The organism is Kitasatospora sp. NPDC022856 (assembly GCF_055561235.1).
Genome location: NZ_JBVHHE010000024.1, coordinates 56775 through 104389, shown reverse-complemented (window position 1 = coordinate 104389; position 47615 = coordinate 56775). Strand labels below are relative to the sequence as shown.

At 74.8% G+C, this 47615-nt stretch carries 45 protein-coding genes and 1 pseudogene (1 of these 46 only partly in view); 24 read left to right on the top strand and 22 right to left on the bottom strand.

What is annotated here, in order from left to right; translation table 11 throughout:
* From ACZ34W_RS27320 to ACZ34W_RS27290, 7 genes are all read left to right on the top strand, one after another.
* A partial coding sequence (locus tag ACZ34W_RS27320; RefSeq protein ID WP_465607833.1) for a non-ribosomal peptide synthetase occupies positions 1 to 1275 on the top strand: 1275 nt, incomplete at its 5' end.
* Between the two features lie 37 nt (positions 1276 to 1312).
* Positions 1313 to 1537, top strand: a complete 225-nt coding sequence (locus ACZ34W_RS27315) for an MbtH family protein (protein WP_329491520.1) — start codon at positions 1313 to 1315, stop codon at positions 1535 to 1537.
* Positions 1538 to 1625: 88 nt separating this feature from the next.
* Positions 1626 to 3470 (top strand): ABC transporter ATP-binding protein, encoded by a 1845-nt coding sequence (locus ACZ34W_RS27310; protein ID WP_465607831.1) that lies wholly within the window; start codon positions 1626 to 1628, stop codon positions 3468 to 3470.
* On the top strand, positions 3463 to 5193 hold the full coding sequence (locus ACZ34W_RS27305; RefSeq protein ID WP_465607829.1) for an ABC transporter ATP-binding protein: 1731 nt from the start codon (positions 3463 to 3465) through the stop codon (positions 5191 to 5193). The genes ACZ34W_RS27310 and ACZ34W_RS27305 overlap by 8 nt, the downstream gene beginning before the upstream one ends.
* Positions 5194 to 5311: 118 nt before the next feature.
* The gene (locus ACZ34W_RS27300) at positions 5312 to 6139 is read left to right on the top strand and encodes a siderophore-interacting protein (RefSeq protein ID WP_465607827.1); all 828 of its coding nucleotides are present in this window, start codon (positions 5312 to 5314) and stop codon (positions 6137 to 6139) included.
* Positions 6136 to 7209: a FecCD family ABC transporter permease gene (locus tag ACZ34W_RS27295; protein ID WP_465607825.1), complete on the top strand. Its 1074-nt coding sequence runs from the start codon at positions 6136 to 6138 to the stop codon at positions 7207 to 7209. The genes ACZ34W_RS27300 and ACZ34W_RS27295 overlap by 4 nt, the downstream gene beginning before the upstream one ends.
* Positions 7206 to 8318: a FecCD family ABC transporter permease gene (locus ACZ34W_RS27290; RefSeq protein WP_465607823.1), complete on the top strand. Its 1113-nt coding sequence runs from the start codon at positions 7206 to 7208 to the stop codon at positions 8316 to 8318. Before ACZ34W_RS27295 ends, ACZ34W_RS27290 begins: the two co-directional genes overlap by 4 nt.
* Positions 8319 to 8384: 66 nt before the next feature.
* Here ACZ34W_RS27290 and ACZ34W_RS27285 read toward each other — a convergent pair whose 3' ends face one another.
* From ACZ34W_RS27285 to dhbA, 6 genes are all read right to left on the bottom strand, one after another.
* On the bottom strand, positions 8385 to 8873 hold the full coding sequence (locus tag ACZ34W_RS27285) for a GNAT family N-acetyltransferase (protein ID WP_465607821.1): 489 nt from the start codon (positions 8871 to 8873) through the stop codon (positions 8385 to 8387).
* Positions 8870 to 9688 carry an ABC transporter ATP-binding protein gene (locus ACZ34W_RS27280; protein ID WP_329491527.1) on the bottom strand — a complete coding sequence of 273 codons (819 nt, stop codon included), beginning with the start codon at positions 9686 to 9688 and terminating at the stop codon, positions 8870 to 8872. The genes ACZ34W_RS27285 and ACZ34W_RS27280 overlap by 4 nt, the downstream gene beginning before the upstream one ends.
* Positions 9685 to 10317 carry an isochorismatase family protein gene (locus ACZ34W_RS27275; protein ID WP_465607819.1) on the bottom strand — a complete coding sequence of 211 codons (633 nt, stop codon included), beginning with the start codon at positions 10315 to 10317 and terminating at the stop codon, positions 9685 to 9687. The genes ACZ34W_RS27280 and ACZ34W_RS27275 overlap by 4 nt, the downstream gene beginning before the upstream one ends.
* A gap of 34 nt (positions 10318 to 10351) precedes the next feature.
* The gene (locus ACZ34W_RS27270) at positions 10352 to 11944 is read right to left on the bottom strand and encodes a (2,3-dihydroxybenzoyl)adenylate synthase (protein WP_465607817.1); all 1593 of its coding nucleotides are present in this window, start codon (positions 11942 to 11944) and stop codon (positions 10352 to 10354) included.
* Positions 11941 to 13125 (bottom strand): isochorismate synthase, encoded by a 1185-nt coding sequence (locus ACZ34W_RS27265; RefSeq protein WP_329491530.1) that lies wholly within the window; start codon positions 13123 to 13125, stop codon positions 11941 to 11943. The genes ACZ34W_RS27270 and ACZ34W_RS27265 overlap by 4 nt, the downstream gene beginning before the upstream one ends.
* Positions 13126 to 13206: 81 nt before the next feature.
* On the bottom strand, positions 13207 to 14022 hold the full coding sequence (gene dhbA / locus ACZ34W_RS27260; RefSeq protein WP_465607814.1) for a 2,3-dihydro-2,3-dihydroxybenzoate dehydrogenase: 816 nt from the start codon (positions 14020 to 14022) through the stop codon (positions 13207 to 13209).
* A 799-nt stretch (positions 14023 to 14821) separates the two neighbouring features.
* Here dhbA and ACZ34W_RS27255 point away from each other — a divergent pair.
* Positions 14822 to 15280: a MarR family winged helix-turn-helix transcriptional regulator gene (locus tag ACZ34W_RS27255; protein WP_329491532.1), complete on the top strand. Its 459-nt coding sequence runs from the start codon at positions 14822 to 14824 to the stop codon at positions 15278 to 15280.
* A gap of 12 nt (positions 15281 to 15292) precedes the next feature.
* Here ACZ34W_RS27255 and ACZ34W_RS27250 read toward each other — a convergent pair whose 3' ends face one another.
* Positions 15293 to 16981 (bottom strand): amidohydrolase, encoded by a 1689-nt coding sequence (locus ACZ34W_RS27250; protein WP_465607811.1) that lies wholly within the window; start codon positions 16979 to 16981, stop codon positions 15293 to 15295.
* A 251-nt stretch (positions 16982 to 17232) separates the two neighbouring features.
* Between ACZ34W_RS27250 and ACZ34W_RS27245 the strand changes: the two genes are divergently transcribed.
* A complete protein-coding gene (locus ACZ34W_RS27245; protein WP_329491534.1) occupies positions 17233 to 17955 on the top strand; it encodes a ribonuclease H family protein in 723 nt (240 codons plus the stop codon).
* A 142-nt stretch (positions 17956 to 18097) separates the two neighbouring features.
* On the opposite strand, the gene ACZ34W_RS27240 is transcribed toward ACZ34W_RS27245, so the two are convergent.
* Positions 18098 to 18724, bottom strand: a complete 627-nt coding sequence (locus ACZ34W_RS27240) for a DedA family protein (RefSeq protein ID WP_329491535.1) — start codon at positions 18722 to 18724, stop codon at positions 18098 to 18100.
* Positions 18725 to 18994: 270 nt separating this feature from the next.
* Between ACZ34W_RS27240 and ACZ34W_RS27235 the strand changes: the two genes are divergently transcribed.
* The 3 genes from ACZ34W_RS27235 to ACZ34W_RS27225 all read left to right on the top strand — a co-directional run bounded on the left by ACZ34W_RS27235 (position 18995) and on the right by ACZ34W_RS27225 (position 22054).
* Positions 18995 to 20386 (top strand): histidine-type phosphatase, encoded by a 1392-nt coding sequence (locus ACZ34W_RS27235; protein ID WP_465607808.1) that lies wholly within the window; start codon positions 18995 to 18997, stop codon positions 20384 to 20386.
* Between the two features lie 114 nt (positions 20387 to 20500).
* The gene (locus ACZ34W_RS27230; protein WP_465607806.1) at positions 20501 to 21070 is read left to right on the top strand and encodes a hypothetical protein; all 570 of its coding nucleotides are present in this window, start codon (positions 20501 to 20503) and stop codon (positions 21068 to 21070) included.
* Positions 21071 to 21166: 96 nt separating this feature from the next.
* A complete protein-coding gene (locus ACZ34W_RS27225) occupies positions 21167 to 22054 on the top strand; it encodes a hypothetical protein (RefSeq protein ID WP_465607804.1) in 888 nt (295 codons plus the stop codon).
* A gap of 133 nt (positions 22055 to 22187) precedes the next feature.
* Here the strand turns inward: ACZ34W_RS27225 and ACZ34W_RS27220 are convergent, their stop codons facing one another.
* Positions 22188 to 22880 carry a TetR/AcrR family transcriptional regulator gene (locus ACZ34W_RS27220; RefSeq protein ID WP_396487237.1) on the bottom strand — a complete coding sequence of 231 codons (693 nt, stop codon included), beginning with the start codon at positions 22878 to 22880 and terminating at the stop codon, positions 22188 to 22190.
* Between the two features lie 193 nt (positions 22881 to 23073).
* Between ACZ34W_RS27220 and ACZ34W_RS27215 the strand changes: the two genes are divergently transcribed.
* A complete protein-coding gene (locus ACZ34W_RS27215) occupies positions 23074 to 24210 on the top strand; it encodes an FAD-dependent oxidoreductase (protein ID WP_465607801.1) in 1137 nt (378 codons plus the stop codon).
* A gap of 35 nt (positions 24211 to 24245) precedes the next feature.
* Here the strand turns inward: ACZ34W_RS27215 and ACZ34W_RS27210 are convergent, their stop codons facing one another.
* Positions 24246 to 24674, bottom strand: a complete 429-nt coding sequence (locus ACZ34W_RS27210) for a MarR family winged helix-turn-helix transcriptional regulator (protein ID WP_465607799.1) — start codon at positions 24672 to 24674, stop codon at positions 24246 to 24248.
* A gap of 130 nt (positions 24675 to 24804) precedes the next feature.
* Here ACZ34W_RS27210 and ACZ34W_RS27205 point away from each other — a divergent pair, with 130 nt between their 5' ends.
* Positions 24805 to 25674: an MBL fold metallo-hydrolase gene (locus ACZ34W_RS27205; RefSeq protein ID WP_465607797.1), complete on the top strand. Its 870-nt coding sequence runs from the start codon at positions 24805 to 24807 to the stop codon at positions 25672 to 25674.
* 13 nt (positions 25675 to 25687) lie between these two features.
* Here the strand turns inward: ACZ34W_RS27205 and ACZ34W_RS27200 are convergent, their stop codons facing one another.
* A complete protein-coding gene (locus tag ACZ34W_RS27200; protein ID WP_465607795.1) occupies positions 25688 to 26098 on the bottom strand; it encodes an acyl-CoA-like ligand-binding transcription factor in 411 nt (136 codons plus the stop codon).
* A gap of 266 nt (positions 26099 to 26364) precedes the next feature.
* Between ACZ34W_RS27200 and ACZ34W_RS27195 the strand changes: the two genes are divergently transcribed.
* Complete coding sequence (locus ACZ34W_RS27195; protein ID WP_359810302.1) at positions 26365 to 26616, top strand: DUF5302 domain-containing protein; 252 nt, start codon at positions 26365 to 26367, stop codon at positions 26614 to 26616.
* A gap of 140 nt (positions 26617 to 26756) precedes the next feature.
* On the opposite strand, the gene ACZ34W_RS27190 is transcribed toward ACZ34W_RS27195, so the two are convergent.
* The 3 genes from ACZ34W_RS27190 to ACZ34W_RS27180 all read right to left on the bottom strand — a co-directional run bounded on the left by ACZ34W_RS27190 (position 26757) and on the right by ACZ34W_RS27180 (position 29770).
* The gene (locus ACZ34W_RS27190; RefSeq protein ID WP_465607792.1) at positions 26757 to 27737 is read right to left on the bottom strand and encodes an alpha/beta fold hydrolase; all 981 of its coding nucleotides are present in this window, start codon (positions 27735 to 27737) and stop codon (positions 26757 to 26759) included.
* A gap of 181 nt (positions 27738 to 27918) precedes the next feature.
* Positions 27919 to 29103: a GDSL-type esterase/lipase family protein gene (locus tag ACZ34W_RS27185; RefSeq protein ID WP_465607790.1), complete on the bottom strand. Its 1185-nt coding sequence runs from the start codon at positions 29101 to 29103 to the stop codon at positions 27919 to 27921.
* A 97-nt stretch (positions 29104 to 29200) separates the two neighbouring features.
* Positions 29201 to 29770, bottom strand: coding sequence for a TetR/AcrR family transcriptional regulator (locus tag ACZ34W_RS27180; protein ID WP_329491546.1), 570 nt, complete (start codon positions 29768 to 29770; stop codon positions 29201 to 29203).
* Positions 29771 to 30015: 245 nt separating this feature from the next.
* Between ACZ34W_RS27180 and ACZ34W_RS27175 the strand changes: the two genes are divergently transcribed.
* Positions 30016 to 31209: a ricin-type beta-trefoil lectin domain protein gene (locus tag ACZ34W_RS27175; protein WP_329492385.1), complete on the top strand. Its 1194-nt coding sequence runs from the start codon at positions 30016 to 30018 to the stop codon at positions 31207 to 31209.
* A gap of 73 nt (positions 31210 to 31282) precedes the next feature.
* On the opposite strand, the gene katG is transcribed toward ACZ34W_RS27175, so the two are convergent.
* Positions 31283 to 33511: a catalase/peroxidase HPI gene (katG, locus tag ACZ34W_RS27170; protein ID WP_465607787.1), complete on the bottom strand. Its 2229-nt coding sequence runs from the start codon at positions 33509 to 33511 to the stop codon at positions 31283 to 31285.
* Positions 33512 to 33787: 276 nt separating this feature from the next.
* On the opposite strand from katG, the gene ACZ34W_RS27165 reads away from it, so the two are divergent.
* From ACZ34W_RS27165 to ACZ34W_RS27155, 3 genes are all read left to right on the top strand, one after another.
* Positions 33788 to 34198: a Fur family transcriptional regulator gene (locus ACZ34W_RS27165; protein WP_329491548.1), complete on the top strand. Its 411-nt coding sequence runs from the start codon at positions 33788 to 33790 to the stop codon at positions 34196 to 34198.
* A 272-nt stretch (positions 34199 to 34470) separates the two neighbouring features.
* Positions 34471 to 36018: an MFS transporter gene (locus ACZ34W_RS27160; protein ID WP_465607785.1), complete on the top strand. Its 1548-nt coding sequence runs from the start codon at positions 34471 to 34473 to the stop codon at positions 36016 to 36018.
* Positions 36015 to 36635, top strand: a complete 621-nt coding sequence (locus ACZ34W_RS27155) for a TetR/AcrR family transcriptional regulator (RefSeq protein WP_465607783.1) — start codon at positions 36015 to 36017, stop codon at positions 36633 to 36635. Before ACZ34W_RS27160 ends, ACZ34W_RS27155 begins: the two co-directional genes overlap by 4 nt.
* A gap of 600 nt (positions 36636 to 37235) precedes the next feature.
* On the opposite strand, the pseudogene ACZ34W_RS27150 reads toward ACZ34W_RS27155, so the two are convergent.
* Positions 37236 to 37421, bottom strand: a pseudogene (locus tag ACZ34W_RS27150) (amidohydrolase); the annotation flags it as partial.
* Between the two features lie 187 nt (positions 37422 to 37608).
* On the opposite strand from ACZ34W_RS27150, the gene ACZ34W_RS27145 reads away from it, so the two are divergent.
* Positions 37609 to 38283: a hypothetical protein gene (locus ACZ34W_RS27145; RefSeq protein WP_465607781.1), complete on the top strand. Its 675-nt coding sequence runs from the start codon at positions 37609 to 37611 to the stop codon at positions 38281 to 38283.
* A 42-nt stretch (positions 38284 to 38325) separates the two neighbouring features.
* The gene (locus tag ACZ34W_RS27140) at positions 38326 to 39111 is read left to right on the top strand and encodes a GNAT family N-acetyltransferase (RefSeq protein ID WP_465607779.1); all 786 of its coding nucleotides are present in this window, start codon (positions 38326 to 38328) and stop codon (positions 39109 to 39111) included.
* Between the two features lie 52 nt (positions 39112 to 39163).
* Here ACZ34W_RS27140 and ACZ34W_RS27135 read toward each other — a convergent pair whose 3' ends face one another.
* The 6 genes from ACZ34W_RS27135 to ACZ34W_RS27110 all read right to left on the bottom strand — a co-directional run bounded on the left by ACZ34W_RS27135 (position 39164) and on the right by ACZ34W_RS27110 (position 45346).
* Entirely contained in the window at positions 39164 to 39757 is a 594-nt protein-coding gene (locus ACZ34W_RS27135; protein WP_329491555.1) for a hypothetical protein, read from the bottom strand.
* A 130-nt stretch (positions 39758 to 39887) separates the two neighbouring features.
* Positions 39888 to 40265, bottom strand: coding sequence for a hypothetical protein (locus ACZ34W_RS27130; RefSeq protein ID WP_465607777.1), 378 nt, complete (start codon positions 40263 to 40265; stop codon positions 39888 to 39890).
* A gap of 133 nt (positions 40266 to 40398) precedes the next feature.
* Positions 40399 to 41730 (bottom strand): RNA polymerase sigma factor, encoded by a 1332-nt coding sequence (locus tag ACZ34W_RS27125; RefSeq protein ID WP_465607775.1) that lies wholly within the window; start codon positions 41728 to 41730, stop codon positions 40399 to 40401.
* Positions 41703 to 42122, bottom strand: coding sequence for a YciI family protein (locus tag ACZ34W_RS27120; RefSeq protein ID WP_329491558.1), 420 nt, complete (start codon positions 42120 to 42122; stop codon positions 41703 to 41705). The genes ACZ34W_RS27125 and ACZ34W_RS27120 overlap by 28 nt, the downstream gene beginning before the upstream one ends.
* Positions 42123 to 42307: 185 nt before the next feature.
* Positions 42308 to 43783, bottom strand: a complete 1476-nt coding sequence (gene pntB / locus ACZ34W_RS27115) for a Re/Si-specific NAD(P)(+) transhydrogenase subunit beta (protein WP_465607772.1) — start codon at positions 43781 to 43783, stop codon at positions 42308 to 42310.
* A 6-nt stretch (positions 43784 to 43789) separates the two neighbouring features.
* Positions 43790 to 45346, bottom strand: a complete 1557-nt coding sequence (locus tag ACZ34W_RS27110) for a Re/Si-specific NAD(P)(+) transhydrogenase subunit alpha (protein ID WP_329491560.1) — start codon at positions 45344 to 45346, stop codon at positions 43790 to 43792.
* A 314-nt stretch (positions 45347 to 45660) separates the two neighbouring features.
* Between ACZ34W_RS27110 and ACZ34W_RS27105 the strand changes: the two genes are divergently transcribed.
* The 3 genes from ACZ34W_RS27105 to ACZ34W_RS27095 form a co-directional block, all read left to right on the top strand.
* A complete protein-coding gene (locus ACZ34W_RS27105; protein WP_465607770.1) occupies positions 45661 to 46173 on the top strand; it encodes a hypothetical protein in 513 nt (170 codons plus the stop codon).
* 70 nt (positions 46174 to 46243) lie between these two features.
* Entirely contained in the window at positions 46244 to 47179 is a 936-nt protein-coding gene (locus ACZ34W_RS27100; RefSeq protein ID WP_465607768.1) for a GNAT family N-acetyltransferase, read from the top strand.
* Between the two features lie 143 nt (positions 47180 to 47322).
* Positions 47323 to 47615, top strand: the 5' portion of a protein-coding gene (locus ACZ34W_RS27095) for a hypothetical protein (protein WP_465607766.1). Its footprint extends 1252 nt past the window's final position; only the first 293 of its 1545 coding nucleotides appear in the window; the start codon lies at positions 47323 to 47325; its stop codon lies beyond the right edge, outside the window.

Genomic DNA, 47615 nt, shown 5'->3' with positions numbered 1-47615 from the left:
CCGGTGGTCGAGTCCGCGGGCGGTCGCCGGCTGCGGATCGCGCACACCGTCTCGTTCTCCTTCGACATGTCCTGGGAGGAACTGCTCTGGCTGGTGGAGGGCCACGAGGTCCACGTCCTGGACGAGGCCCTGCGCCGCGACGCCGAGGCGCTCTCCGCGTACTGCGCCGAGTACGCCATAGACGTCATCAACGTGACGCCGTCCTACGCCCAGGCGCTCGTCGACCGGGGCCTGCTGGACGAGGACCGGCACCGTCCGGTGCTGGTGCTGCTGGGTGGTGAGGCGGTGGCGGAGACGCTCTGGACCAGGCTGCGCGAGACGCCGGGCGTCATGGGCTACAACTTGTACGGGCCGACCGAGTACACCATCAACACCCTCGGTGGTGGGACGCTGGACTCGGCGACCGCGACGGTGGGCCGGCCGATCTGGAACACCCGGGCGTACGTCCTGGACGCCTGTCTGCGGCCGGTTCCGGTGGGTGTGGCGGGCGAGCTGTACGTGTCGGGTGTGGGTCTGGCGCGGGGTTACCTCAACCGGGCGGGGCTGACGGCGGAGCGTTTCGTCGCGGACCCGTTCGGCGCGCCGGGGGCCCGGATGTACCGCACCGGTGATGTGGTGCGCTGGCGTCAGGACGGGTTGCTGGACTTCCTCGGCCGTGCCGACGACCAGGTGAAGATCCGCGGCTACCGGGTCGAGCCGGGCGAGATCGAGGACGCCATCGCCCTGGACCCGGCCGTGGCCCAGGCCGCCGTGCTGGTCCGCGAGGACACCCCCGGCGTCAAGCGCCTGGTCGCCTACCTGGTGCCGGGTGAGGGTACCCTTATCGAGGCCGCCGCGGTCCGGCGTATGCTGGCCGCCCGGCTGCCCGAGTACATGGTGCCGTCGGCGTTCGTGGTGCTGGACGAGCTGCCGCTGACCGTCAACGGCAAGCTCGACCGCAAGGCCCTCCCCGCGCCCAGCGCCACCGACTTCACCGCGTCGGGACCGCTGCGCGGACCGAGGTACCCGAGCGAGCAGGCCGTGCACGCGGCGTTCACCGACGTGCTGGGCCTGCCCGCACTCGGGATCGACGAGAACTTCTTCGACCTCGGCGGCCACTCGCTGCTCGCGATGTCGCTGCTCCAGCGGATCCGGGCGGAGTTCGCCGGTGACTTCGGCCTCGCCGACCTGCTGGCCCGGCCGACCGTGGCGGCGCTCGCCGAGTTCCTCGTCGACCGTCTCGTCACGGCCTCGCTCGGCGAGGAGCCTGAGAGCAGGCCGGCCTGTTCCGGCTGACCGCCCGTCCACCGACCACTACCCCCAAGGAGACGACATGAGCGCCACCAACCCGTTCGAGGACGACGACGCCCGTTACTTCGTGCTCGTCAACGCGGAGAACCAGCACTCCCTCTGGCCCGCCTTCGCCGAGATCCCGGCCGGCTGGACGGTCGTGCACGGCGAGGACAGCCGTGAGGCGTGCACCGCCTACGTGGACGCCAACTGGACGGACATGCGCCCGGCCGGCCTGGTCGCCCGTACGGCCGCCGCCGGCGTCTGACCCACCACAGGGGGGACGGCCCGACCGGCCGTCCCCCCGCCCCGTATTCGAATCAGTGACCAGACGGGCGAGCGATCGAGTGAGCGATGTGAGCAACCGACAGACGGAACCCGCCGCGGGGCCCCAGGACGGCCTGACGGCCGAGGAACTCGCGGACGAGGACCTGGCGCCCGGAGCACTCTCCCCGGAGCGCCGCCGTCGGGCCCGCGCCCTGCTGCGAAGCTCCCTGCGGCCCCACCGGGCCACGGTGGCCGCGGCGATGGTGGCGGCGGCGATCCGCCAGATCGCCCTCCTGGCCGTGCCGTGGTGCGTCAGCCAGGCCCTGGACGAGGGCATCAAGCCCGGCGACGACGGGGCCCTGTTGCTCTGGTCCGGCGCCGCCGCCGGCGCCGCCGCGGTCCAGTTCGTCGGCCTCTACGGCTGGCAGTACTGGGCCGGCTACGCCGATGCCAAGGTGGGCGCCGACCTGAGGGGCCGACTGCTGCGCCACCTCTCCGGCCTGGACCGGGCCGCGCTCGCCTCGCGCGGGCACGGCGACCTCGCCATGCGCGCGACCCGCGACACCGACCTGGTCCGCGAGTGGGTGCACGGCCTGGCCGTCTGGGTGGTGCTGGCCACCACCTTCGTGGTCCTGCTGCCCGCCCTCGCCGCCCTCGACCTGACCCTGCTGCTGGTCACCCTGGCGACCCTGCCGTTCCTGGTCTGGGTCAACCTCCACTTCCCCAAGCGGTTCGCCGCCGCCAGCGGTGAGCTCTCCCGGGCCCACAGCGAACGCGCCGACGCCGTCGCCGACCTGCTCCAGGTGGGCACCGGCCTGCGCGGCACCGGCGGCCACCGGCCCCTGGTCGACCGCCACCACACCGCCAGCGCCGACGTCACCGACCGGACCGTCGTCGCCGCCCGGGTGGAGGCCGGCTGGGCGGCCGTGGCGCCGTTCGTCCCCCGGCTCGCCGTCGCGGCCGGCGTCGGCATCGGCGGCCTGGCCGTCCTCGACGAGCGGCTCTCCATCGGCGACCTGGTCGCCTACACCTCCTGGATGGCGATCATCACCCTCGCCACCCGGGTCCTGGTGGACCGTCTGCTGGAGCGCGGCCAGGCCGACGTCGCGGCCGCCCGGATCGACGAGGCCCTGTGCATCCGCCCGGTGGTCGCCGAACCCGCCTCCGACCGGGCGGTGGACCTGCCCGCCTCCGGCACCCTGGTGCTGGCCGGCGCCACCGCCGTCCGGGACGGCCGGACCGTGCTCGGCCCGGTCGACCTGGCGGTCGGGGACGGCGAGTTCGTCGCCCTGGAAGGCGCCACCGGCTCCGGCAAGAGCACCCTGCTGCGCCTTGCCGTCCGCCTCGACGACCCGGACGCCGGAACCGTCTCCTACGGCGGCGTCGACCTGCGCGACGTCCGGCTGGACGAGGTCCGGTCGCGGATCGCCTACGTGTCCCAGCGGCCGGTCCTGCTCTCCGGCACCGTCGCCGACAACCTCCGGCTCGGCCGCGAGTTCGACGACGCGGCGCTGCACGAGGCCTGCCGGACCGCCGGCATCCACGACCAGCTCACCGCGATGCCCGACGGCTACCTGACCGAGCTGGGCGAGGGCGGCACCGCCCTCTCCGGCGGCCAGGTCCAGCGGCTGGCCATCGCCCGCGCCCTGCTCGGCGACCCCCGGGTGCTGCTGCTGGACGACTCGACCTCCGCGCTGGACACCACGACCGAGAAGCTCGTGCTGGAACGGCTGCGCGGCTGGGCCGCCGGCCGCACGGTCGTCTTCGCCTCGCACCGCGGCGCCGTCCTGGAGGCCGCCGACCGGGTGGTCCGGCTGCGCTCCCAGGCGTCCGACGACACCGCCACGACGACCCCCGGCACCCCCGGAGCCGACCCGACCGGAAGGCCCGAGAGCGCCATGACTGCGACCACCGCGGAGGCGGCCCATGGCTGAGCAGCCCCTGCTCCAGGACGAGGCGGACCACCGGGGGGTGCTGCGCCGGGCGGCGCCGTACCTGCGCCCGCACCGGGCCCGGCTCGTCGTCGCGCTGCTGGTCGGCCTCGCCGACTCCGCCGCGCTGGTCGCCGTCGCCCCGCTGGTCGGCGTGGCCGCCTACGCGCTCGACCACGAGGACCGCGGCGGCCTCGGCCTGGCCGTCCTGCTGCTCGCCGTGTTCGCGGTCGGCCAGCTGGTGCTGGCCCGGGTCGGCGAACTGCTGCTGATCCAGGGCGGCGAGCAGGTCGTCCGCACCCTGCGCGAGCAGTGCGTGGAGAACCTGGCGACCGCGCCGCTGCGCTTCCTGGAGACCCACCGCAGCGGCGAGCTGCTGCGGCGCTCGACCGGTGAGGTCGCCGCGCTGGCCGCGTTCGTCCGGCTGCACCTGCGCAGCCTGGTCGCCTCGGTGGCGACCCTGGTCTTCACCCTGGTGATGCTGGCCTGGTACTCCTGGGTGCTGCTCCTCGTCCAGCTGGTCGTCTTCGTCCCGCTGACCCTGCTGGTCACCCGCTGGTTCCAGCGCGACGCCGGCGCGGCCTTCGGCGCCAAGGCCGGCGCGGAGGCCACCGTCGCGGCCACCTTCTCCGAGACCCTGACCGCCCGTGAGGCCCTCCAGACCTCGCGCGGCCTGGCCGGGTGGACGCGCCGCTTCGACGGCGAGAACACCCGGGCGGTGCACGCCGCCCGCCGGGCGCTGCGGGTGGAGAACCGGATCGACCTGGTGAGCCTGATCGAGGGTCTGGCCCTCGTGGTGCTGCTGCTGGTCGGCGGCTGGCTGGTCGTGCGGGGCACCCTGACCATCGACGCCGTGGTCGTCTTCGTGCTCGCCAGCCGCAACCTCTTCGACTCCTTCGCCGACCTCTCGCAGCTGGTCGGCGAGGTGCAGACGGCGCGCACCGGCCTGGCCCGGCTGCTGGACCTGCTGGCGGCGACCGCCCCCGCGGACCGCCCGAAGACGGCCGCCACCGCCCTGCCGGCCCGGGGCGACCTGCGCTGCGAGGGCGTCGAGTACGCCTACCGGGCGGGCGGCCGCACCCTGCACGGGATCAGCCTGGACTTCCCCGAGGGGAGCCGCACCGGGGTCGTCGGCGAGACCGGCTCCGGGAAGACCACGCTGTCCAAGCTGCTCTGCGGCCTCTACCGCCCGGACTCCGGCACCGTCAGCTTCGCCGGCACCGACCTCGCGGCCGTGCCCGAGGCGGAGCTGCGCCGCCGGATCGTGCTGGTGCCGCAGGAGGTGCGGATGGTCACCGGCACGGTGGCCGAGAACCTGGCCCTGGTCCAGGGCGCACCGGACCGCGCGGCCATCGAGCGGACGGTCGACCAGCTGGGCCTGCGGGCCTGGCTCGCCGAACTGCCGGGCGGTCTGGACGCGGAGGTCGGGCTGCGCGGCGGCAACCTGTCGGCGGGGGAGCGGCAGATCCTCGGCCTGGTCCGCGCGGTGCTGGCCGACCCGGCCGTCCTGGTCCTCGACGAGGCGACGGCCGACATCGACCCGGCCACCGCGGCCCGGCTGGAGCACGCCCTGGACGAGCTGCGGGCGGACTGCACGCTGATCGTGATCGCGCACCGGCCGGCCACCATCGCGCGGCTGCCCCGCGTCGTCCGGCTGGACGGCGGCCACCTGGTCGGTGACGAACCGGCAGGTGGGCGGTCGATCGGGGCGACGCGACTGGTCTGACAATACGAGGTTAGGCTAACCTAATCGGAAGTGGGTGCTGGTGCCGCTCCCCGTTCACCGGGGGGCGGCTCCCGCGCCTCCCGGCCTGCGCACACCTCCCACCGGATTGGGCTGACCGATGACCACCGAAACCGCGCCGCCGCGCATGCGGATCGTTCGCCACCCGCTGAAGTACCGCCTGCTGGAAGTCCGGCGGGTCACCCGGGTCACGCCCGGCACGGTGCGGGTCACCTTCGGCGGTCCCGACCTCGAAGGTTTCTGCGAGCAGGCCCCGACCGACCACGTGAAGCTCTGCTTCGCCGAGGACGGGGCCGCCCTGCCGGTCGCGCCGGTGGTCGAGAACGACACCTGGATGGACGCCCCGGTCGAGCCGATCACCCGCGACTACACCGTGCGCCACTACCGGCGGGCCGAGCAGGAGCTCGACATCGACATGGTGCTGCACGGCAGCGGCGTCGGCTCCAGCTGGGCCGAGGCCGCCGAACCCGGCATGCGGCTGGGCGTCCTGGGCCCGCGCGGGTCGGAGGAGATCCCCTTCGTCCACGACTGGTACCTGCTCGCGGCCGAGGAGACCGCCATCCCGGCGCTCGGCCGCTGGCTGGAGATGCTCCCCGCCGGCGTCAAGGTGATCGCCTTCGCCGAGGTGCCCGGGCCCGAGCACGAGCAGGTCTTCGAGACCGCCACCGACGCGACCGTCACCTGGCTGCACCGCGGCGACGCCCCGGCCGGCAGCACCGACCTGCTGGAGCGGGCCGTCCGCGCGGCGCAGCTGCCGCCCGGCCTGGGCTTCGCGTGGGTCGCGGGTGAGGCCAACGCGCTCAAGCCGATCCGCCGTCACCTGCGGGCGGAGCGCGGCCTGGACCGCCACCAGGTCGACGTGGACGGCTACTGGAAGCGTGGCGTCGCCAACCACGACCACCACGAGGGCGAGCACGAGCACGCATGACGACCGCCACTGTGCCGCGCGCCGCGGCTCCCGCCGCGGCCGGGGCGAAGACCACCCCGCCCGGGCGGATCGGCACCGGCCGGCGGCTGGCCTGGCTCCTCGGAGCACTGGTGCTGCTGGTTCTGCTCGCCCTCGCGGGCATCGCGATCGGCGCCCGTTACATCCCGCCCGGCCAGGTCCTGCACGTCCTGTTCCACCACGAGCCCACGTCCGAGGACTGGATCGTGGTGCACCACGCGCGGATCCCGCGCACGCTGCTCGGCATCGCCGTCGGCGCCGCCCTCGGGGTCGCCGGCGCGATGATGCAGGCGCTCACCCGCAACCCGCTGGCCGACCCCGGCCTGCTCGGCGTCAGCGGCGGCGCCGCCGCGGCCGTCGCGGCCGGGACGGCGCTGTTCGACCTGCGGAGCTTCCACTCCTACATCTGGTTCGCCCTGGCGGGCGCCGCCGTCGCGGCCCTGGTGGTGCAGATCCTCGGCGGCGGCGGCCGGGCCTCGGCGACCCCCGCGCGCCTCGCGCTGGCCGGAACCGCCGTCACCGCCGTGCTGACCGCCTTCGTCAACGGCCTGATCCTGCTCGATCCGCTGACCCTCAACCGGTTCCGGTTCTGGCAGGTCGGCACGCTGGCCGGCGTCGACTCCGCGGTGCTCGGCCAGGTGCTGCCGTTCCTGGCGGCCGGCGGAGCGCTCGCCCTGCTGCTCGGCCGTCCGCTGAACGCCCTCGCCCTCGGCGACGACGCCGGGCACGCGCTGGGCGCCCACCCGGCCCGGACCCGGGCGTTCAGCCTGGTCGCCGTCACGCTGCTGTGCGGCGCCGCCACCGCGGCGGTCGGCCCGATCGCCTTCGTCGGCCTGGCCGTTCCGCACCTCGCCCGCCACGTCTGCGGCCCCGACCAGCGCTGGATCATGCTGCTCTCGGCGGTCCTGGCCCCGGTGCTGCTGGTCGGCGCGGACATCCTCGGCCGGGTGCTCCTGCACCCGGCGGAGCTCCAGGCCGGCGTGGTCACCGCCTTCATCGGCGCGCCGCTCTTCATCGCCCTCGTCCGCGGCCGAAGGATCGCCCGACTGTGAACAGCCCCCTGACGGTCCCCCGGCCCGCCCCACCCGTCGTGACCGGGCCGGACGGGCCCGCCGCCCGGCCCCCCGTCCCGCTGCGCGCGCTGCGGCTGCCCGGCGGGCGCTCGCTGCGCTGGCACCGGCGGGCGACGGTGGTCGGCGGGCTGCTGGTGCTCGCGCTGCTCGGCGTCTGCGCCTGGCTGCTGACGGCCGGTGACTACCCGCTGCCGGTCTCCGACGTGATCGACGTGCTCACCGGCGGCGGCGTCCGCGCGGACCGCTACATCGTCATGGAGGTGCGGCTGCCGCGGCTGCTGACCGCCCTGCTGGTGGGCGCCGCGCTCGGTCTGGCCGGCGCGCTCTTCCAGACGCTCGCCCGCAACCCGCTGGGCAGCCCGGACGTCATCGGCTTCACGGTCGGCTCGGCCACCGGGGCGCTGGCGGTCATCCTGGTGATCGGCGGCAGCGCCGCCACCGTCGCCTTCGGCGCCGTGGTGGGCGGGCTGGTCACCGCGTTCCTGGTCTACCTGCTGGCCCGGCGCGGCGGCACCCAGGGCTACCGGCTGGTGCTGGTCGGCATCGGGGTCAGCTCGCTGCTCTCCTCGCTCAACGCCTACCTGATCGCCCGGGTCTCGTTCAGCGACGCGCAGAGCGCGGCGGTCTGGCTGACCGGCAGCCTCAACGCGCGGGGCTGGGAGCACTGCGGGCCGATGGCGCTCGCGCTGGCCGTCCTGCTGCCGGCGGCGGTGCTGCTCGGCCGCCCGCTGCGGATGCTGGAGATGGGCGACGACGCGGCCTCCTCGCTCGGGGTGCGCACCGAGCGGGTGCGGATCTGGCTGGTGCTGATCGGCGTCGCGCTGACGGCCGCCGCCACCGCCGCGGCCGGCCCGGTCCCGTTCGTGGCGCTGATCGCCCCGCAGGCCGTCCGCCGGCTGACCCGGGCCACCGGCCCCAACCTGGTGGGCTCCGCGCTGCTGGGCGCGGTGCTGCTGGCCGTCAGCGACCTGGCGGCGCAGCGCCTGCTCGCCCCCACCCAGCTGCCGGTCGGTGTGTTCACCGGCGTGGTGGGCGGCTGCTACCTGGTCTGGCTGATCGCCGGTCAGTGGCGGGCCTCGCGCGGCTGACCCCGTACAGCCGAAGTCCCCGGGTCCGATCACGGGCCCGGGGACTTCGGCTGTACGGCGGCGGTCTCAGCCCTCCAGCGTCCTGAGGAAGACCAGGGAGCGGCGGGCCGGGTCCAGCCGGTCGGCCCAGGCCCGCGGCGCGAGCGCGGCCGGGATCTCCTCGAAGCCGTAACGGCGGAAGAGCGCTCCGCCGCCGGTGCTGGCGGTGACGAGGGTGCGCACCCCGTGCCGCCCGGCCTCGTCCAGCAGGGCGTCCAGGAGCTGCGAGCCGAGGCCCGCGCCGCGCAGGCCCTCGCGGACGCAGAAGTTGTGCACCAGCCCCGGGGCGGGGTGGGCCGGGAGCTCGGGGGCGAGCAGTCGCAGTGCCACGCAGCCGTCCGGTCCGGACGGGCCGTCGACCAGGAGGAAGCGGTCCTCCGGCGAGCGGTAGTCGGCCGGCCGGCGGCGGCGCAGCTCACCCGAGACCATGGACGGCTCGGAGAGCGCGAAGAGCGCCGCCGCGTCGGCCGCCGTCGCCCGCCGTACCGGCAGGGTTCCGGTACCGGTGCGGCTCACCTGGTCCTCGACCGGTGTCCGGGTGCCATCGGGACCACCAGCGGGGTACCGGTCTGCGGGTCCTCGATCACCTGGCAGGGCAGGTCGAAGACCTTCTCGACCAGTTCGGCGGTGACGATCTCGCCGGGCGGGCCCTGGGCCACCACCGCGCCGTCCCGCATGGCGATCAGGTGACTGGCGTAGCGGGCGGCCTGGTTGAGGTCGTGGAGCACCGCGACGAGGGTGCGGTTCTGCTCCTCGTGCAGCCGGGCGCACAGGTCGAGGACCTCGACCTGGTGGGCGATGTCGAGGAAGGTGGTCGGCTCGTCGAGCAGCAGCAGCGGGGTCTGCTGGGCGATGGCCATCGCCAGCCAGACCCGCTGGCGCTGGCCGCCGGAGAGCTCGTCGACGAAGCGGGCGGCGAGGGTGTCGACGTTGGTGGCGGCCATCGACTCCGCGACCACCCGGTCGTCCTCCCTGGACCACTGCCGGAACAGCCCCTGGTGCGGGTAGCGCCCGCGGGAGACCAGGTCGGCCACGGTGATGCCGTCGGGCGCGGTGGAGCTCTGCGGGAGCAGGCCCAGCCGGCGGGCGAGTTCCTTCGAGGGCAGCGCGCTGATCTGCTCGCCGTCCAGCAGGACCCGGCCGGCGGCCGGCTTGAGCAGCCTGGCGAACGCCCGCAGCAGGGTGGACTTGCCGCAGGCGTTGGGGCCGACGATGACGGTGAAGGAGCCGTCCGGCACGCCGATCGACAGGTCGGTCGCGATGGCGCGGTCGCCGTAGCGCAGCGTCACGTGGTCGGCGTAGAGCCGCCCGGACTCCTCGGGCGCGGTCACGAGGCCTCCAGGAGCTGGTCGGTGGTCAGCACGACGGCGCACTTCTCGGCGGCCCAGCGCAGGCCCTCCAGGTGCTTCTCGGCGGAGAAGTCGGCGGTGGCGTCGGCCACCACGAAGGCCTGGATGTCGCGGCTCCAGGCGTCGGCCGCCGTCATCAGCACGCCGATGTGGGCGTAGACGCCGACCAGCACCAGTTGGTCGCGGCCGGACCGGGCCAGGATGTCGGCCAGTTCGGTGCGGGCGAAGGCGCTGTACTTCCACTTGAGCAGCAGGGTGTCGCCCTCGGCCGGGGCGACCGCCTCCGGGACGGCCTGCGCCCACGCGTCGGCGGGCAATCCGGGCCCCCAGAAGTCCAGTTGGAGGCCGCGCTGCTCGGGGGTCTGCCCACCGCGCTGGTGCGAGTAGACGACGGGCACGCCGTTCCCGCGGGCGTACTCCAGGACCTGGGCGGTCCGGGCGAGGGCCGGGGCCAGCGGCGGGCCCTCGGCGGGGAACGCGGACAGGAAGTAGTTCTGCAGGTCGTGGACGAGAAGGACGGCCCGGGCGGGGTCGACCCGCCACGGGACCTTGGGCGCGGGGAGCTGGTCGACCCGCGGGGGATCGTACGGGGCGATGGTGGGCAGAGGCATGGTGTCTGGACTTGCTCTCTTCCGGGGCGGAGCGTCAGGAGGTGGTGGTGCGGAGGTCCTTCTTGCTGACCTTGCCGATGCCGGTCTGCGGGAACTCGGTCACGAACTCGACCAGGTCGGGCACCTTGTAGTCGGCCAGGCCGCGGGCGCGCACGAAGGCCTTCAGCTCGACGACGCGCGGGCGGGGCGCCTCGGGGCGCAGGATCACGTAGGCCCGGCTGCGTTCGCCGAGGTGCTCGTCGGGCACGGCGACCACGGACACGTCGTGGACGGCCGGGTGGGCGAGCAGCACGTTCTCGACCTCCTCGGCGGCGACCTTCTCGCCGCCCCGGTTGATCTGGTCCTTGGCCCGGCCCTCGACCACCAGGTGGCCGGTGGCGGTCCGGCGGACCAGGTCGCCGGTGCGGTAGAAGCCGTCCCCGGTGAAGGCGGTGGCGTTGTGCCCGGGCGCGTTCCAGTAGCCGCGGATGGTGTACGGGCCGCGGGTGAGCAGGTGGCCGGTGGCGCCGTCGGGCAGGTCGCGGTCCTCGTCGTCGACCACCCGCACCTCGTCGGCGGGGGAGATCGGACGGCCCTGGGTGGTCAGCACGGTGTCCTGCGGGTCCTCGGGCCGGGTGTAGTTCACCAGGCCCTCGGCCATGCCGAAGACCTGCTGGAGGGCGCAGCCGAGCGCGGGACCGAGCCGGCGGGCGGCCTCCTCGCTGAGCTTGGCCCCGCCCACCTGGAGCAGGCGCAGACTGGAGAGGTCCCGGCCGGCGCCGGGCGCCGCGTTGGCCCAGGCGAGGGCGAGCGGCGGGACGACGCCGGTCAGCGTGACCCGCTCGCTCTCGATCAGCGCCAGCGCGGTGGCCGGGCTGGGCTCGGGGGCGAGGACCACCCTGCCGCCGGCGTGGAAGACGCCGAGGCTGCCGGGGGAGCTGAGCGGGAAGTTGTGCGCGGCGGGCAGCGCGCAGAGGTAGACGGTCTCCGCGCTCAGCTCGCAGATCGCGGCGGACTCGCGGACGCTGTACAGGTAGTCGAAGTGGTAGCGGGGGATCAGCTTGGGCAGGCCGGTGCTGCCGCCGGAGAGCTGGAGGAAGGCCAGGTCGGTGGCGGCGGGAGGGTCCTGGACCGGGGCGGGCTCGTCGGCGCGCAGGTCGTCCAGCGAGGTGTAGGGCCCCGGGTCGCCGGCCACGAAGACCTCGGCGAGGGCGGGCACCGCGGCGGTGACCCGGCCGGCCATCTCCCGGTAGTCGAAGCCGGCGTGCCGGTCGGCCACGATCAGCGCGCGGGCCCCGGCGAACTCGCAGAAGTAGGAGATCTCGGCGTGCCGGTGGGCGGGCAGCGCCATCACCGGCACCACCCCGGCGCGCAGCGCGCCGATGAACACCTCGTAGAACTCGGCCACGTTGGGGAGCTGGAGGACGATCCGCTCGCCCCGGCGGATGCCCCGGGCCAGCAGCCCGGTGGCCATCCGGTCGGCCCGCCGGTCGAGTTCGGCGTAGCTCCACCGACGCTCCCCGTCGACGACCGCGATCTGCCCCGGCCGCTCGGCGGCGTGCCGGCGGACCATCTCGTCGAGCAGTTCGTCGGTCCAGTAGCCGGCCGCCCGGTAGCGGCGGACGTACTCCTCGGGCCAGTCGGTCACTTGTCGTCTCCCAGTCCGGCGGCGTGGAGAAAGGTGCGGAACTTCGCGCTGGTCTCGGCGAGTTCGTGCTCCGGCACGGAGCCCGAGACGACGCCGGCGCCGGCGAACAGCCGCAGGCCGTCCCCGTCGGCCTCCGCGCAGCGGAGCGTGACGACCCATTCGCCGTCGCCGTCGGCGTCCCCCCAGCCGACCACCCCGGTGTAGAACCCGCGGTCGAAGGGCTCCAGCGTACCGATCAGCGCGCGGGCCCGGTCGGTCGGCGTCCCGCAGACCGCCGGCGTGGGGTGCAGGTCGAGCGCGAGGTCGAGCGCGCTGGTGGCGGGGTCGCGCAGGGTGCCGGTGACGACCGTGGACAGGTGCCACATCGCGGCGGTGCGGATCACCGACGGCCGCTCGGGCACGACCAGGTCGTAGCAGTGGGGTTCGAGCGCGCGCCGGACGGCGTCCACCACGAAGGCGTGCTCCGCGAGGTCCTTCGGGGACTCCAGCAGGGCGGCGGCGCGCCGCCGGTCCTCGACCGGGTCGTCGCTGCGCGCGGCCGAGCCGGCCAGCGGGTTGGAGGTGACGGCGGTGCCGCGCCGGGAGACCAGCAGCTCGGGGCTGGCGCCGACCAGGGTCGCGCTGCCCTGGCCGGGGACGGCGAAGGTGTAGCCGTGCGGGTCACGGTGGATCAGCCGGCGGAGCATGGCCGGGAGGTCGGCGCCACCGGGGGTGGACAGCTCCAGGGTCCGGGCGAGGACGACCTTGCTGAGTTCGCCGTCCGCGGCGAGGATCCGGACGGCGTCGGCGACGGCGTCCCGGTAGCCCTCGGGGGCCGGGACGGCACGGCTGGTCCAGACCGGGCCGGTGCGGTCCTCGGGCGCGAGCCGCAGCAGCGGGTCGTCGTGGACCGGCTGGGCCCACTGGGTCCGGCCGGGTATGAAGAGCGCGGCCGGGCGGCCGGGGGCGAAGGGGACGGCGCCGACCACGAGCGGGTCGGGCCGCTCCGGGGTGCGCGCCTCCCGCAGCAGGCGGGTGGCCTCGGCGGGATCGGTGACGGCCGCCCGGCTGCCCGTGGCGAGCAGCGTCCCTCTCGGACCGGCGAAGAACGCCCGGTCGGGCCCCGGGCGGTAGGCGGCCAGCAGGGCACCGCCGACGCGGTGGTCCGCGGTGGTGCCGCCGGTCTCGTTCACTGTGGTCATGCTGCTCCGTTCGGAAAGGCGGGATCGGCTCTGCCCGGTGGATCGTCCGACCGGTGGATCGAGTGCGGGGAGGAGGACGGCTCAGGCGCGCAGGGTGGCGCCGCCGTCGACGTAGAGGTCCTGCATGGTGATGTGCCGGGCCCGGTCGCCGGCCAGGAACACCACGGCCTCGGCGATGTCCTCGGGGTCGGCGATCCGGCCGAGGGGTATCCCGACCCGGTAGCTGGCCGGGTCGCCGTCGACGACGCGCTGTTCGGCGGCGTCGTCGCGCCACAGGGAGCGCTGCATCTCGGTGTCGGTCGAGCCGGGGGAGACCAGGTTGCAGCGGACGCCCGACCGGGCGAGCTCCAGGCCGAGGCAGCGGACGAACATCGCGGTGGCGGCCTTGGAGGCGGCGTAGGCGGCCATCGTGGTGCGCGGCACCCCGGCGGCGTTGGAGCCGACGGTGACGATGCTGCCGGCGCCGCGCCCGGCCATCCGGCGTCCGACCGCCCGGCAGGTGTGGAACACCCCCGTGGTGTTGACGGCGAAGGTGGCCGCCCAGTCCTCGTCGGTGGTCTCCACGGCGAGGGCCGGGCGCAGGATCCCGGCGACGTTGACCAGGATGTCGATCGGGCCGACCGTGCGCTCCACGCGCTCGACCTCGGCCTCGACGGCGGCGGCGTCGGTGACGTCCAGCAGGCCGAGCCCGGGGCCGTCGGCCCGCCGGTCGGTGGCCACGACGTGGGCCCCGCGCTCGGTGAGCAGGCGGGCGACCGCGGCGCCGATGCCCTGGGCCGCGCCGGTGACGAGCGCGACGCGCCCGTCGAACTCCGCGGTGCGGTCGGGGCCGGCCGAGGCCCGGACTCCCGTGTCGGTGGCGGGCGGAGCGGGGACGTCCACGGGGGAAGTCGGCATGAGAGATCTCCGGGAGCGGGCAGGTCGGTCGAATGGGCTGAGCGCAACAGTTCGGTAAGGCTAGCCTAACCATGTTTCCCGGGGGCGACCAGGGTGGGTGTGCCCCGGAACGCGAGCGGTGCCGGGGTGCGGCTCGGGATGCCTCGCCGGGCGCGGCCTGCGCAGGTCGTGGTGCGCGGCTCGCCGGCCTGGATGGGATCACCTCCGGCGCCCGCTCGGGTGATAGGGCCTCAGTTAAGGCTGTGAGGAAGGGAATTGCTTCGCTCGCGGCCTTGGCAGTGGGGTGAGGCCGCGTCGGCGAGCGGTGGAACCACCTCTCCGGCGCGAAGGCCGTCGGCGACATCATGCGGGAGACGGCCGGGATCCAGCGGCGCTGCGTTCTCGGCGCCGCGATCAGGGAGTCCCCGCTGCCGGCCGACGGGCTGGTGCCCGGCCCTGACGCTCCCACCGGGCTCACTGTCCCGGATTCCCCCGATACTCCCCCGATCGCCGAGGGATCCTTGACGTGACTTCATAAGTTAGGCGAGGCTAACCTTATGTCGATCGATCCCGGGTCACGGGCCGGCCGGGGTGGCCGAGGCCCTTCCCGCGCCCCCGCGCCCCGTGCGGACGCGCGCACGCCGACCGGCTGCTCCCCGGCGGCGGATTCCACGACCCGCCGGCCGTGGCCGACCTCCCGGCCGGCGGCGGCTCCGCCCCGCATGTGCAACGGCTCCCGCCCGGGCCCGTGTCCCGGTGAAGATTGGCTGACCGGATGAATCCCTCCGCACCAGGGCTGCTGACACTGAGCAGCTTTCTCATGTCCCGCACCGGCCAGGCCGCCCGTCGACGCCTCGCGACCCAGGCGGACCGCCGCGGGCTCCGGCTCTGGCACGTGATGGTGCTCTGCGCACTGGAGGAGGAGGGCAGCCACTCCAAGGGCGAGCTGGCCGCCCGGCTGGAGATCGGCTCCAGTGACGTGATCAAGGTGGTCGACGACCTGGTCGTCGCCGGGTACGTCACGTGCACCCGCTCCTCGGCCGACCGCCGGCGGGTGCACGTCGACCTCACCGCGCCGGGCCGGTCGGCGGCGGCCGGGATCAACGCGGACCTGGCCGCCGCCGACGACGAAGTCCTCGCCCCGCTGTCCGGCGAGGAGCGCCTCCGGCTGTTCGACATGCTGAACCGGCTGAACGGCCACCTGGGGCAGGCCGAGGCCGGGCCCGACCGGCCCGCGCCCCGGCCCGACCCTCGGCCGGTCCGCGGGCACGGCCGGTGAGGTGCCGGCCCGTCAGCAGCTGTACCCCCACTCGGGTGCCCGGGGCGTGTCGGGAAGCGCGGTGGCGCGAAGCGCCCCGGCGGGCGCGGGGTGGACGGTGCGACCGGCCTTGATGGTCTCGACGACGGTGATGTCCTTGATCTCCTCGGGGTCGACGGCCAGCGGGCTGGCGCTGAGGATCACCAGGTCCGCGAGCTTGCCGACCTCGATGGTGCCCTTGCGGTCCTCCTCGAAGTACTGGCGGGCCGCGTTGACGGTGATCGCGCGCACGGCGTCCAGGGCGTCGACGCACTGCTCGGGGCCGACCACCACGCCCTCGGTCCGGCTGCGCCGGGTCACCTGGCTGGACAGGATGGCGATCGAGTTGGGCAGCGCCACCGGGGCGTCGTGGTGCGAGGTGTAGGCGAGGCCCTCGTCCAGCGCCCAGCGGGCCGGCGAGATGGTCGCGGCCCGCTCCTCCCCGAGGACGGTGCCCCGGTACCAGTCGCCCCAGTAGTAGGTGTGCATGGAGAAGAAGGACGGGATGACGCCCAGCCGGGCGAACTCCCGGACCTGGTCCCGGCGGGCGGTCTGCGCGTGGATCGCCACCGTCCGCCGGTCGGCGGGGCCGGTCAGCTCGGTGGCGCCCTCGACCGCCTTGAGGAACTGGTCGATCGCGGCGTCCCCGTTGACGTGGGCGAGCACCTGCCAGCCCCGGGCGTAGGCGGTGCCGACCTGCTTCAGGACGGTGCTGTCGTCCTCGATCGCGGGGTAGCCGCGGTAGTCGTCGGGCAGTCCGGCCGGCGGGGTCAGGTACGGCTCGGTGAGCCAGGCGGTGCGGCCCTGCGGCGAGCCGTCCAGGACCAGCTTCACACCGGCCGCGCGCACCCCGTCGACGTACTCCCGGCTCGCGCCGACCGGGTCGTCCTCCGGGGCGTCGGCGAGCAGGTCGGCCTTGACGTAGGCGACCACGTCGATCTTGAACGGCACGGCGGCGGCGGTGTCCCGCAGCGCCTTGAGGTTGGCCGGGCTGGTACCGCCCTCCTGCACGGTGGTGAAGCCGAACCGCGCCGCCGACTCCGCGCCCTCGATGAACAGGGCCAGCAGCGCGGCCTCGGGCAGGCCCGCCATCGCCAGCTCCGAGGCGGGATTGAAGGCCTTCTCCTCCAGCACCCCGTCGGGCTCGCCGTAGGAGGGCGGTACCGCGAGCTCCCGGCGGCGGATGACCCCGCCCTCCGGGTCCGGCGTGGCGGCGCCGTACCCCAGCCGCTCCAGGCCCAGGCTGTTCACCGCGCCCAGGTGGAAGGACTGGTGGATGGCCAGCACCGGGCGGCTGAGGGAGACTTCGTCGAGGTCGTCACGGGTCGGGTGGACGCCCTCGGCGAGCATCGCGTCGTCGTAGCCGAAGCCGATGATCCAGTCGGAGTCCCGGCCCACCGGGCCCTCCGCCCAGGCCCGCAGCTTCTCCTTCAGCGTGGCGAGGTCGGCGACGTCCCCGTCGGGCGCGGCCAGCAGGTCGGCGATGGTCGCCTGCAGCCCGATCCCGCCGAGGTGCCCGTGCGCGTCGACGAACCCCGGCAGCAGCGCCCGTCCCGCGAGGTCGCGCAGCCGCGTCCGAGGCCCCCGCCAGCCGTCGACCGCTTCGTCGAGGCCGCCGACGAAGACGATGAGCCCGTCCTTGACCGCGACGGCCTCCGGCGCCGGCCCTTCGGCGACGGTCACGATGTCGCCGCCGTGGAAGATGAGGTCCGCCTGCTCGGCCGTGCTGCTGCCCCTTGGGTGGGATGCGAATGGTGACCGGGCCACTACCCCACGTGATCGTTCGTCAACCCTCCACCGGACCGCGCCCCTGCGGCGAGCCGCCCGACCCCGGCACGATCCACCCGGTCGGTGGCCGTCCGCCGCCCGGGCCGCCCGGAGTGCCGGGCGCCCGGCATGTGCGCGGACCCGCGGCGCACTGGCATGATCGCCGCATGGCAGAACGCATCATCGGCGCTTGTGACGGCGCTTCGAAGGGCAACCCCGGTCCGGCCGCCTGGGCCTGGGTCATCGCCGACGCCGACGGCCGGCCGCAGCGCTGGGAGGCCGGACCGCTCGGCCGCGCGACCAACAACGTCGCCGAACTGACCGCGCTGAAGGAACTGCTGGGCGCGGTCCGGCCGGGAGTGCCGCTGGAGGTCCGGATGGACTCCCAGTACGCGATGAAGGCGGTCACCCAGTGGCTGCCCGGCTGGCGCCGGAAGGGCTGGAAGACCGCCGCCGGGACACCGGTCGCCAACAAGGACCTGATCGTGGCGATCGACGCGCTGCTGGCCGGGCGCGACGTCGAGTTCGTCTACGTCCCCGCGCACCAGGTCGACGGCGATCCGCTGAACGCCGTCGCCGACCGGGCGGCGAGCGACGCGGCGGTGGCCCAGCAGCCGGCGAGCGGCACCTCCGTCGACGCGCCGCTGCCCGCCCCCCGCGCGGACGCCGCACCGTCGGCCGGGTCCCGGCAGGCCGGGGCCCCGGCCGCCAAGCGGACCGGCGGCCGGGCGGGCGCCAAGTCCGCCGGGGGCCGGACCAAGGCCAAGTTCCCCGGCTCCTGCCGCTGCGGCCGCCCGTACGCCGTCGGCGACCCGATCGCCAAGAACCCGGACGGCTGGGGCCACCCCGACTGCGCCCAGGCCGCCGAGGCCGGCACCCGCTCCACCTGAGCCGTCCCGGTCCGCCCGGCCTGCCCGAGCCGTCCCGCTCCACCTGAGCCGTCCCGGTCCGCCCGGCCTGCCCGAGCCGTCCCGCTCCACCTGAGCCGTCCCGGTCCGCCCGGCCTGCCCGGGTGGACCGCCGGCCGGGCGGTCAGCCCCGGTCCGACCCCTTGCGGGAGTTCAGCAGCAGCGGTAGCAGCGAGAGCACCACGACGCCGCCCACCAGCAGCCACAGGTAGCTCTCGATCCCGGGGACGGCGGCGCCCAGCCAGTACCCCAGCAGCACCAGGCTCTGCGACCAGAGCACACCGCCGACGATCTGCCACACGGTGAAGGTCCGGGTGGGCACGTCCAGCATGCCCGCCAGCGGACTGAGCACCGTCCGGACCAGCGGCACGAAGCGGCCCAGGACGATCGCCTTCCGGTACCCGTAGCGGCGCAGCAGCGCCTCCCCCCGGGCTGCCGCCGACTTCAGCCGTCCGCTGCGGCTGCGGGCCAGCGCCGGCCGGCCGCCGTGGCGCCCGAGCAGGAAGCCCACCTGGGCCCCGGCCACCGCCCCCACCGCGGCGCAGAGCATCACCTGCCAGAGCGACAGGTGGGGCCCGGAGCGGCTGCCGGCGGCGCAGAGCACCCCGGCGGGCAGCAGCAGGGTGTCACCGGGGAGGAAGAACCCCACCACCAGCAGTCCCGACTCGGCGAACACCACCACCAGCACGGCCAGCGCGCCGAAGGCGGCGAGCAGGGAGTCCCCGCTCGTCGGGTCGACGGCCAGCGGCACGCCGCTCACCCGGTCCCGGCCGCGGCCGTCCGACGGTCCGGGTGTCGTCCTGCGGGAGAACTGGGCACGTGGTGAACCGTACTCGTGCGCCCGCGCCACCCGCCACAGCACGTGGTGCGCGGCCCGGCGGGGCCCGCCGTCCGGCCGCCGCCGGCGAGGGTGAGTTGCCCGCCCGTGCACCGGGCCGACACGCGCGGGACGCCCGGAGGTCACGCGGATCGAGTGGGATCGGCCCGGCTCTCCCGTTCCCGAGCGACCCCTGGACCCCCCATGCGACGCACCCTCACCTCCACCGTGGCGCTGGCCGCTTCCGCGCTGCTGTCCCTGGCCGTGGCCGTCCCCGCCCAGGCGCACGGCGGCCCGGCGGCGGGCCCGGCCTTCGGTACGCCGGCCGGCGCCACCACCAAGGCGCCCTACCGGCCGCTGCAGAGCGTCCGGAGCCTGCAGCAGGCACCGGACGGCTACACCGCGGTCTTCACCCAGACCGTCTCCCGGCACGGCGCCCGCGCGCTCAGCGACAGCGAGGACGGCGACCTCCTGGTGAAGCTCTGGCAGCAGGCCGCCGACGAGGGTGCGCTGACCCGGGTGGGCAAGGGCTTCGGCCCGGACGTGCGGGCGCTGCTGGACGCCAACGCGAAGGTGGGCTACGGGGCGCTGACCGGGCAGGGCCGGCGGGCGCTCCAGGACACGGCCGAGCGGATGGAGCAGCGGCTCCCCGGCCTCTTCCGGCGGATCGCCGCCGGGGCCGACGACCCGGCGGGCCCGGACCGGATCGACGTGGTCAGCTCCGGCCAGCCCCGGGCGGTCGACTCGGGCACCGAGTTCACCAAGGGCCTGCTGGCGGGCGAGCCGGCGCTGGCGAAGGCCGTCGACCCGGCCCGGACCGACACCGACCTGCTCTACTTCCACAAGTCCGCCGTGAACAAGGACTACACCGACTACGTCAAGAAGGACCCGCGGCTGGCGGCCACCCTCGCGGCGGTCCGGGACCAGCCGCGCAGCCACCGGGCGGCCCGGAAGGTGCTGGAGCGGATCTTCACCGGGCCGTTCGTCGACCGCCTCGCGGCCGGCGGCTACCCCTTCGCCGGGAACGAGGTCGACGCGGCCCAGGCCGTCTTCAACCTGTACAGCGTCACCGCCGACCTCACCGACGAGGGCGACTGGCACCTGGGCCGCTACATCGGCTCCGAGGAGGCCGCCTGGTTCGGCTACCTCGACAACGCCGAGGAGTTCTACACCAAGGGCCCGGGCTTCGCCGGTCAGGACATCACCTACAAGATGGCCGGAGTGCTCCTCGACGACCTGTTCCGCAAGGCCGAGAACCGCCGGGCGGGCACCGGCGGTCCGGCCGCCGAGCTGCGCTTCACCCACGCCGAGGAGATCATCCCGCTCGCCGCGCTGATGCGGCTGCCCGGCAGCACGACCCAGGTCACCGAGGGGTCACCGTACACCTACGCGAGCAACGCCTGGCGCGGCGCGACGGTGGCCCCGATGGGCGCGAACATCCAGTGGGACGTCTTCCGCAAGGGCGACGACTACCTGGTCCGGATGCTCTACAACGAGCAGCAGACCGCCTTCCGGCCGGGCTGCGCGCCGGTCTCGAAGGGCAGCTACTTCTACGACCTGGACGAGCTGGAGCGCTGCTTCGGCCGGACCGCGTAGCGGACGGGGACCGGGCGGGCGGTGGCCGCGGGCCCGGTGGCACGGAGGGTCAGCCCCGTGTGCTGTACTACGCGTTCACCGATTCCCCACAGCCTCTCAGGAGTGACCCGCCGGATGAGTGCCACCTGCCCGCAGTGCGAGGCGTCCGACCGGTCCGTCCCGGTGCCGCGGGCCCTCGCGGACACCACGGAGCCGCTTGAGGAGCCGGTTCGCGCGCTGCTCGCCCCGCCGCCCGAGCCGAAGCCGGCCCGGGAGCTGAGCGGCGGCGCGATCGCGCTGTCCGCCCTGGCGGCGATCTTCGCCGTGGTCGGGATCCTCTCGCTGGTCCGCGACCGGGAGGACCTCTCCGGGTACGACGCGGCCTACCGGGCGGGCTACCTGGCCGGTCCGTTCATCCTCCCGCTGATCCTGCTGGCGGCCGCCGCGATCGTGGAGCTCGTCGCGCGCTCCCGCCGCCGGCCCGGCTCCGGGTCGCCCGAGGAGGCGGCGCACCGGCAACTGCACGCCCGGGTGTGGCAGGCCGGGTGGCTGTGCCGGCGGTGCCGGGGCGCGTTCTTCCCCGAGGCGTCGATCCGCCCGGGATTCCCCGCCTCGCCGGCGATCCCGCTGGAGCAGTTCCCGCACTGGGTGATGACCGCCGCCGAGCGGGCCTTCGGCGCGCAGGCCCGGCCCGTGGCCGGCTGACACCGTCCGGGCGGGTCCTCCGCCGGCGCCCGGTACGGCCGGTGGCGGCGCCGGGGCCGGGGGAGGAGGATGGCCACGCCGAGGAGGTGTGGCCGAGTGGCGGACGAACAGGGCATCCCTACGGGCGCGGTGAGCGACGCGGTGGGGTCCGGCGACGGCCCGGCGCTGCGCCTGGAGGAGGTCGCGCGGGAGGGGCCGGGCACCCGGCAACCCGCGCTGACCGTGGCCGACGCCCGGACCGGGCGCAGCACCGGGATCCCGCCCGGGCGGCGGATGCTGCTGCGGGTCGGGGTCCGGCTGGGCTGCCCGGGCGGCCGGACCGGGGCGGGGGACCTGCGGGCCGCGCTGGTCGGTGACGTCCTGCAGAGGGTCGCCGAGATCGAAGGCCTCCAGGTGGTGCGGGTCCTCGCCGTGGCGGAGGGCGCCGCCGCCGACTTCGGGCGTGCCGCCGCCGCTCTCGGTGTCCACCCGCCGGTCGCCGTCGTCGCCTCCGGTGATCCGGACGGTCCGCTGGGCGGCCCGCCGGACGTCCAGGTCCTGGCGGCGGACGCCGAGCGGGCGGGCGCGGCGGGCGTCTGGCTCGGGGTCGGCCCCGCCGGGCCGGACCGGGGCGGTGAGCTGGCGGCCGGTCTCGGCTCCGGCGCCGTCGACGCCTCCGCGCTGCGGCTGGCCCTGCTCGCCCGCCCGTACGGCGAGCCGGTCGTGGCGGGTCCGCGTGAGCTGGCCGAGGCGGCGGGCACGCTGCGGGACTGGCGGCGGCAGGTCGCCGACTGGGCCTGGGGGCCCTCGAAGCCCGTGCCGGACGAGATCCGGCGGGAGGCCGCGGCCGCGTTCACCGGGGACCTGGACACCCCTGCGGTGCTCGCCCTGCTGCACCGCGTCGGGGCGGCCTCGGGGCTCGCGGACGGGGCCCGCTTCGAGACCTTCGCCGCCCTGGACCGGGTGCTGGGGCTGGAACTCACCCGCGACGTCGGCCGCCGCTGACCGGTCCGCCCTCCCGCCACCGACGCGCCGTCAGCCCCCCTTGAGCCCTGGGCGCGGCGGACGGCGGCGGCCTCGCCCGGGCAGGCACCGGCGCCGCCGCCGCCCTCGGCCGTGGACGCCGCCCGGCCGGGGATCAGGCCTGCGGCCGGGGCGTGACCAGGGTGCCGTTGATGACGGTGCGCAGGATCCAGGCCAGCCGCTGCTCGGGCGTGCCGGAGAGGAGGTCCGCGCCGAGCGCGGTGATGCGCGGGTGGTCGGCCGCGGTGGTCGCCCGGAGCGCGTCGGCCAGCGCGCCCTGCTCCGCCTCGGCGCGGGCGTCCTGGTCGCGGCCGGCCTGCTCGGCGGCGATCGCGGTGGCCGCCAGGAGAAGGACGTCGACGCCCCAGGCGGCCTGGCCGTCGGGGACGTCCCCTTCGTGCAGCAGGGCGAGGACGGCCTCGACGAGCGCGAGGTAGTTCGACCCCGAGGGGCGGGCCAGCAGGGCCGAGTGCGCCAGGCTGGGGTGCTGGAACAGGACGTGCGTGTACGAGCCGAGGACGGCGGCGAGCCGCTCGCGCCAGTCGCCCGGCGCGCTCAGCGGCCCGAGGTCGACGGCGCCCAGCAGCTCCTCCAGGATCGCCGCGTGGAGCTCGGCGGTGTTGGCCAGGTAGACGTACAGCGACGCCGGGCCGGTGTCGAGCTCCTGGGCGAGCCGGCGCATGGTGACGCGTGGAAGGCCTTCGGCCCGCATGATCCGGACGGCCGTGTCGACGATGCCCTCGTAGGTGAGCGCGGGCTTGGCGGGCCGCTCGCGGCGGCTACGAGGGGCGGGGGAGCGTGACGTCACGCCGCCGAGCCTAACGATCGCGTTCGGGACGAACAAGTTCGGCGCCCTGGCGAACATGTTCGTTAAGACCTTGTTCCTGACGAACATGTTCGTTACGTTGGGGAAGGAGGGCGCGCCGCCCGCTCGTCCCGAGCCGCCGGCCCGACCGCCCCCACCCGCGACCCCACGCCCGTACCCGCCCGAGGAGCACGCCATGACCACCACCCACCACCCCCTCGCGATCGTCGGCGCCGGCCTCGGCGGTCTGACCCTGGCCCGCGTCCTCCAGGTGCACGGCATCGCCGCGACCGTCTTCGACCTGGAGCCCTCCCGGGAGGCCCGCACGCAGGGCGGCATGCTCGACATCCACGGCGGCACGGGCCAGCGTGCGCTCCGCGCGGCCGGCCTGCACGAGCCCTTCCTCGGCCTCGTCCATCCGGGCGGCCAGGCCATGCGGATCGTCGCCCCGGACGGCGCCGTCCGCCACAGCGAGGAGGACGACGGCAGCGGCGACCGCCCCGAGGTGGACCGCGGCCGGCTGCGCGACCTGCTGCTCGACTCCCTCGTGCCCGGTACCGTCCACTGGGGGCGGAAGGCGACCGGCGCCCGCCCGCTCGGCGACGGCCGTCACGAACTGCGCTTCCGGGACGGTTCGGCCGTCACCACCGACCTGCTGGTCGGTGCGGACGGCGCCTGGTCCCGGATCCGCCCGCTGCTCTCCGCGGCGACGCCGGCCTACACCGGCGTCTCCTTCGTCGAGGCCGAGCTGCACGACGCGGACACCCGTCACCCGGCCGCGGCGGCCCTGATCGGCGGGGGCTTCTTCTTCTCCCTCGGGGAGGGCAGGGGCTTCCTGGCCCACCGGGAGGGCGACGGCAGTCTGCACGTCTACACCGCCCTCAAGGTCGCCGAGGAGTGGCTGGACGGCTTCGACCTGGCCGACACCGCCGCCGCCAAGGGCGCCGTCCTGGCCCACTTCGACGGCTGGCACGAGAGCCTGCGGGCGCTGGTGGGGGAGGCCGACGGCGCGCTGGTCGGGCGGCGCATCCACGCCCTGCCGATCGGCCACCGCTGGGAGCGGACCCCCGGTGTGACCCTGCTGGGCGACGCCGCGCACCTGATGTCCCCGTTCGCGGGGGAGGGTGCCAACCTCGCGATGCTCGACGGGGCCGAACTCGGTCTGGCCCTCGCCGCCCACCCGGGCGACGTCGAGGCCGCCCTGCGGGCCTACGAGGAACCGATGTTCCCGCGCGGCGCGGCCTCGGCCGCCGAGTCCGCCGCGAGCCTGGCGCAGATGTTCGGCGAGCGCGCGCTGGAGGGCCTGCTGGAGCGGTTCGCCGCCACCGGCTGATCGACCGCCGGTCCGGGCTCCTCGCGCTCGCGGCCCTACGCGGGGGCGACGGCCCGTTCCAGCAGGCCGTGCAGCAGCTGCCTCTCCTGTGCGGTGAGGCTGCCCAGCGGCGAGCCCTCGGTGAGGAGTTTGAGGAGCCGTTCGCGCAGCGCGGTGCCCTCGGCGGTGAGCACGAGCTGCTTGGCGCGGCGGTCGGTGGGGTGCGGGTGCCGCTCGATCAGCTGCTGCTTCTCCAGCTTGTCGACGACGAAGGTGGTGTTGGAGGGCTCGCAGCTCATGCGCTCGGCGAGCTCGCGCATGGTCATCGGCCCGCTCATCTCCCGCAGCGCGGTCGCCTGGGAGGGGGTGAGCCCGAGGGTGGCCGCGCGCACGCGCACGTGCTCGACGATCCGCTGGTTCAGCCCGTTCACCAGGCCGCACAGCTGTCGCACGGCGATGGCCTGCGGCTCGGAGAACGTCGTCATGGCGCCCAGTCTAGCAGTTCGTCAAGCGAACATAATTGCAGCTTGAATGATTCGAACTTGATGCTTATGGTGGCGTCGACGGCGCCGGAACCCCGGCGCCGAACTGACGACGACACACGGGAGAGAACTCATGGCCGACATGACGGTGGATCAGGGCGGGCGACTGCGCCGGCCGGCGGGGGTCCGCTCGATACGGCTGGGCGACACCACGGTGTCGTACGTGCCGGACGGTGATGTGCGGCTGCGCCCCCTGGACGTGCTCCCGGACAGCACCGGCGAGGTGTGGGCCGCGCACCCGGAGTACCTGGACGCCGGGGGCCACCTGGTCGGGAGCGTCGGCAGCCTGCTGGTGGAGCACGGCGACCGCGCGCTGCTGATCGACGCGGGCTTCGGCCCCCGGTCGCACGCCGCGCCGGCCGGGCCCCTCGCCACGATCCGCGGCGGCGCGCTCCCGGACGGCCTGGCCCGGCTCGGCCGCGCCCCCGAGGACATCGAGGCGGTGGCCTTCACCCACCTCCACGCCGACCACGTCGGCTGGGCCGCCCTCCCCGCCCCCGGCGGGGACCGGCCGCTGTTCGCCCACGCCGACTACCTGGTCTCCGCGCCGGAGTGGGAGCAGCGGAACCTCGCGGACGAGCAGGTCGCGGCCCTGGCCCCGCGCGTCCGGACGATCACGGACGGGCAGGAGGTCTTCCCGGGCGTCCGCGTGCGGATCCTCCCCGGGCACACCCCCGGGCACGCCGAGTACGTCGTCACCGGGGGCGGCCGGCGGCTGATCGCCTTCGGCGACACCGCGCACTCGCCGATCCAGATCGACCACCCGGACTGGTCCTCGGGCTTCGACCACGACCTGACCCGGACCGCCGAGCACCGCCGCCGACTGGTCGCCGAGCTGGCGGAGCCCGGCACGATCGGCTTCGGCGTGCACTTCGCCGACGTGGTGTTCGGCCACGTCCGGCGGGGTGGGTCCGGTCCGGCCTGGCAGCCGCTGGACGCCTGACCCGACGGCCCGGTCAGCCGGCCTGCCATCCGTGTTCGAGGAGGTCGAAGGCGGCGTCCAGGGCCCGCGCCGGGTCCGCCGAGTCGCGGGCGAGCGCCGAGGCTTCGAGGGTGAACCGGGCCAGCGCGGCGCAGTGCGGGTCGTCGGGCTCGGCGCCGGTCGCGTCGGCGACGGCGCGGGCCAGGGCCTCCTGGTGGCGCGTCCACATCCGGCGGGCATACTCGCTCAGCGCGGGGGTGTCGCGGACGAGGCCGTGACCGGCGGCGACACCGGCTACGTCAACCGGCCCCTGTACGCGCTGCCGGTGCCGCACAGCTGGCCGCACACCCCTAAACCACCCGACCGTCGACGGCGCCGTCGCCGCGTACGAGCGCGTCCTGCTGCCCCGTTCCGCCGCGGCCGCCGCCGACGCGGCGGAGGGCATCGAGGGCGCCTTCGCCCCCGACAGCGCCGAGCAGCTCCTGGCCCACTGGGGGGACCACCAATGACGGCCGGTACGTCGCGGGAAGGCCCGCCCGCCCCCGGATCCGGCGACGGCCGCCGTTCGGGGGGCGGCCCCGACGGCCCGGTGAACCGGATCAGCCGGGTGCCCCGTGCGGTGTCCGCCGCCACCGGTTCGGGGGAGGCCGCCGAACGTGACATCGTGTGCGTGAAGCCGTCAACCGGCAGCACCCTTCCAGGAGGTCCCGTATGAGCAGCGAATCAACGTCGTCCGACCACGCCGAGAACACCGAGAAGGCCACGGGCGCGGAGGCCGACCAGGCCGCCGCGGCGCCCGCCACGCAGGACGACGTCAAGGCCCGGTTCCTGGCCGCGCTGGAGCGCAAGCACGGCACCAAGGGCGGCGCCGCGTCCGGCGGCCCGAACGGCGACTCGAAGATCCACGGCGCCCACGCCGCGGCCGGCGGCAAGCGCAACTTCCGCCGCAAGAGCGGTGGCTGAGCACTCGACCGCTCGGGCGGCGCCGGATCCGGCGCCGCCCGGTCCACCTGGCGTCTCCGCCGCCCGGTCCCTCGCGGGGCGGGCGGCGGAGCCGTTCACCCGGGCCACGGTCCGCGGGCCGGTCGGGTCGGCCCGACCGGTCAGGCGGGCAGGGAGGCCAGCCAGTCGGTCAGGAGCCGGTTGACCTCGTCCGGTCGTTCCTGCTGGATCCAGTGCCCGCAGCCGTCGAGGACGTGGCAGGAGAGCAGACCGGGAAGCGTGACGGGGTAGGCCGCGATCGCCTCGGCCAGCCAGGTGGTGGAGGCGTCCAGGCCGCCGCCGGCGAACAGCGAGGGCTGGGTGATCGGGGCGCCGTCGAAGCGGGCGAGGTCCTCCCAGTCCCGGTCCATGCTGCGGTACCGGGCCAGCGCCCCGCGCAGGCCGGTCCGCTCGAACTCACCGGCGTAGAAGTCGAGGTCCTCCGCACTGAGCCAGCCGGGCAGCCGGCCGGCGGGGAACCGGTCGCGCAGCGTCCCGCCCGGGCCGACGAAGTGCGGATCGGGTGCGCCCGGGGCCGGCATGGTGTCGGCGGACAGCGCCGCGTAGAAGCCCGCGAGCCAGCCGCGCACATCGGGTTCGATCTCGGCCTCGGCGCGGCCCGGCTCCTGGAAGTAGGCGACGTAGAACTCCTCGTCGCCGCCCATCCCCGCGAAGACCTCGCTGGGGCGCGGACCGCCGCGCGGCAGGTACGGGACGCTCAGCAGTCCCACCGCACGGAACACGTCCGGCCTGACCAGGGCGGAGTCGGCGGCGATGGTCGCCCCCCAGTCGTGGCCGACGATCACCGCGGACCGCTCGCCCAGGGCCTGCACCACCGCGACGTTGTCCTCGACGAGGTCGAGCATCCGGTACGCGGCCGGATCCTCGGGTGCGGTGGAGCGCCCGTACCCCCGGACGTCGACGGCGACCGCGCGGTACCCGGCCGCGGCCAGCGCGGGCAACTGGCGGCGCCAGGAGTACCAGGACTCCGGGAACCCGTGCACCAGCAGGACCAGCGGCCCGCTGCCCTGTTCCACCAGGTGGATCCGGCCGGCGGGGGTGGGGACCAGCCGGTGGGTGGCGCCCGCGAGGTGGGGTGACATGCGTCCTCCTGACGATTCGGTCGGCCGGGCGCGGGGTGGCGCTCCGGCGCACGCTGTCTCGCCGCCGATCATGGTGCGCCCGGTGGGCTCCGGGCGAGGGCTGTTGCCGGTTCGGCAAACCGCCCGGCCGGCTTCGGCGCCCGCGCTCCCCGCTACCGCTACCGGTTGCCCGCGCTCCCCGCTACCGCGCCGCGAACGGCCGGCCGGGGCCGAAGGCCAGGGCGGCGAAGCGCTCGCCGATGCGGCGGTGCGCGGCGGTGTCCGGGTGGAGCGCGTCGGGCAGCGGCAGCTCGGCGAAGTCCGCCTCGCCGTACAGCTCGCGGCCGTCGAGGTGGTGCAGGTTCGGGTCCTGGGCGGAGCGCTGCCGGACGATGCGGGCCAGCTCCTCCCGGATGACGCGCAGGGTGAGCTTCCCGCCCGCCCGCTCCGCCGGGTCGCCGGTGGCCAGGAACCGCAGGCGCCCGGTGGCGAGGGCGGTGAGGTCCGGGGCGCTGGGGCCGGGGGTGTCCTCGTGGATGGGGCAGAGGATGGACGAGACCACCAGCAGCGGCGCGTCCGGGTGCCCCTCGCGGATGGTGTCGAGGAAGCCGTGGACGGCCGGGGTGAAGGCGCGCAGCCGCATCAGGTCGGTGTTGACGAGGTTGATGCCGATCTTGACGCTGATCAGGTCGGCGGGGGTGTCGCGCATGGTCCGGGCGGTGAACGGGTCGAGCAGGGCGCTGCCGCCCAGGCCCAGGTTGACCAGCTCCGCACCGCCGAGCGCGGCGGCCAGCGCCGGCCAGGTCGTGCTGGGGCTCGCGGTGTCGGACCCCTGGCTGATCGAACTCCCGTGGTGCAGCCAGACCTTGCGGCCCCGGTCGGCCGCGTGCTGCTCGACGGGGGCGTCGGTGCGCAGCGCCACCAGTTCGGTGGTCTCGTTGTGCGGCAGCCAGATCTCGACGTCCTTGACGCCCTCGGGCAGTGCGGGGAACCGGGCGGTGCCGACCGGCCCGGGCCGGGTCCGCGCGGACCCGGTGGCCAGGTCGATGGTCAGGGTGTTGCCGGTGGGAACGGTGGACTGCCCGGCCGGGCGGCCGTCGACGAGCAGGTCGTACACGCCGTCCGGGCGGGGCGGTGCGCCCGGGTAGACCCGCTTGGTGGGCAGGGTGTCCAGTTCGATCGCGGTGGCCCGGGTGCGGAAGGCCAGGCGTACGCCGGAGGGCTGGGACTCGGCCATGGCCAGCTGGCCGTCGGTGTTGCGGGCGCGGACCCAGGCGGGCAGCCGGTGCGGGAGCAGACCGTGCTCGGTCCGCTCCAGGTCCAGGGCGCCGCGGAGCAGCTCCGCGGTGACGGGCGTGGTGATCCAGGTGTGCGGGGTGGTGTGCATCGTCTCAACCTTGTGCTTCGGGAAGTGCGGGGGCGTCGGCCCGGACGCGGGCCGGTCGGCCGGTCGGGCGCCGCCCGTGGTGGGCGAGGGGCCCGGGTCAGGGCGCGGGCCAGTTGCGCAGCAGGGCGTCGAGGGCGTCCAGGATCCGTGTCCAGGACTCCTGGGAGTCGGGGGCGCTGTGGCTGAAGGCCTCGGCCAGCTCCAGGCTGACGTAGCCGTGGAAGACGCTCCCCAGCAGGCGGACGGCGTGGGTCTGGTCCGGTTCGGTGAGGTCGTACCCGCGCAGGATCGCCCGCGTCATCTCCGCGTGGCGGCCGCCGGCGCTGGCCGCCGCCGCCTCCGGGGTGAGCGGCTGACGGGTCGCCGCGTAGCGGCCGGGGTGCTGGCGCGCGTAGTCGCGGTAGACGTCGGCCAGCGCCGTCAGGGCGTCCTTGCCCGCCCGCCCGGCCAGCGCGTCGGCGCCGCGGTCGGCGAGCTCCTCCAGGGCGAGCAGGGCGATCCTGGTCTTGAGGTCCTGGGAGCTCTTGACGTGCGAGTACAGGCTCGCGACCTTGACGTCGAACCGCCTGGCGAGTGCCGAGACGGTCACCTGCTCGAAGCCGACCTCGTCGGCCAGCTCGGCGCCCGCCCGTGTCAGGCGCTCGGTGGTCAGCCCTACGCGTCCCATGTCCCGTCCTCTCGTTCGACAGTACCGATGATGCATTTGCCTAATACCTTTAGGCAAATCGACGTGGGATATAGGGAGGATGGCGAGGCGTTCAAGTGATTGACAGCGTTCCGTCATAGGAGTTCACTTCGTGAAGAAAGGTCCCGGCCGGGCTCTCCCACGACCCCTCCAGACCAAGGCGGTTGCGTATGCCCTCGTCGATCCACCGACAGTCCCTGGCAGCCACGTTCGGGCTGCTGCTGGCCATGGTCGCGACCTTCGCCTGGGGACCGGCCCAGGCCACGGCGGCCCCGACCTCCGTTCAAGCAGTGAACTTCGAGGACAACTTCGACGGCCCCGCCGGGTCGGCGGTCGACGCGGGCAGGTGGCAGACCGAGACCGGCGACAACGTCAACAACCACGAGCGCCAGTACTACACGGCCGGCAACGCGAACGCCGCGCTGGACGGCCAGGGCCACCTGGTGATCACGGCGCGCCGCGAGAACCCGGCCAACTACCAGTGCTGGTACGGCACCTGTCAGTACACCTCGGCCCGGCTGAACACCTCCGGCCGGTTCGCCCAGGCCTACGGGCACGTCGAGACCCGGATGAAGGTCCCGCGCGGCCAGGGCATGTGGCCGGCCTTCTGGATGCTGGGCAACGACATCGGCCAGGTCGGCTGGCCGAACAGCGGCGAGATCGACGTCATGGAGAACGTCGGCTTCGAGCCCGGCACGGTGCACGGGACCATCCACGGCCCCGGCTACTCGGGCAGCGGCGGCATCGGCGCCGGGTACAGCCTCCCGGGCGGCCAGGCCTTCGCGGACGCCTTCCACACCTTCGCCGTCGACTGGGCGCCCGACTCGATCTCCTGGTCCGTGGACGGCACGGTCTACCAGCGCCGCACCCCGGCCGATCTCGGCGGCCGGAGCTGGGCGTTCAACAAGCCCTTCTTCCTCATCCTCAACCTCGCCGTCGGCGGCTACTGGCCCGGTGACCCGGACGCCGGCACCGCCTTCCCGCAGCAACTGGTCGTGGACTACGTGCGGGTGACCACCTCCGGCGGCACCCCCACGGGCGGCACCCTGACCGGGCTGGCGGGCAAGTGCCTGGACGTGGCCGCCGCGGGCACCGCCAACGGCACCCAGGTCCAGCTCTACACCTGCAACGGGACGGCCGCGCAGCGCTGGACGGTCGGCACCGACGGCACGGTGCGCGCGCTCGGCAAGTGCCTGGACGCCAATGCCGCGGGAACCGCGGACGGCACCAAGGTGCAGCTGTGGGACTGCAACGGCACCGGCGCCCAGCGCTGGTCGTACAACGCGGCCACCCGCGACCTGGTCAACGTGCCGGCGAACAAGTGCCTGGACGTAGCAGGCAACAACCCGGCCGATGCCACCGCGACCCAGCTCTGGACCTGCACCGGGGCCGGCAACCAGAAGTGGACGCTGAACCCCTGACGAACAGCGCCGTGCCCCGGCCGCCGGAGGGCGGCCGGGGCACGGCGGTTCGTCAGGGTCGGGTGACCCGCGGTCAGCGCAGGTCGAAGCGGTCGAGCTCGGACACCTTGGTCCAGGCCGCGACGAAGTCCGTCACGAACTTCTCCTTCGCGTCGTCGCTCGCGTAGACCTCGGCGAGCGCCCGCAGCTCCGAGTTGGAGCCGAACACCAGGTCGGCGCGGGTGCCGGTCCAGCGGACCTCGCCGGTGACGGCGTCCCGGGCCTCGAAGGTGTTCGCGTCCGCGGTGGTGGCCTTCCACGTCGTGCCCAGGTCGAGCAGGTTGACGAAGAAGTCGTTGGTCAGCCGGCCGGGGGTGTCGGTCAGGACGCCCAGCGAGGACTGCTGGTAGTTGGCGCCCAGCACGCGCAGGCCGCCGACCAGGACGGTCAGCTCCGGGGCGCTCAGGGTCAGCAGGTTGGCCCGGTCCAGCAGCAGGTACTCGGCCGGCAGCCGGTTGCCCTTGCCCAGGTAGTTGCGGAACCCGTCGGCGGTCGGCTCCAGCGCCGCGAAGGACTCGACGTCGGTCTCGTCCTGGGCGGCGTCCACCCGGCCCGGGGTGAACGGCACCACGACCGGGAAGCCGGCGTCGGCGGCGGCCTTCTCCACACCGGCCGCGCCCGCGAGGACGATCAGGTCGGCGATCGAGATCGCCCTGCCGTCCGTCCGGCCGGCGTTGAACGAGTCGCGCACGCTCTCCAGGGTGCGCAGCACGGTCGCCAGCTCGTCGGGCCCGTTGACCTCCCAGCCGCTCTGCGGTTCCAGCCGGATCCGGGCGCCGTTGGCGCCGCCGCGCAGGTCACTGCCGCGGAACGTGGAGGCCGAGGCCCAGGCGGTGGAGACCAGCTGGGCGACGGTCAGGCCGGAGGCCAGCACCTGCTGCTTGAGGGCGGCGATGTCCGCGGCGTCGACCAGCTCGTGCGTGACGGCGGGCAGCGGGTCCTGCCACAGCAGGGTCTCCGACGGGACCTCGGGGCCGAGGTAGCGCACGACCGGACCCATGTCGCGGTGGGTCAGCTTGAACCAGGCCCGGGCGAAGGCGTCCGCGAAGGCCGCGGGCTCGGCCAGGAAGCGCCGGGAGATCTGCTCGTAGACCGGGTCGACCCGCAGCGCGAGGTCGGTGGTCAGCATGGTCGGCGCGTGGGTCTTCGAGCCGTCGTGCGCGTCCGGGACGGTGCCGGCGCCGCCGCCGTCCTTGGGCCGCCACTGGTGGGCGCCGGCCGGGCTCTTGAACAGCTCCCACTCGTAGCCGAAGAGGATCTCGAAGAAGGTGTTGTCCCAGGTGGTGGGCGTGGTGGTCCAGATGCCCTCAAGGCCGCTGGTGATCGTGTCGTCGCCCTTGCCGGTGCCGTAGGTGCTCTGCCAGCCCAGGCCCTGGAGCTCCAGCGGGGCGGCCTCGGGGTCGGGGCCGACGTTGTCGGCCGGGCCCGCGCCGTGGGTCTTGCCGAAGGTGTGGCCGCCCGCGATCAGGGCGACGGTCTCCTCGTCGTTCATCGCCATCCGGCGGAAGGTCTCGCGGATGTCGCGGGCCGCGGCCATCGGGTCCGGGGTGCCGTTGGGGCCTTCCGGGTTGACGTAGATCAGGCCCATCTGGACGGCGCCCAGCGGGCTCTCCAGGTCACGGTCGCCGGTGTAGCGCTCGTCGTCGAGCCAGGTCGTCTCGGGGCCCCAGTAGACGTCCTCCTCCGGCTCCCAGACGTCCTCGCGACCGCCGCCGAAGCCGAAGGTCTGGAAGCCCATCGTCTCCAGCGCGACGTTGCCGGCCAGGATCAGCAGGTCGGCCCAGGACAGGCTCTGGCCGTACTTCTTCTTCACCGGCCACAGCAGGCGGCGGGCCTTGTCGAGGTTGGCGTTGTCCGGCCAGCTGTTCAGCGGCGCGAAACGCTGCTGGCCGGCACCGGCGCCGCCGCGGCCGTCGCTGATCCGGTAGGTGCCCGCGCTGTGCCAGGCCATCCGGATGATGAAGGGGCCGTAGTGGCCGAAGTCGGCCGGCCACCACTCCTGCGAGGTGGTCAGCACCTCGGCGAGGTCGCGCTTGACGGCGGCGAGGTCGAGCGTCTTGAACGCCTCGGCGTAGTCGAAGTCCGCACCGAGCGGGTTGGCCACGGCCGGGTTCTTGGCAAGGATCTTCAGGTTGAGCCGGTCCGGCCACCACTGGCGGTTTCCACCGCCCTGGGTCGGGTGCGCGGCGCGCCCGTGGGCGACGGGGCAGCCTCCCCCCTCCGCCTTCGCATCGGTGACGATCGCGTCGTGGTTCTCAGACATGGGAATCCTTCCGGGCCGGGCGGATCACGTTGTTCAGGAACGATCGAAGGGCGGAGCACCTGGGGGGGGTCGTTCAATGAGGAGGACTAGCTCACCCGACGCGGAGGTGCTCACCGCCGTTCCGGAGCCTCACTGCCCCCTAGGCTATCGCCGGAACCGATCCTACGATGGACAGATTCCAAGTCAAGAACCACACCGAGTCACTATCCCGTCGGGGTTCGGAAGGCCACTGCTAGAATCCGGGGTTCCCCCATGAGCCTGAATAGGTGAACCGATATGAGTGACCTGCTGGTACGGCTGAGAGGGCGCGGCTGGCGACTGACCGCCCAGCGGCGCGTCGTCGCGGAGGTCCTCGACGGCGATCACGTCCATCTCACGGCCGACGAGGTGCACGCCCGCGCGGTCCAGCGGCTGCCGGAGATCTCCCGCGCGACCGTCTACAACACCCTCGGCGAACTGGTCGGACTCGGCGAGGTCATGGAGGTCGCCACCGACGGCCGGGCCCGGCGCTACGACCCCAACGCCCACCGCCCGCACCAGCACCTGGTGTGCTCCGGCTGCGGCACGATCCGCGACGTCCACCCGGCCGGGGACCCGCTGGCCGACCTTCCGGCCGAGCAGCGGTTCGGCTTCGCCGTCGCCACCGCCGAGGTCACCTACCGCGGGATCTGCCCGGACTGCGCCTGACGCCCGGGGCCGACACCTCGCCGACACGCCGAAGGGGCCGGCCGAACCCTTGGGTTCGGCCGGCCCCTTCGGCTGCGGTGCGGTCGGCGGACGGCCGCTCAAGGTGCTCGAACCGCTGCTGCTCTTGTCGACGACGATGATCGCCCCGCTGGAACTCGACGAACCACCGCCCCGACCGGCGCCGTCGGTGCCGCCGTCGGCGACGGGGGCGCGGCCGTCGGGGCTGGATGCGTAAAGGGCGGGACAGGGGGTGCACAAGCGTTTACCCTGGGATGGGTGAACGTCTGTGCACCCGTCTGTGGACCAGCGTCTGGAGCACGATGACCCCGGTGACGGCCGAGCCCGGCCAGACCTCCCCCGTCCCGTCCGCCAGGACGCCGCGGGCCGATCTGATCGTGCCCGTCCTCGCCTTCTGCGGCGTCGTGGTCGCGATCATGCAGACCCTGGTCGTCCCGCTGCTCCCGCACGTGCCCGCGCTGACCGGCAGTTCGCCGGGCGCGGCCGGCTGGCTGGTCACCGTCACCCTGCTGACCGGCGCGGTCTTCACGCCCGTGCTCGGCCGGGTCGGCGACATGTACGGCAAGCGCCGGGTGCTGCTCGCCTCGCTGGGCGTGCTCACCGCCGGGTCCGTGCTGTGCGCCGTGAGCTCGCAGATCGGCGTGCTGATCGCCGGCCGCGCGCTGCAGGGCGCGGCCCTCGCCGTCATCCCGCTCGGCATCAGCATCATCCGCGACGAACTGCCGCCCGAGCGGGTGCTGCCCTCCATCGCCCTGATGAGCTCCACCCTCGGCATCGGCGCCGCGACAGGGCTGCCGGTGGCGGCGCTGGTCGTGGAGAACTTCGACTGGCACACCATGTTCTGGGCCTCCGCCGCGCTCGGCGTGCTGGACATCGCCCTGGTGCTCCGGATCGTGCCGGAGTCGCCGCTGCGCTCCCGTGGGCGCTTCGACCTCCCCGGGACCCTCGGCCTCGGCGCCGTCCTGGTCGGCCTGCTGCTCGCGATCACCCAGGGCGCCGGCTGGGGCTGGACCTCGCCGCGCACGCTCGGCCTGCTCGGCGGCTCGCTGCTGCTCGGGCTGCTCTGGGGCCGGTACGAGCTGCGCACCGCCTCGCCGATGGTCGACCTGCGGGTCTCGGCCCGGCCCGCGGTGCTGCTGACCAACCTGGCCGCGATGCTCATCGGCTTCGCCTTCTACGCGAACTCCCTGGTCACCGCGCAGATGGTGCAGGAGCCCAAGGAGACCGGCTACGGTCTCGGCGCCTCGATCGTGGTGGGCGGGCTCTGCCTGCTGCCGGGCGGCCTGGCGATGGTCGCGCTGTCCCCGCTGTCCGCCCGGATCTCCGCCAAGTACGGCCCCCGGACGACGCTCGCCGTCGCGGCGTCCGTGATGGTGGTCGGCTACCTGGTGCGCTTCTTCACCAGTCACAGCCTCTGGCTGATCGTGGCCGGTGCCACCGTCGTCGCCTCCGGCACCGCCCTCGCGTACTCGGCGCTGCCCGCGCTGGTGATGCGGGCGGTGCCGGTCAGCGAGACGGGTGCGGCGAACGGGCTGAACACGCTGATGCGCTCGGTCGGGCAGGCCTGCTGCAGCGCGGTGGTCACCGCCGTGCTCGCCCACGTCACGTTCACCGTCGCCGGGCGCACCGCCCCCACCCTGCACGCCTATCTGCTGATCTTCCTGATCGCGGCCGGGATGGCCGCCGCCGCGCTGGTCGCGACCCTCTTCCTGCCCGCCGGCCGCACGGCGCGCCCGGGCCCCGCCGCAGCCGGTACGGTCGGGGTGACGACCCCGGCGGCCCCGGCCCAGGAGAGCGCATGACCATCGCCGACGAGACCGGCGCGACCGAACCGGCCCCCGGGCCGGTGACCGGGCGGCCCGAACAGCTCGGCGAGGCCGAGCAGGGCACCGGGCGGGACGCGATCCTGCGCGCCGCCCGCCGGGCCTTCGCCCTGCGCCCCTACGCCGACGTCACCATGCGGGGGATAGCGGCCGACGCGGGCGTCAGCCCGTCGCTGATCGTGAAGCGGTTCGGCAGCAAGGAGCACCTGTTCAACACCGTCGCCGACTTCGGGCCGGCGGCGGACGAGATGTTCGCCGCCGAACCCGGCGCGCTGGGCCGCCACCTGGTGCTCACCGTGGTCCGGATGCGCCGGGAGCAGCGCGGCGACCCCCTGCTGCGCGTGGTCTTCTCGCTCGGCAACGACGACGAGCGGACCCTGCTGCGCGAACGGTTCCGCCGCCAGGTGACGGACCGCCTCGCCGCCTCCCTGCCGGGGCCGGACGCCGAACTGCGCGCCGAACTGATCGCCGGCCAGCTGCTCGGGCTCGGCGCGACGCTCAGCCTGCACCGCCCGGGCGCGGGCGACCGCGCCACCCCCGAGCGGCTGGCCGAGCTGTACGCCCCGGCGCTGCAACGGCTCGTCGACGGGGCCTGAGACCGGCCGGCCCCGTGCGGGCCCCGACCGGTCACGCCGGTCGGGGCCCCGCCGTCAGGCCGGTTCGACCGGCTCCGGGGTGGTGGCGCGGGTGTGGCGCAGCGCGGCGAGGGCGGTGGCGACGGCCAGGAAGGCGGCGACGACCCCGGCGTCGCGGGCGAGTTCGGCGAACCCGATCGGCGGCGCCCAGTAGTAGGGCGGGGCCAGCATGGCGGTCCAGGGGAGGACGGCCAGGGCGGCGCCGGCGGCCCGCAGCCGGTCGGGGCGGGCGGCGGCGAGCTGGACGAGGTAGGCGATCGTCATCACCAGGGCGGGCCAGGCCGTGGAGACGTCGAGGAGGGTCCGCAGGCCGTCGGAGAAGACGGGCTCGGAGAGGTCCCCGGGGCCGGCCCACGGCCAGCGCAGGACGAGCGCGGTCATCGGCAGTGCCACGGCGACGGCGGCGAGCGCCGCCCCGGTGCGGCCGCGCGCGGACCGGTCGACGGCGTCCGGCGGGGCGATCAGGACCGGCCCGGCGAGCAGCAGCCAGAGCGGGAGCAGGAAGACGTACCGGAGGAACGCCCCCGACGGGTACACGAGGAAGGCGGCCGGAGCGCCGGCCCCGGCGGCCCGGGCGGGGTTGACGGTCATGCCCCGGAGGGCTTCCAGCGGGGTGAGCGCCTGCTCGATCCCGTGCGGCGGCTCGGTGAGGTCGCGGCTGGGGCGGCGGTGGCGGGATCCGGCCATCACGCCCAGCGGCGGGTGGGGGGCGATCGGCCAGTCCGAGCCGAGGACGACGGTGGCGCCGGGGCCACCCTTATCGCCGCCGGCCCGACGCGGGGCGCCGCCGGGTGCCGGCACCTCCGGTGAGCGGTCCGGGGCAGCCGGCCGGCCACGTGTCGTGGGTCTCATCGGGGGCCGTGGCCAGTTCGTCCGCGTCCCAATGTGGTGAGATGTGCGCGTCACAGAGTGATGGCGCTGACGGGGGTGCGTGATGAGGAATGGACGGCTGTTCGGGCTCGGGTCGGACACCGATGCGGCGGATCTCGCCGCCGTGGGGCTGATCCGGCTGGCGACCGGCGAACGGCTCGGGGCCGGGGCCCGGCCCTGGCTGTGGCAACTGCGGGCGGCCTCGTTCGCCGACACCTGGCTGGCCTTCGCCGACCCGGCCGCGCCCGGGCTCCGGGTGCCGGCGGGCGCGGCCCTGCACCAGCTCGTCCGCCGGGCGGCGGAGCTGGTCCTGCTGACCCGCGAGGGGGACGGGCCGGCGGCGCTGGAGCTGCTGGGCCGGGAGTCGGCGGAGGCGCACGAGCGGTCGCGGTGCTCCGACACCGCCCATCCGGTCGAGCCCGTCGCGCTCGCCCTGCTCTGGCACGGCGTGCAGGCGGCGACCGCCGACGGCCCCGACGCGGCGGCGGAGCGGGAGTGCCACGACCGCCGCATCGCCGAACGGTCCGAGGCCTACGTCCGCCGCCGGCACCGCCGCCAGGACACGCTCGCGCTCATCCTCGCCTGCGCCCGCTCCGCCGCCACCGCCCTGGCGGAACTGAGCGGCGACGACCCGGGTAGGGCGGCCGCCACGCTGGAGGAGTACGCCATCCGGTCGATGGCCCAGGCCGGTCCGGTGCCGCTCTGGGTGCCGGGGCGGCCCGGGCAGCTCACCTCCTGAGCCTCCGGCCGGCCGGCCCGGCTGCTTCCGTATGCTGGCCCGATGCCTTTGCGGAGCCTGCACGACCGAGCCGCCCTCGAAGCCCGCTTCCGACGGGACCCGGCGTTGCACCTGATGGAACTCGGTGACCTCGACGACCTGCTGTGGCCGCACACCTCCTGGTACGGCGTCGCCCCGGACGGTCCGGTGGCGCTGCTGTACGCGGTCGGCGACACCCCCACCCTGCTCGCCTTCGGCGGGGCCGCCGAGGCACCGGAGGTGGCGGAGCTGGTCCGGGAACTGCTGCCGGTCCTGCCGCGCCGCTTCTTCGGCCACCTGACCGGCGACGCGGCCGAGGTGCTGGCCGAGGAGTACGAGGTGCGCCGCCACGGCACCCTGCTGCGGATGCTGCTGACCGACCCGGAGCGCGCGGCGGCGCACCCCGCCGACCCGTGGGCGCCGGTCCCGCTGGGCCGCGCGGACCTGCCCGAGCTGGTGAAGCTGTTCGCCGAGGCCTACCCGGGGAACTGGTTCGACGACCGGATGCTCGACACCGGCCAGTACGTCGGCGCCCGCCGGGACGGCCGGCTGGTCGCCGTCGCGGGCGTGCACGCCTGGTCGCCCGTCCAGCGGGTGGCCGTGCTCGGCAACGTCACGACGCACCCCGCGGTCCGGCGCCAGGGCGCGGCCGGGGCCTGCGTGGCCGCGCTCTGCCGGCAGCTCGCGGACGGCAGCGACCACATCGGGCTGAACGTCCGCGCGGACAACGCGGCCGCCGTGGAACTGTACCGGCGGCTGGGCTTCACCGAGGTCACCTCCTTCACCGAGGCCACGTTCACCGCGCGCTGACCGGTACGCCGCCGTCCCGGGCGCCCGTGCCCGCCCGCAGGGCGGCCGGAGTTCAGGCGGAGGCGGCGGTCGTCCCGCGCGTCCTCGCCCGCCCCGACGACCACGCGGCCGCACCCCCCACCAGCAGGGCCGCCCCCAGCGCGTAGACCGGCAGCCAGTGGGTCGTCGTCGCCGCCAGGCAGTCGTCGACGACCGCGCGGCTCTGCTCCCGCTGCGCGGACTCCAGTGCGTCGGGGTCCGCCCCGGCCAGGCCCCCCAGGGCGGCCTGGGTCCGCAGGCTCTCGTACCGGCCCGCCTCCGGGCAGGACTGCCGGGTGCCCGGCATCGGGAACAGCCAGTCCCAGCGCTGCAGCGCCGGGGCCAGCGCCAGGGCCACACAGAGGCCCACGACCAGCGCGTACGCCGCCAGGCCGCAGGCATAGCCGACGCGTCGGCCCGGCGTGCGGACCGGCACCCGGCCGAAGGAGAGGACCACCGCGAGCAGCGTCACACCGAGGTAGGTGGAGAACCACTGCCAGGAGCCCTCGGCGAAGGAGAACGCCAGCACCACGGCGAGCGCCGTCCCGAGTACCCCGGGGTCGGCGGACAGGTCCGCACCGCCCACCGCCGCGCGGTCGCGGACACCTCGACGGCTGGGCTCACTCACGGGCTCTCTCCTGCCTGCCGCCGGCTCCGGAGCTCCAGCCTCCCGCCCCGACCCGTGGTCACCCCCGGCTCCCACACCGCTCCCCGCCCGACCCCACCCGCTCGGCCCAGCGGCGCGGGCCGGTGGCCGGTCAGCCGCGGGCGGTGTCGGCCGGGCGGCAGAGGTGGAGGCTGTAGGAGGCGCGGCACTCGGTCTGCGCGGGCACCACCCCCGAGCCGCGCACGCCCTGGACCAGGCTGACCAGCACGACGGCGACCAGCGCGGCCTTGACGGCCCCGGTCAGCGCCCCGTCGTACCGGGCCGCCGAGAAGCGCCTGAACGCGTAGACGACTCCGCAGAGCGCGGCGACGATCGCCGAGACGCTGAGGTAGCTGTAGCCGGTGATCTCGCCGTTCTCCCGGACGGTGTTCTCGAAGTGGAAGTCGGCGACCACCGGGAGGAGCGCCCGGAGGGCCGCCGCCCAGCCGATCCTGACGGCCCGGCCGCGGCCACGGAAGTACTCGATCATCGGCGTCCCCCTGGTGTACCGGTGCGGGGCCGCCCGACCCGAGGGACGGCCGCCCCCGCACCCCGGCCGTCCTCGTCGCGGAGGAGGACGCCGGGGGGCGACGCCCGGTTCCCGTAGGCGAGATGACGCAGCGTCAGCCAAGCGCCGTCGCCTTGCGCAGCAGGACCGACCGCTCGCGGGTGTTGCGGCAGAGCCGGGCGGCGAGTTCCAGCTCCGCCCGCGCCTCCGCGGTGCGGCCGAGCCGGGAGAGCAGCTCGCCGCGCACGCTCGGCAGCAGGTGGGAGCCGGACAGTCGGCCGGCGGCGGCCAGCGTGTCGACCAGGGGAAGCGCCTCCTGCGGCCCCGACGCCATGGCGACGGCGACCGCCCGGTTGAGTTCGACCACGGGGGAGGGCGCGACCCGGCCGAGCGCCTCGTAGAGCAGCACGATCCGGTCCCAGTCGGTCTCCGGGACGGAGGGAGCCGTGGCGTGGCAGGCGGCGATCGCCGCCTGCAGGCCGTACGGCCCGAGGCCGCGCCCGGCGGCCGTCGCCCGGGTGAGCGCGGCCAGGCCGCGGCGGACGGCGGAGCGGTCCCACAACCGGCGGTCCTGGTCCTCCAGCAGCACGGCCTCGCCGTCCGCACCGGTGCGCGCGGGGAAGCGCGCGGCGGTGAGCTCGAAGAGGGCGAGCTGCCCGAACACCTCCGGTTCCGCGGGCAGCAGCGCGGTGAGCGTGCGGGCCAGCCGGATCGCCTCGTAGGCGAGACCGGGGCGCAGCAGCCGGTCGCCGGACGTCGCCGTCGAGCCCTCGGTGAAGATCACGTAGAGCACGCTGAGGACCCCGCCGAGCCGCTCGCGCCGTTCCGTCGCCGGGGGCAGCTCGAAGGGCACCCCGGCCGCGCCGATCGTCTTCTTCGCCCGGGTGATCCGCGCCTGGACGGTCGGCACGGGTACCAGGAAGGCCCGGGCGATCTCCTCGCTGGAGAGGCCGGCCACCACGCGCAGGGTCAGCGCCGTGCGGGCCTCGGGCGACAGCACGGGGTGGCAGGCCACGAAGATCAGTGCGAGGACGTCGTCCTCGATCCGGTCCGGGTCCCAGGGCGGGTCGTCGGACCGGTCCGCGGGCGGCTCGGCGCCCGAGCTCGCCCCGCCCTCGCCGAGCCCGCCGGCCAGCGCGGCGTAGCGGTCGTCGAGGGCGGCGCGGCGGCGGAAGTGGTCGATGGCGCGCCGCCGGGCGGTGTTCAGCAGCCAGCCCACCGGGCTGGCCGGCTCGCCGTCGCGCGCCCAGGCGACGAGCGCCTGGGCCAGGGCCTCCTGCGCGACGTCCTCGGCCAGGTCGAAGTCCCCGGTGTACCGGGTGAGCGCGCCGACGATCCGCGCGGACTCGATCCGCCAGAGGGCCTCGACCGCCCGCCGGGCGGCCGCGCCGCCCGGCGGATCGTCCGGTGCCGGAGGTGTCAGAGCTGGCCGGTCCGCTCGCGCCATGCCCGTTCCTTGATGATCCACTCGTTGTCCTGCGGGAACTCGTCGATCCCCGGCACGCGCCGGATCTCGATCTTGGTGCCGGGGAAGGACGGCAGCCGCTTGGCCCACTCGACCGCCTCCTGCTTCGAGGCCACGTCGAGGATGTAGAAGCCGCCGAACAGTTCCTTGGTCTCACCGTACGGGCCGTCGGTGACAACCGGGGTCTCCCCGCTGACGTCGACCACCACGCCCTGCGCCGCGTCGTCCAGGCCCTCGGCCGCGACGAGCACGCCGGCCCGGATCAGCTCGTCGTTGTAGCGGCCCATGGTCGCGAGCATCTCGTCGAACGGCGTCTCCATCATCTTCGCGATCGACTCGTCGCTGCCCCGCATGATCAACATGTACTTCGCCACGACTGCTCTCCTTCGTCCCGGGGACCGTTCTTCGGTCCTCTCTATCCCAGGTCGAACGGGACGGCCGCGGATCGACACGGCGGCGAAGGAATTTCCGGGCCGGGTCCTTCCGGGCTCTTCCGGGCCCGGAAGGATCCGGCCGACCGTTCCCGCCGCCGGGCCGCGGGAACGGTCGGCCGGGGGGTCTACCCGGCGCTCCGGCCGGCCGCCGCCGTCCGGCGGGCGGCCGGGGCCGGGGCGTCCCGGCCGTCGTCGTCGAGGGCGCGCAGGATGTCCTCGACGCTCTGCTTGGCGTCGCCGAAGAGCATGGCGGTGTTCTCGCGGAAGAACAGCGGGTTCTGGACCCCGGCGTAGCCGGGGGCCATCGACCGCTTGAACACGATCACCTGCTCCGCCTCCCACACCCGCAGCACCGGCATGCCGGCGATCGGACTGGTCGGGTCGTCGGTGGCGGCCGGATTCACGGTGTCGTTGGCGCCGATGACGAGGACGACGGAGGTGGCGGCGAGGTCGTCGTTGATCTCGTCCATCTCCAGGACGATGTCGTACGGCACCTTCGCCTCGGCGAGCAGCACGTTCATGTGCCCCGGCAGCCGCCCGGCGACGGGGTGGACCCCGAAGCGGACGTCGACGCCGCGCTCGCGCAGCCGGCGGGTGAGCTCGGCGACCGGGTGCTGCGCCTGCGCCACCGCCATCCCGTACCCGGGGGTGATGACGACCGACCGGGCCTGTGCGAGCTGCCGCGCCGCCTCCTCGGCGCGCACCTCGCGGTGCTCGCCCTGCTCCTCCGTCCCGCCGGACGGCGCCTCGATGCCGAAGCCGCCGGCGATGACGGAGATGAAGGAGCGGTTCATCGCCCGGCACATGATGTACGAGAGGTAGGCGCCGGAGGAGCCGACCAGTGCGCCGGTGACGATGAGCAGGTTGTTGTCGAGCAGGAACCCGGCGGCGGCCGCGGCCCAGCCCGAGTAGCTGTTGAGCATCGAGACGACGACGGGCATGTCGCCGCCGCCGATCGAAGCCACCAGGTGCCAGCCCAGCGCGAGGGCGAGCGCGGTCACCGCGATCACCAGGCCGAGGCCCGGGCTGACGGTGAACCAGACCGTCAGTGCGACGAACACGCCCAGCGCGCCGAGGTTCAGCGCGTTCTTGCCGGGCAGCATCAGCGGCCGCGAGGCGATCCGGCCGGACAGCTTGAGGAAGGCGACGACGGAGCCGGTGAAGGTCACCGCGCCGATGAAGATGCCGATCACGACCTCGGCGTGGTGGATCCGCAGCAGGTCGGCGGCGACGGCGACCTGGGCCGAGCCCCGCGACTCGACCTCCAGGTAGCTGTTCCAGCCGACCAGCACCGCGGCGAGGCCGACGAAGCTGTGCAGCACGGCGATCAGTTCCGGCATCTGCGTCATCTCGACCTGCCGGGCCCGCCACAACCCGATCACGGCGCCCAGCGCCATCGCGACGACGATCAGGGCGACCGCGCCGGCGGTGATGCTGCGGGACGCCAGCACGACGGTGGCGACCAGGGCGAGCGCCATGCCGGCGATGCCGTAGACGACCCCGGCGCGGGAGGTGCGGTGCTGGGACAGCCCGGCCAGACTGAGGATGAACAACAGCGCGGCGACCAGGTCCGCGGCATGGGCGGCCGTCGAGGTAGTCATCGGGGCTCAGCCTTTCGAGAACATGGACAGCATGCGGCGGGTGACGGCGAAGCCGCCGAAGATGTTCACGCTCGTCAGCAGGATGGCCACGAAGGACAGGACGGTGACGAGCGCACCCCCGTGTCCGATCTGCAGCAGCGCGCCGACCACGACGATCCCGGAGATCGCGTTGGTCACCGACATCAGCGGGGTGTGCAGGGCGTGGTGGACCTTCCCGATCACGTAGTAGCCGATGACCACCGCGAGCGCGAACACCGTGAAGTTCTCGGCGAGTTGGGCCGGTGCCACGGCGACGAGGAGGAACATCGCCAGCATGCCGAGGCCGATCAGGCCGAAGCGGGCGGCCGGGGTGAGCCGGGGCCGCTTCGGTTCCGGCGCGGCCGGCGCGGCCGCGGGCTGCGCGGCGGGGGCGGCCGAGACGGCCACCGGCGGTGGCGGCCAGGTGACCTCGCCCGCCCGGACCACGGTCACCGCGCGCTGGACCACGTCGTCGAGGTCGAGGACCAGCCGCCCGTCCTTGCCGGGGGTCAGGAGGGTGAGCAGGTTGACCAGGTTGGTCCCGAACAGCTGGGAGGCCTGGGCGGGCAGCCGGGCCGCGAGGTCGGTGTAGCCGATCAGGGTGACGCCGTTGGCGGTGACCACCGTGCGGCCCGCCACCGTTCCCTCGACGTTGCCGCCCTGGGCGGCGGCCATGTCCACCACGACGCTGCCGGGCTTCATCGCCGCCACGTCCGCGGCGGTGAGCAGCCGCGGGGCGGTCCGCCCGGGGATCAGCGCGGTGGTGACGACGATGTCCACGTCCTGGGCCTGCGCGTGGTACAGCTCGGCGGCGGCCCGGTCGTAGTCGGCGGAGGTCGCCTTGGCGTACCCGTCGGTGCTCGCCTCCTGGGCGACCCGCACGGGGAGGTACTCGCCGCCCAACGACTTGACCTGGTCGGCGACTTCGGGCCGCGGGTCGGTCGCTCGGACGATCGCCCCCAGGCTGGAGGCGGCGCCGATGGCGGCGAGCCCGGCCACGCCGGCGCCGGCCACCAGGACCTTCGCCGGCGGGACCTTGCCCGCGGCGGTCACCTGGCCGGTGAAGAAGCGGCCGAACACGTGGGCGGCCTCGATCACGGCCCGGTACCCGGCGATGTTCGCCATCGAGCTGAGCACGTCCATCGACTGCGCGCGCGAGATCCGGGGCACCGCGTCCAGGGCGAGCGCGGTGACCGGGCGCGCGGACAGCGCCTCCAGCAGGTCGGGCCGCTGGGCCGGTGCGAGCAGGCCGACCAGGGTCGCGCCGTCACTCAGCCGGGCGATCTCGTCGGTGGACGGCGCGTTGACCTTCAGGACGATGTCGGCCCGCCAGGCGTCCCCGATCCGCGCGCCGGCCTCGGTGTAGGCCTCGTCGGCGAAGCCGGAGGCCGCGCCGGCCTCGGACTCGACCGCGACCTCGTAGCCGAGCGCCAGCAGTCCGCGCACCGTCGAGGGTGTCGCGGCGACGCGGGTCTCCCCGGTGGCCGATTCGGCGACCACACCGATGCGCAGCGGGGGGTGGTGCGTGGCGTCCTGTGCAGACATCACTCGTGCCTCTCTCGTCGGAGGAACTCTTGACGGCGGGACCTGCGCCCGAGGGGGAGTCTCCTCCCCTTGGACGCAGGAACCTACCCGCCCGGGCCCTGCCGGGGGACGGGGCGAAGCCGTGACATGCTTCACCCGTTCGCGCCCTGTCGGGCGGGTCGGGTCGCGTGCTCGCCACCCGGGTGCGCCCCGGGTGTCGAGCCATCCTCGCTCGGCCGCAAGGTTTCTGACACCCCGTCTGATCGGCCGTCGCTTCGCGCCCGCGTCCGGTAACAAAGGTTGCCAGATTCGTTTTCGGAAACTAGGGTTGTCGCATGACTTCGGCTGAGATCACCCTGGAAGAGCAGGCGCAGCTGGCCAAGGCGCTCCTCGACGCCCTGAATCCGCTCGCCTCGGCCCTCCACGCGCGCACGTCCGGGCTGCCCGAGGAGCGGATGTGGGAGGCGGAGCCGGTCGAGGTGGCCCTGTCCGTCCTCGCCGCCTGGAAGGTGGTGGACGCGGAGGTCAAGCGGCTGACGGCGATCGCGGCCGGCACCGCCGGCTCCTACGGCGCGAGCTACGAGCAGCTCGGTGCGGTGTGGGGGATCACCCGGCAGGGCGCGCGCAAGAAGTGGCCCGAGGCGGTCACCCGCCCCGCGGCGCGGGCAGGCGCGGCCCTGCGGCTGTTCGGCGGTACGGCCGAGCTGGTGCGGGCCCCGGAGTCCGGCGGCTGGAGCTGGTCGGGCGAGGGTGCGGACGGCACGCGCGGCGCCGCCGACACCCGGTGCGCGAGCAAGGAGGAGGCCGCCGCCCACGCCGGAGCCTTCCTGGCGGCGCACGCCGCCTGACACTCGCTGACCGGCCACCGCCGCCGGACGGAGGTGGCCGGGGCGGTCGGGCTCGTGTGATCATCTCCGGATGATCTTCCGTGCTGCCACCGCAGACCCCTCCGACCTGGACCGTGCCGTCACCTACCCGGCCGACGGCCCCGTCCCCGCCCTGACCGCCGAGAAGGTCCGCGAGGAGCTCGCCGAGAACCGGATCCGCCCCGAGTGGGTCTGGGTCGCCCAGGACGAGGACGGCGGGATCCTGGCCCGCGCCCTGTGGTGGGGCCGTTCCGACAGCGAGCGCCCGATCGCGCTGGACTGCCTCCAGGTCCGCGCGGGGGTGGCCGATCCGGCCGCTGTCGCCACCGCCCTGCTGGAGGCCGGCCACGCCGCCTTCGGGAACCGTCCGGGCTACCACATCTCGCTGCCGCGCGGCTGGCGGGCGGAGCCCGAGCTGGCCGAGGCGGTCGCCTGGCGCCGGCAGGCGGCGGAGCGGGCCGGTATGACCCGGGAGATCGAGCGGCTCCGCTACGAGTGGACCCCGCGGCGCGGGACCGCCGAACCGACCGGGCGGCTGGTCTTTCGCGAGGGCACCGACGAGGAGTTCCTGGAGGCCTTCGTGCGCCTCTCGCAGGACAGCCTCGACCTGGCGACGCAGAACGAGCTGCTCACCATGGATGCCGGTCAACTGGCCCGGGAGGACTTCGACTTCTACCTGAGCTGCCCCGGCGAGCGCTCGTGGTGGCGGCTGGCCGAGCTCCCGGACGGCACGCCGGCCGGGATGGCGATCCCCTCCGCGACGCCCTACCACCGCAACGTCGGCTACCTGGGCGTCGTGCCGGAGCAGCGCGGCAGGGGCCTGATCGACGAGATCCTGGCGGAGATCACCCGCTTCCACGCGGCGGCGGGCGCCGAGCGGATCACCGCGACCACCGACACCGTCAACGTCCCGATGGCCGCCGCGTTCGACCGTGCCGGGTACGAGGTCACCGAGATCCGCCTGGTCCTGGAGTGCCCCCCGCGGTAGCCCGGGGCCGGTAGCCCGGGGCCGGTGGCGACCGGCGCAGGTCGCCACCGGCTTCCGGAATCTGACGCGCCGTCATCCACTCGTGTCCGGTTCGGAACACGGTGCGCGGCGTGCCCGTGCCACGGGCGGGGGAGGCTCGGGGAATGCGCGGGACGGGGGAGTGGGGAGCGGTCCGGCCGGTCGTCCGCTGGGCGGGGCACCCGGGGACGTCGGGCGCCGTGCTGGTGCTGCTGGTCAACGACCATGTCGCCAAACGGCTCTGGCCGGGCGCGGTCACCGGGAAGGTCAGCGACCTGGCGTGGATGCTGGTCTCGCCGGTGGTCCTGGCCCTCCTGCTGACGCCGCTGCTGCGCCTGCGCGGTGACCGCCCGGCGATCGCCGGGCTGGCGGTCACGGCGGTGATGTTCACCGTCGCGAAGTCCGGCGAGGCCGGTGG

Coding starts and splice junctions, on each gene's coding strand:
- ACZ34W_RS27315 (WP_329491520.1), top strand. CDS start 1,313: ATGAGCGCCACCAACCCGTTCGAGGACGACGACGCCCGTTACTTCGTG.
- ACZ34W_RS27305 (WP_465607829.1), top strand. CDS start 3,463: ATGGCTGAGCAGCCCCTGCTCCAGGACGAGGCGGACCACCGGGGGGTG.
- ACZ34W_RS27300 (WP_465607827.1), top strand. CDS start 5,312: ATGACCACCGAAACCGCGCCGCCGCGCATGCGGATCGTTCGCCACCCG.
- ACZ34W_RS27295 (WP_465607825.1), top strand. CDS start 6,136: ATGACGACCGCCACTGTGCCGCGCGCCGCGGCTCCCGCCGCGGCCGGG.
- ACZ34W_RS27275 (WP_465607819.1), bottom strand. CDS start 10,317: ATGCCTCTGCCCACCATCGCCCCGTACGATCCCCCGCGGGTCGACCAG.
- ACZ34W_RS27265 (WP_329491530.1), bottom strand. CDS start 13,125: ATGACCACAGTGAACGAGACCGGCGGCACCACCGCGGACCACCGCGTC.
- dhbA (WP_465607814.1), bottom strand. CDS start 14,022: ATGCCGACTTCCCCCGTGGACGTCCCCGCTCCGCCCGCCACCGACACG.
- ACZ34W_RS27255 (WP_329491532.1), top strand. CDS start 14,822: ATGTCCCGCACCGGCCAGGCCGCCCGTCGACGCCTCGCGACCCAGGCG.
- ACZ34W_RS27245 (WP_329491534.1), top strand. CDS start 17,233: ATGGCAGAACGCATCATCGGCGCTTGTGACGGCGCTTCGAAGGGCAAC.
- ACZ34W_RS27235 (WP_465607808.1), top strand. CDS start 18,995: ATGCGACGCACCCTCACCTCCACCGTGGCGCTGGCCGCTTCCGCGCTG.
- ACZ34W_RS27230 (WP_465607806.1), top strand. CDS start 20,501: ATGAGTGCCACCTGCCCGCAGTGCGAGGCGTCCGACCGGTCCGTCCCG.
- ACZ34W_RS27215 (WP_465607801.1), top strand. CDS start 23,074: ATGACCACCACCCACCACCCCCTCGCGATCGTCGGCGCCGGCCTCGGC.
- ACZ34W_RS27210 (WP_465607799.1), bottom strand. CDS start 24,674: ATGACGACGTTCTCCGAGCCGCAGGCCATCGCCGTGCGACAGCTGTGC.
- ACZ34W_RS27205 (WP_465607797.1), top strand. CDS start 24,805: ATGGCCGACATGACGGTGGATCAGGGCGGGCGACTGCGCCGGCCGGCG.
- ACZ34W_RS27200 (WP_465607795.1), bottom strand. CDS start 26,098: ATGCCCTCCGCCGCGTCGGCGGCGGCCGCGGCGGAACGGGGCAGCAGG.
- ACZ34W_RS27195 (WP_359810302.1), top strand. CDS start 26,365: ATGAGCAGCGAATCAACGTCGTCCGACCACGCCGAGAACACCGAGAAG.
- ACZ34W_RS27190 (WP_465607792.1), bottom strand. CDS start 27,737: ATGTCACCCCACCTCGCGGGCGCCACCCACCGGCTGGTCCCCACCCCC.
- ACZ34W_RS27185 (WP_465607790.1), bottom strand. CDS start 29,103: ATGCACACCACCCCGCACACCTGGATCACCACGCCCGTCACCGCGGAG.
- ACZ34W_RS27180 (WP_329491546.1), bottom strand. CDS start 29,770: ATGGGACGCGTAGGGCTGACCACCGAGCGCCTGACACGGGCGGGCGCC.
- ACZ34W_RS27175 (WP_329492385.1), top strand. CDS start 30,016: ATGGTCGCGACCTTCGCCTGGGGACCGGCCCAGGCCACGGCGGCCCCG.
- katG (WP_465607787.1), bottom strand. CDS start 33,511: ATGTCTGAGAACCACGACGCGATCGTCACCGATGCGAAGGCGGAGGGG.
- ACZ34W_RS27165 (WP_329491548.1), top strand. CDS start 33,788: ATGAGTGACCTGCTGGTACGGCTGAGAGGGCGCGGCTGGCGACTGACC.
- ACZ34W_RS27160 (WP_465607785.1), top strand. CDS start 34,471: ATGGGTGAACGTCTGTGCACCCGTCTGTGGACCAGCGTCTGGAGCACG.
- ACZ34W_RS27155 (WP_465607783.1), top strand. CDS start 36,015: ATGACCATCGCCGACGAGACCGGCGCGACCGAACCGGCCCCCGGGCCG.
- ACZ34W_RS27145 (WP_465607781.1), top strand. CDS start 37,609: ATGAGGAATGGACGGCTGTTCGGGCTCGGGTCGGACACCGATGCGGCG.
- ACZ34W_RS27140 (WP_465607779.1), top strand. CDS start 38,326: ATGCCTTTGCGGAGCCTGCACGACCGAGCCGCCCTCGAAGCCCGCTTC.
- ACZ34W_RS27130 (WP_465607777.1), bottom strand. CDS start 40,265: ATGATCGAGTACTTCCGTGGCCGCGGCCGGGCCGTCAGGATCGGCTGG.
- ACZ34W_RS27125 (WP_465607775.1), bottom strand. CDS start 41,730: ATGGCGCGAGCGGACCGGCCAGCTCTGACACCTCCGGCACCGGACGAT.
- pntB (WP_465607772.1), bottom strand. CDS start 43,783: ATGACTACCTCGACGGCCGCCCATGCCGCGGACCTGGTCGCCGCGCTG.
- ACZ34W_RS27110 (WP_329491560.1), bottom strand. CDS start 45,346: ATGTCTGCACAGGACGCCACGCACCACCCCCCGCTGCGCATCGGTGTG.
- ACZ34W_RS27105 (WP_465607770.1), top strand. CDS start 45,661: ATGACTTCGGCTGAGATCACCCTGGAAGAGCAGGCGCAGCTGGCCAAG.
- ACZ34W_RS27100 (WP_465607768.1), top strand. CDS start 46,244: ATGATCTTCCGTGCTGCCACCGCAGACCCCTCCGACCTGGACCGTGCC.